General features: G+C 41.0%; 49 protein-coding genes and 3 pseudogenes (1 of these 52 running past the window's edge). 21 read left to right on the forward strand and 31 right to left on the reverse strand.

Translation table 11 applies throughout. The features are described 5' to 3' along the window. Window positions 1-81: 81 nt before the first annotated feature. The 3 genes from NIE88_RS17110 to NIE88_RS17120 form a co-directional block, all read right to left on the reverse strand. Complete coding sequence (locus tag NIE88_RS17110) at window positions 82-1,827, reverse strand: CBM35 domain-containing protein (RefSeq protein ID WP_253063967.1); 1,746 nt, start codon at window positions 1,825-1,827, stop codon at window positions 82-84. A gap of 283 nt (window positions 1,828-2,110) precedes the next feature. Then, window positions 2,111-4,108, reverse strand: a complete 1,998-nt coding sequence (locus NIE88_RS17115) for a glycoside hydrolase family 127 protein (protein WP_253063968.1) — start codon at window positions 4,106-4,108, stop codon at window positions 2,111-2,113. Then, complete coding sequence (locus tag NIE88_RS17120; RefSeq protein WP_253063969.1) at window positions 4,105-5,484, reverse strand: glycoside-pentoside-hexuronide (GPH):cation symporter; 1,380 nt, start codon at window positions 5,482-5,484, stop codon at window positions 4,105-4,107. The genes NIE88_RS17115 and NIE88_RS17120 overlap by 4 nt, the downstream gene beginning before the upstream one ends. A gap of 150 nt (window positions 5,485-5,634) precedes the next feature. Between NIE88_RS17120 and NIE88_RS17125 the strand changes: the two genes are divergently transcribed. Next, on the forward strand, window positions 5,635-6,588 hold the full coding sequence (locus tag NIE88_RS17125; RefSeq protein WP_253063970.1) for an AraC family transcriptional regulator: 954 nt from the start codon (window positions 5,635-5,637) through the stop codon (window positions 6,586-6,588). A 1,189-nt stretch (window positions 6,589-7,777) separates the two neighbouring features. Here NIE88_RS17125 and arfA read toward each other — a convergent pair. From arfA to NIE88_RS17140, 3 genes and pseudogenes are all read right to left on the reverse strand, one after another. Then, window positions 7,778-9,272, reverse strand: a pseudogene (gene arfA, locus NIE88_RS17130) (arabinosylfuranosidase ArfA). Between the two features lie 104 nt (window positions 9,273-9,376). Further along, complete coding sequence (locus NIE88_RS17135; RefSeq protein WP_253063971.1) at window positions 9,377-10,660, reverse strand: oligosaccharide MFS transporter; 1,284 nt, start codon at window positions 10,658-10,660, stop codon at window positions 9,377-9,379. Between the two features lie 5 nt (window positions 10,661-10,665). Next, window positions 10,666-11,667, reverse strand: a complete 1,002-nt coding sequence (locus NIE88_RS17140) for a glycoside hydrolase family 43 protein (protein ID WP_373689453.1) — start codon at window positions 11,665-11,667, stop codon at window positions 10,666-10,668. A 287-nt stretch (window positions 11,668-11,954) separates the two neighbouring features. On the opposite strand from NIE88_RS17140, the gene NIE88_RS17145 reads away from it, so the two are divergent. Further along, window positions 11,955-12,848, forward strand: a complete 894-nt coding sequence (locus NIE88_RS17145; protein WP_253063972.1) for an ArsR/SmtB family transcription factor — start codon at window positions 11,955-11,957, stop codon at window positions 12,846-12,848. A 531-nt stretch (window positions 12,849-13,379) separates the two neighbouring features. Continuing rightward, window positions 13,380-13,496, forward strand: coding sequence for an IS3 family transposase (locus NIE88_RS22855; RefSeq protein ID WP_373689455.1), 117 nt, complete (start codon window positions 13,380-13,382; stop codon window positions 13,494-13,496). 160 nt (window positions 13,497-13,656) lie between these two features. Here NIE88_RS22855 and NIE88_RS17150 read toward each other — a convergent pair whose 3' ends face one another. Further along, on the reverse strand, window positions 13,657-15,762 hold the full coding sequence (locus tag NIE88_RS17150) for an alpha-galactosidase (protein WP_253063973.1): 2,106 nt from the start codon (window positions 15,760-15,762) through the stop codon (window positions 13,657-13,659). A gap of 278 nt (window positions 15,763-16,040) precedes the next feature. Between NIE88_RS17150 and NIE88_RS17155 the strand changes: the two genes are divergently transcribed. Both NIE88_RS17155 and NIE88_RS17160 read left to right on the forward strand, forming a co-directional pair. Beyond that, a complete protein-coding gene (locus tag NIE88_RS17155; RefSeq protein WP_253063974.1) occupies window positions 16,041-16,979 on the forward strand; it encodes a helix-turn-helix domain-containing protein in 939 nt (312 codons plus the stop codon). A gap of 55 nt (window positions 16,980-17,034) precedes the next feature. Next, window positions 17,035-17,223: a hypothetical protein gene (locus NIE88_RS17160; protein WP_253063975.1), complete on the forward strand. Its 189-nt coding sequence runs from the start codon at window positions 17,035-17,037 to the stop codon at window positions 17,221-17,223. Between the two features lie 112 nt (window positions 17,224-17,335). Here NIE88_RS17160 and NIE88_RS17165 read toward each other — a convergent pair whose 3' ends face one another. Together NIE88_RS17165 and NIE88_RS17170 are read right to left on the reverse strand one after the other, a co-directional pair. Further along, window positions 17,336-18,706 (reverse strand): MFS transporter, encoded by a 1,371-nt coding sequence (locus tag NIE88_RS17165; RefSeq protein WP_253063976.1) that lies wholly within the window; start codon window positions 18,704-18,706, stop codon window positions 17,336-17,338. A 25-nt stretch (window positions 18,707-18,731) separates the two neighbouring features. Then, window positions 18,732-20,015 (reverse strand): glycoside hydrolase family 27 protein, encoded by a 1,284-nt coding sequence (locus NIE88_RS17170; RefSeq protein ID WP_253063978.1) that lies wholly within the window; start codon window positions 20,013-20,015, stop codon window positions 18,732-18,734. 572 nt (window positions 20,016-20,587) lie between these two features. Here NIE88_RS17170 and NIE88_RS22480 point away from each other — a divergent pair. Then, a complete protein-coding gene (locus NIE88_RS22480; protein WP_290446566.1) occupies window positions 20,588-20,710 on the forward strand; it encodes a hypothetical protein in 123 nt (40 codons plus the stop codon). 513 nt (window positions 20,711-21,223) lie between these two features. Here the strand turns inward: NIE88_RS22480 and NIE88_RS17175 are convergent. Next, complete coding sequence (locus tag NIE88_RS17175; protein WP_253063979.1) at window positions 21,224-21,643, reverse strand: MerR family transcriptional regulator; 420 nt, start codon at window positions 21,641-21,643, stop codon at window positions 21,224-21,226. A gap of 93 nt (window positions 21,644-21,736) precedes the next feature. Between NIE88_RS17175 and NIE88_RS17180 the strand changes: the two genes are divergently transcribed. Beyond that, entirely contained in the window at window positions 21,737-22,732 is a 996-nt protein-coding gene (locus NIE88_RS17180) for an aldo/keto reductase (RefSeq protein ID WP_253064050.1), read from the forward strand. 127 nt (window positions 22,733-22,859) lie between these two features. Beyond that, on the forward strand, window positions 22,860-23,720 hold the full coding sequence (locus NIE88_RS17185; RefSeq protein WP_253063980.1) for a fructosamine kinase family protein: 861 nt from the start codon (window positions 22,860-22,862) through the stop codon (window positions 23,718-23,720). Window positions 23,721-24,171: 451 nt separating this feature from the next. Here the strand turns inward: NIE88_RS17185 and NIE88_RS17190 are convergent, their stop codons facing one another. Further along, entirely contained in the window at window positions 24,172-24,636 is a 465-nt protein-coding gene (locus NIE88_RS17190; protein ID WP_253063981.1) for a DUF8821 family protein, read from the reverse strand. A 462-nt stretch (window positions 24,637-25,098) separates the two neighbouring features. On the opposite strand from NIE88_RS17190, the gene NIE88_RS17195 reads away from it, so the two are divergent. After that, complete coding sequence (locus NIE88_RS17195; RefSeq protein ID WP_253063982.1) at window positions 25,099-25,350, forward strand: hypothetical protein; 252 nt, start codon at window positions 25,099-25,101, stop codon at window positions 25,348-25,350. Window positions 25,351-25,382: 32 nt separating this feature from the next. Continuing rightward, a complete protein-coding gene (locus tag NIE88_RS23030; protein ID WP_507237325.1) occupies window positions 25,383-25,466 on the forward strand; it encodes a hypothetical protein in 84 nt (27 codons plus the stop codon). A gap of 291 nt (window positions 25,467-25,757) precedes the next feature. Here NIE88_RS23030 and NIE88_RS17200 read toward each other — a convergent pair whose 3' ends face one another. From NIE88_RS17200 to NIE88_RS17225, 6 genes are all read right to left on the reverse strand, one after another. Then, the gene (locus NIE88_RS17200) at window positions 25,758-26,369 is read right to left on the reverse strand and encodes a YdeJ family lipoprotein (RefSeq protein ID WP_253063983.1); all 612 of its coding nucleotides are present in this window, start codon (window positions 26,367-26,369) and stop codon (window positions 25,758-25,760) included. A gap of 152 nt (window positions 26,370-26,521) precedes the next feature. After that, window positions 26,522-27,085 carry a hypothetical protein gene (locus NIE88_RS17205; protein WP_253063984.1) on the reverse strand — a complete coding sequence of 188 codons (564 nt, stop codon included), beginning with the start codon at window positions 27,083-27,085 and terminating at the stop codon, window positions 26,522-26,524. A gap of 271 nt (window positions 27,086-27,356) precedes the next feature. After that, window positions 27,357-27,542 (reverse strand): hypothetical protein, encoded by a 186-nt coding sequence (locus tag NIE88_RS17210; protein WP_253063985.1) that lies wholly within the window; start codon window positions 27,540-27,542, stop codon window positions 27,357-27,359. A gap of 117 nt (window positions 27,543-27,659) precedes the next feature. Continuing rightward, on the reverse strand, window positions 27,660-28,478 hold the full coding sequence (locus NIE88_RS17215) for an aldo/keto reductase (protein ID WP_253063986.1): 819 nt from the start codon (window positions 28,476-28,478) through the stop codon (window positions 27,660-27,662). 203 nt (window positions 28,479-28,681) lie between these two features. Continuing rightward, window positions 28,682-29,008, reverse strand: a complete 327-nt coding sequence (locus NIE88_RS17220; RefSeq protein ID WP_253063987.1) for a carboxymuconolactone decarboxylase family protein — start codon at window positions 29,006-29,008, stop codon at window positions 28,682-28,684. A gap of 91 nt (window positions 29,009-29,099) precedes the next feature. Continuing rightward, window positions 29,100-30,083, reverse strand: a complete 984-nt coding sequence (locus NIE88_RS17225; protein ID WP_253063989.1) for an aldo/keto reductase — start codon at window positions 30,081-30,083, stop codon at window positions 29,100-29,102. Window positions 30,084-30,337: 254 nt separating this feature from the next. Here NIE88_RS17225 and NIE88_RS17230 point away from each other — a divergent pair, with 254 nt between their 5' ends. From NIE88_RS17230 to NIE88_RS17260, 8 genes and pseudogenes are all read left to right on the forward strand, one after another. Further along, complete coding sequence (locus tag NIE88_RS17230; protein ID WP_253063991.1) at window positions 30,338-30,760, forward strand: MerR family transcriptional regulator; 423 nt, start codon at window positions 30,338-30,340, stop codon at window positions 30,758-30,760. Between the two features lie 1,089 nt (window positions 30,761-31,849). Beyond that, a pseudogene (locus tag NIE88_RS23000) lies at window positions 31,850-32,544 on the forward strand (response regulator transcription factor). 6 nt (window positions 32,545-32,550) lie between these two features. Further along, a complete protein-coding gene (locus NIE88_RS17240; RefSeq protein ID WP_253063993.1) occupies window positions 32,551-33,516 on the forward strand; it encodes a histidine kinase dimerization/phospho-acceptor domain-containing protein in 966 nt (321 codons plus the stop codon). Window positions 33,517-33,569: 53 nt separating this feature from the next. Further along, complete coding sequence (locus tag NIE88_RS22860; protein ID WP_373689457.1) at window positions 33,570-33,947, forward strand: sensor histidine kinase; 378 nt, start codon at window positions 33,570-33,572, stop codon at window positions 33,945-33,947. A 241-nt stretch (window positions 33,948-34,188) separates the two neighbouring features. Next, the gene (locus tag NIE88_RS17245) at window positions 34,189-34,845 is read left to right on the forward strand and encodes a VTT domain-containing protein (protein WP_253063995.1); all 657 of its coding nucleotides are present in this window, start codon (window positions 34,189-34,191) and stop codon (window positions 34,843-34,845) included. Beyond that, window positions 34,835-35,500 (forward strand): phosphatase PAP2 family protein, encoded by a 666-nt coding sequence (locus tag NIE88_RS22640; protein WP_253063997.1) that lies wholly within the window; start codon window positions 34,835-34,837, stop codon window positions 35,498-35,500. The genes NIE88_RS17245 and NIE88_RS22640 overlap by 11 nt, the downstream gene beginning before the upstream one ends. Then, window positions 35,488-36,429 (forward strand): glycosyltransferase family 2 protein, encoded by a 942-nt coding sequence (locus tag NIE88_RS17255; protein ID WP_253063999.1) that lies wholly within the window; start codon window positions 35,488-35,490, stop codon window positions 36,427-36,429. Before NIE88_RS22640 ends, NIE88_RS17255 begins: the two co-directional genes overlap by 13 nt. 9 nt (window positions 36,430-36,438) lie before the next feature. After that, on the forward strand, window positions 36,439-38,385 hold the full coding sequence (locus NIE88_RS17260; RefSeq protein ID WP_253064001.1) for a glycosyltransferase-like membrane protein: 1,947 nt from the start codon (window positions 36,439-36,441) through the stop codon (window positions 38,383-38,385). 717 nt (window positions 38,386-39,102) lie between these two features. Here the strand turns inward: NIE88_RS17260 and NIE88_RS17265 are convergent. From NIE88_RS17265 to NIE88_RS17290, 6 genes are all read right to left on the reverse strand, one after another. Further along, window positions 39,103-39,747, reverse strand: a complete 645-nt coding sequence (locus tag NIE88_RS17265) for a hypothetical protein (RefSeq protein ID WP_253064003.1) — start codon at window positions 39,745-39,747, stop codon at window positions 39,103-39,105. Window positions 39,748-39,900: 153 nt separating this feature from the next. Next, window positions 39,901-40,434, reverse strand: a complete 534-nt coding sequence (locus tag NIE88_RS17270; protein ID WP_253064005.1) for a hypothetical protein — start codon at window positions 40,432-40,434, stop codon at window positions 39,901-39,903. 72 nt (window positions 40,435-40,506) lie between these two features. Continuing rightward, window positions 40,507-41,130 carry a hypothetical protein gene (locus NIE88_RS17275; protein ID WP_253064006.1) on the reverse strand — a complete coding sequence of 208 codons (624 nt, stop codon included), beginning with the start codon at window positions 41,128-41,130 and terminating at the stop codon, window positions 40,507-40,509. Window positions 41,131-41,320: 190 nt separating this feature from the next. After that, window positions 41,321-42,112, reverse strand: coding sequence for a sensor histidine kinase (locus NIE88_RS17280; protein ID WP_253064007.1), 792 nt, complete (start codon window positions 42,110-42,112; stop codon window positions 41,321-41,323). Then, window positions 42,082-42,387, reverse strand: coding sequence for a hypothetical protein (locus NIE88_RS17285; RefSeq protein WP_253064008.1), 306 nt, complete (start codon window positions 42,385-42,387; stop codon window positions 42,082-42,084). The genes NIE88_RS17280 and NIE88_RS17285 overlap by 31 nt, the downstream gene beginning before the upstream one ends. Then, complete coding sequence (locus tag NIE88_RS17290; protein ID WP_253064009.1) at window positions 42,384-43,055, reverse strand: response regulator transcription factor; 672 nt, start codon at window positions 43,053-43,055, stop codon at window positions 42,384-42,386. The genes NIE88_RS17285 and NIE88_RS17290 overlap by 4 nt, the downstream gene beginning before the upstream one ends. A 157-nt stretch (window positions 43,056-43,212) precedes the next feature. Between NIE88_RS17290 and NIE88_RS17295 the strand changes: the two genes are divergently transcribed. Next, complete coding sequence (locus NIE88_RS17295) at window positions 43,213-43,422, forward strand: malate:quinone oxidoreductase (protein ID WP_253064010.1); 210 nt, start codon at window positions 43,213-43,215, stop codon at window positions 43,420-43,422. A gap of 1,224 nt (window positions 43,423-44,646) precedes the next feature. On the opposite strand, the gene NIE88_RS17300 is transcribed toward NIE88_RS17295, so the two are convergent. The 3 genes from NIE88_RS17300 to NIE88_RS17310 form a co-directional block, all read right to left on the reverse strand. Then, a complete protein-coding gene (locus tag NIE88_RS17300; protein WP_253064011.1) occupies window positions 44,647-46,089 on the reverse strand; it encodes a glycoside-pentoside-hexuronide (GPH):cation symporter in 1,443 nt (480 codons plus the stop codon). Between the two features lie 389 nt (window positions 46,090-46,478). Continuing rightward, window positions 46,479-49,109 (reverse strand): bifunctional acetaldehyde-CoA/alcohol dehydrogenase, encoded by a 2,631-nt coding sequence (gene adhE, locus NIE88_RS17305; protein ID WP_373689458.1) that lies wholly within the window; start codon window positions 49,107-49,109, stop codon window positions 46,479-46,481. 830 nt (window positions 49,110-49,939) lie between these two features. Then, window positions 49,940-50,887 carry an AraC family transcriptional regulator gene (locus tag NIE88_RS17310; protein ID WP_253064013.1) on the reverse strand — a complete coding sequence of 316 codons (948 nt, stop codon included), beginning with the start codon at window positions 50,885-50,887 and terminating at the stop codon, window positions 49,940-49,942. Between the two features lie 183 nt (window positions 50,888-51,070). Between NIE88_RS17310 and NIE88_RS17315 the strand changes: the two genes are divergently transcribed. Together NIE88_RS17315 and NIE88_RS17320 are read left to right on the forward strand one after the other, a co-directional pair. After that, entirely contained in the window at window positions 51,071-53,134 is a 2,064-nt protein-coding gene (locus NIE88_RS17315) for a beta-galactosidase (protein ID WP_253064014.1), read from the forward strand. Window positions 53,135-53,156: 22 nt separating this feature from the next. Next, window positions 53,157-54,470: an MFS transporter gene (locus NIE88_RS17320; RefSeq protein ID WP_253064016.1), complete on the forward strand. Its 1,314-nt coding sequence runs from the start codon at window positions 53,157-53,159 to the stop codon at window positions 54,468-54,470. A 247-nt stretch (window positions 54,471-54,717) separates the two neighbouring features. Here the strand turns inward: NIE88_RS17320 and NIE88_RS17325 are convergent, their stop codons facing one another. The 5 genes and pseudogenes from NIE88_RS17325 to NIE88_RS17340 all read right to left on the reverse strand — a co-directional run. Then, window positions 54,718-54,954, reverse strand: a complete 237-nt coding sequence (locus NIE88_RS17325; RefSeq protein WP_253064018.1) for a hypothetical protein — start codon at window positions 54,952-54,954, stop codon at window positions 54,718-54,720. A gap of 175 nt (window positions 54,955-55,129) precedes the next feature. Beyond that, window positions 55,130-55,249: pseudogene (locus NIE88_RS23035) on the reverse strand (hypothetical protein); the annotation flags it as partial. Window positions 55,250-55,379: 130 nt separating this feature from the next. Continuing rightward, window positions 55,380-56,072, reverse strand: a complete 693-nt coding sequence (locus tag NIE88_RS17330) for a 4'-phosphopantetheinyl transferase family protein (RefSeq protein WP_253064020.1) — start codon at window positions 56,070-56,072, stop codon at window positions 55,380-55,382. Between the two features lie 171 nt (window positions 56,073-56,243). Continuing rightward, entirely contained in the window at window positions 56,244-57,458 is a 1,215-nt protein-coding gene (locus tag NIE88_RS17335; RefSeq protein ID WP_253064022.1) for an MFS transporter, read from the reverse strand. Window positions 57,459-57,502: 44 nt separating this feature from the next. Then, on the reverse strand, window positions 57,503-57,671 hold the final stretch of the coding sequence (locus NIE88_RS17340; protein ID WP_253064024.1) for a hypothetical protein. 863 nt of this gene lie beyond the right edge of the window; 169 of the gene's 1,032 nt are visible here — the last part of the coding sequence; its start codon lies off the right edge, out of view; it ends in the stop codon at window positions 57,503-57,505.

Genomic DNA, 57,671 nt, shown 5'->3' on the forward strand with positions numbered 1-57,671 from the left:
TAGGAGCACAGACCATAGGGATGGCCTGTGCTCCTATTTTTTAGAAGGAATTTGTTAATGAATAGATTGTGCTGGTTTTCTTTATTTTGATAGTCGTATATAGTCAATCTCAGCATAATTCACTGATTTTTGCAGAGTAATCGTATTTTCTCCCGCTTGCAAATGAACATTGAGCTCACGCGTTTTTCTTGTTCCGGAATTGGGAACGGCGTGTATCCAGCCACCTGTTGGCGGGAAAGTGACTTTTTGAATGCTGTTTTGATTGATGAGCAGCTGATCTTCAGAGTTATCTGCCGTTCCGTTTGCATAACCAATTTGCATTGTGTAATCGCCTGAACGCGGCACACTGACGTTAAATTGTACAAAGCTGCCTTGGGCATCGAGACTGCCAACGTACGCCCCGCCCGAAGCATAGCTTCCTGAGTATATTTTACCGTTAGAAACAGTTGCATCCTCTGCCTCTTCACGGAGTGTAAATTGACGGGATTTTGGCGGATAATGAATCTCCGATGTTCCCTGAATTTTTTTATTTGTTGGCGTGATCACAGCTTCATATCCCCATGACGCGTGCATATCTTTGATTGGAATTGTGATTTTTCCATTAACGATTTTAAATGTTCCCGTAAAAAGCGTCATTGGTTTTTGTACAGCCGTATCCACGCCATACCACGGAGTAGCCTTAACTTGAATATGAACATTTTTCTTAAATGCGCGTGTCGAGCTGAACCCTTTTACCGTTATTCGATTTTTGCCTCCTGCTCCACCAAAAACAACGCTTGCAACTCTGTTCTTTGCATCCAGATTGGCAATTCCATCCAGATTTGAAGTGGTTTGCGATGCCCGGGTCATAACCATTTGACCCTTCATGTCACCGTACCATTTATACAGCCACCATCCGCCGTTTATCTTTCGTCCGTCTGTAAGCAGATTGCTTAATCTTCCATATTGATACCAGAAGGCCATGTTTGCACTTTCAACACCGTTACGTTCAAACTGGGCAATGTACTGAATCATAGCTCCTGGAATCGCTTCTTCTTGTGTTGCTCCGTATTCGTTTATACTGATCGGTATTTGCCGGATGCCCAGATCTTTTTCAATTTGCTTCAAGTTCTGAATATCTGCTTTTAGCGAACGCGCGTCCCATTGATGCCAGCTGATAATGTCTGGGAGGCAATGATTGGCTTTGGCATAAGTTAAAAAGCTTCTCATAAAGGTTTCTTTATAACTGGAGATGCTGGGTCCGATAATTGGAGTCTTTGAATCCAGTTTTCTGACCTCATCATATGTTTTCTTCCACCCCTCGTTGAAGGATCCTGCGGATGACGTATCCCAAGTCCCATCCGGTTCATTCCATAACTCATAGCCGTAAATGTTCTTAACCCTCGAAGTCAGTGTTTTGTTAATCATAGTATCGACTTTATTCAGCCAGTCGTTCCAGCTTACCCATCTGTACGGAAAATTCGGATAAATATCTGGCATCCGTATTGTAACTTTGGCACCTGCACGCTCTGCCAGTTTCGCGACTTTTAATGCATCGCCTGCCGGAGTGATTTCTCCATTAGGTAACTGCTGTCCGTCCGGAGCCATCTGAACAAATGTGGAAGGCTTTAGCGGTTCAATCTGATTCAGCAAGGGCGTATGCTTATCAGCCAATCCATAAAGTGATCCGGATGCTGCGTGAGTCACGGGTCGATAGCGGTTTCCCAGATTTACTGTCAGTGTACTTTGAGACTGCTGAACGGTCTGAGCATTTGCGTATCCGCCGGTATCCGGAAGAAAAACCGACAATAGAATGCAAAGGCCGGCAACCATGAAACGTGTTTTCAAAATATCACTCCTCCAATAAATAACCGAATTTTAATATAAAACCTCGTCTGAGAAGAAACAGCTGCTGATTTACCCTTCTCTTGCAATTGTCGACGCTCTAATTGTAAGCGATTTCAGATGAGGATTAAATACCAAAAACAAACTTTAAGTGTCTATTTCCGACCTTTTGATAAATCTATAAAAAATAAGTCACTCAGGTTAATGCGCCCCTTCTTTTCCAAACAAAAAAGAGGCTGATAACAACTCAACCTCTTTAAAAAACCTATTGAATTGAAGGCTGCTCTCAATCGGCTTTTCTAGTCCAAACCTGCATTTCTCCCGACTTTCGATTGATCCAGGCATAATATGGAATAAATCGAACGCGTTTCATCTGCTTCTTTGCCTGTTGATATTCGTGGTAAAGCGACGCATCGGCATCATCAGGTTCGTCCCTTAATGCATCAGCTTCAATTGCAACAACCCCTCGCAGCAGATCAGGTTCGTAGTTCTCTGTGAAAAATACCTCTTTGGGCAGTTGATACAAATTTAACGGAGTCGTATTGTCTGCTTCTTCCATGCAATAAATAATTGGGCCTCTTTGAATAGCCACTTTGTTCAGATTCGTTTTCACATGATTATCGGCCTGCATTTCACGCACACGCATATCTAATTTTAATTCGAGTTCAAGTCTCTCATCAGTCACATCAAAAATCGCATAACCATTATGGGCCTCTTTGCTGATTTTCTTGCCTGACAGGTAAAAATCATAACATTGCGCCGACCAGCCCGGAATTCTGACGGAAAATTTAAATCGAGCTTTTTCCGGATTGCTGACTGTATAACTGATCGTACCGTCCCATGGATAATTATTGCTTTGCTCAATGGTAATGCCCTGTTCAAACGATGCCCTATTCGCAATAAATTGATGCGAATAAATCGTTTTTTCTTCAGGATCAACAGTATAAATATACTGATCGACCGAAGCAATCAAACGTGCAAGATTTGGCGGACAGCAGGCGCAGCCGAACCAATTCTGTCGCTCAAACATAACGTGGCTTTTTCCCGGATCTTTTTGGCTGGCCTCTTTAGACACTTCAAGCGGATTGACATAGAAAAAATGCTCTCCATCCAATGAGACACCGCTGATCGTTGAATTAAACAGTTCTTTTTCCAGAACATCAGCGTATTCCCCCTTGGGTTCAATCTCCAGCATTCTTCTGGCAAAGAAAGACATGGCAACCGACGCGCACGTTTCACAATACATGGTGTCATTCGGCAAATCATAATCAAAGGTAAACGATTCGCCAACTGATGTCGCGCCGATTCCCCCGGTTATATACATTCTTTTTCCGACAATATTCTTCCACAAACGTTTGCACGCCTCATAAAGCCTGTCATCGTGTGTCAGTTTTGCAACATGCGCCATACCCGTACATAAATAAGCGACACGAACGGCATGACCCTCAGCGGTTTTCTGATCTAAAATGGGTTGATCCGCCTGATAATAACTGAGAGGAAAACCTTCCATTCCGGCAATGAGATGCCGATCTGCGCCGTCTGCTTCGATCTGCCGATCAAGAAACTGCGGATCCTGTCCTCGTTGATATAAAAAATAACGGGCAAGTTCAAGATACTGTTCATTTCCTGTTGCCTCATACAGTTTTGCCAGTGCCAGCTCAATTTCCGGATGACCGTCAAAACCATGTATTTGTTCTTTACCGGGTCCGAAATGTTCATGGATACAGTCAGCCATACGCTTCGCAATGTTTAACGCCTTTTGACTTCCGGTCGCCTCATAATAAGCGATGCCGGCTTCGATATAATGCCCCATACTGTAAAGTTCATGGCTTTGCTTGAGACGTTTAAATTTGCGTTCCGGAGCTTCGATAATAAAAAATGTAACCAAATAACCGTCGTCCTGCTGTGCGTCCGCAATTAAATCCACCAGCCGATCCGCGACTTTCTGAAGTTGTCGATCAGGTTCGGCAGTCAAAAGATAGGCCACTGCTTCCAACCATTTATAGGCATCGGTATCCTGAAAAACGTAGCCGTAGTGCCCGCCCTTCTGCTTACCAGCGGCAATCTCAAAATTAGCAACTGCATGGCTTTTTTCTGAAGGAATCCGATGATCTCCGCGTTCTTTCGTAATTTTTATATCCGCCTGATCATTCATAACGCTCCATTGGTACGGGATCATTTTCTTTTTGACAAGATCGCGATAGCGCTTCCAAAATTTATCGGTCAATAAAATGTTTTTAGGAGAGCGACACGTCATTCTTATGTTCTGTTTATCAATTTTCAAGATTCAGTCTGCTCCTTTCGTGCTAAAAGATCGCGAATAACAACAGGTTCATGGTCTTCGTATTTTTTATACAGAACCATCGGGATGATATTGATAACAAAAATTATGATCGGCAGCCACATGAAAGAAAACTTGATCGCACTGAGAGCGCTCACCGTCTGTGTGTGATTCGGTACGTAGTTAAACGCGTTCATAATTAAGGAAGGAATAAACGATCCGAATCCCGCACCGAGTTTAATGCAAAATGAGCTGCCGATCGCAGTTAAAAACCCGCTGGCACGAATGCCGTTTTTCCATTCACCGTAATCAACCGTGTCACCAACCATGTTAAAGAACATCGAGCAGGCAACGCCGCTTCCAACGCAGGCCAGGCACCAGCCGACCAGCATGGCCGTGATGTTGTCGCCGACAACAGCCATTAAAAATTGACCGAGAATAGCCAGGATCAAGCCGAAAACGGTCGTTCCCCATTTTCGAAATACTTTAACGATAAACGGGATTGAGGCCATGCCGACAATTTGAATAATGGTAAAACCGTTAAATATAGAGATCAGGTTTGTATCATTCATATTGTACTGAAAATAATAAGCAAGCGTCGAATTTCGAGCCATAAAGCCAACCCAATAGATAACATTGGCCGATACGATCAGTACCCACGGCCAATTACGCTTTGCAGCTTTGAAACTTTGCCTAATCGGAATGGATTTGACACGTTCAATATTCTTTTCACGCATATCCGCAAATGCGATGACTAATAAGACAACCGCAATGATCGCATAAAGCAGTACTGCTAGGGACCAGCCCTTTTGGTCATTCCCTCCGCCTAAAAATGTTGCCAATGGAATGATGAATGTTATGGCAAAGAAATTACCAATATTTCCGCCAACCATACGAAACGAGTTCGCTACCGTCCGTTCTTCTGTATTGGAAGTCAGATTAGGGAGTACAGAAGTAATCGGTGTCGACATACCCGTATACGATATACCGGCCAGAATATACATAACACCTGCCCAGACAATCTTTGTCGTTCCCGAAATATCCGGTGTGGTAAACAGCAACCAGACAAACACAGCGAACGGTAAAGCCATCCATAAAAACCATGGGCGGCTCTGACCATATTTACTGTGTGTATGGTCAATGATGATTCCCCAGATCGGGGCGTCGAGCGCATCGAAAAATCGGGCAATTAGCAGCAATGTGCCGGCAACGCCGACAGTCAATCCAAATACATCCGTAAAAAAGAAGAGAAGATAACTGCTGATAATGCAGTAAAGCAGGTTTCCTGCCATATCCGTAAATGAATAAGTAATTTTTCGGTGAAGCGGCAATTTGTCTTCAACAATACGGCCTGCTGTTTCGTTCAGTTGGACTGGCACGATGACAACCTCCTTGTTTAAATGAGTTAATTGATCGTGTAAAGTACTTTACATTCACAATTGTAACCCCTTGCATTTTTTGGTGTAATCCCTTACATTGTAGAAAAGGTGTTCATTTCCGACATACTTAGAAAAGTGGGGTGACCTATTTTGAACTGTTATTCATTTCCGCTGACCGATCCATTTCTCTATTACAAGAGTGGCGAATTTTCCTCAAGCACGCCTTGGAAACACAAAAAGATGTATCATCAAGGTGATTATGAAATCATTATTTGTACGAAGGGCGAATTGTATATTCAGGTCGGGGATGACAGACAAATTGTTCTCCCGAATGATGTCCTATTGATACCACCGTATACAGAATTATTGGGTTATCGGACATCCAATAAGCCTGTTGATTTTTACTGGCTCCACTTTTTTGTCAATACAGACCCAATCTTTTTGGATCGGCAACAATTAATGAATAAAATTGGTCCGGTTTCTCTGCAAAATTATGCACCGTCCATCAATAACCGTGTTATTTTACCATGTACCTTTCATTTGGATAATCCGCAGCGCATATATATACTTGTCAACCAAATTCTCGACGTCGCGAACAGCTATCGATACAGTGAACAGGAAAATGATTACTTAATGACAGCTTTTCTGATTGAATTAAGTCACCATTTTCTTGTACATCTCGCCTCTAATTTTAGCTACAAAAATAGTAAAATTGACAAAATCAAGGAGTGGATACGTGCAAACATCACAGAGACCATGACAGTTGAACAAGTTGCTTATGCTTTTGATCTGAATCCTGATTATTTAACACGGCTCTTTAAAAAGCACGACCATCGCACCACGCTGCAATTTATTAATGACCTGAAACTGGAAACAGCTCAATTGTTGCTCGTTCGCACTAATTTACCGGTTAAGCAGATTGCGACGCACGCATATTTTGGCGATGAAAAAAATTTCATGCGCCGTTTTAAGGCACAAATCGGACTCACCCCTACGGAATACAGAAATGCATATACCCACACCCATTTAAATAATCCTCTTATCGATCCTCTCATTCCGTTGCCAAAACAACTTGAACAAATCATTGATATTAAGTCCAAGTAAGCTAGGAGAGTGGCCGCCCGCCTCATGCACTTGTGTCGGAAACTTGACCGAATTAACCCCTTTATCTCACCAACCGACGATCACATTCTTACCTGACTGCAACTATTTAAATGGACTGGGGCTGACTTGTCCGTCACAATCATTAAGCATATACAGTAGTTGCTTGATTCTGAACTTTGGCTTCCGATCACTATAAGCGTTTATTTTACCCTTTTGATGAACAGGGCAAGGACTCCCGGCAAAAAAATGCCGCGCACACTGGGAATGTCCAATAATTGCTTCCACCCCAGCCGTTATGATCGAAGCCGCAATGATCGATCTGAAAAATTGCGGCCCAGATAATGGATACCTGGGGTTGTCTTAAAATCAGTTGAGTATTTGGTTATAGTGACCAATCTCATCGAATTTTATCATCCAACTTTAAGGGGGGACGTTCAGCAACCAGCCTCTTTAATGCACCTCTTTTAGATTAATAATAGTTTGCAGAATCTGAGGTGAATAATAAGATTGCAAGTAACTAAATAATTATATTTTTCTTGAATCATACCTTGTCTCTCAATGTATTTTTAATAGTCAATCCACCAATATCATCCCATGAATGACCGACATCACGTCCCATTTCCATTGGAATGCCTTCCAACGTATATAATGGACAATCGATTTCATCTTACTAATAGGACGTTGATCACCTTGCGTTGGACCTAAAACTTGCCAGACGGTATACCATTTTACTTAAAATTTATATATTGTTTTAGGAATAAAAAACCCACAAGTTCTACTTGTGGAGAATAAATTTGGGAACTTTCAAAATATAATTCTGACTATTATTATAATTTGATCATTATGGTTTAATTGTGTAGTCCTTCAACACGTTTCGTGTTGGCCATATAGCCAATCTTCTTTTTATATCGAAGACTTCACTTCTTTTGATTGTGTTAAAGACACGTTTTTAACATCATCAGCAATCAAATCATCGCACTCGGTCTCGCTATTCGTCCGACATTTTCGCTGTAAAAGTTTACCGTTTTTCCTGCATGTAATTTAATTATTAATGCCTGAAAAAGGTTAGAAAAAGATTTACCCTTATGCATGAATTGAACTTTTTTAGTTCAATTTCTATTTCATAACCAAAAGATTTTTTTCAACTATCACAGGTACCCACGTGGTTATGACCACTCTCACTACCTAGTCAATCATTGGTCATCATGCGAAACATATTCCATGATAAAGGATTTAATGATGCAATCAACATATGATTGGTTACCGTATGATTTTTGAGCTTAACAATTCTCATCTTCTGATCCTTATTGGTCTGCTTCATATCGTAGCCGGCAAACTGAGTGGCTTCGATTATATGCTGAATATTAAATCCTTCGAAGCGGACACTGAAATCCACATTTTCTTTAGACTTATTTTCAACAAACACAACAATTTCATGGTCGTCCGAATTGTAAACGGCGATGGAATCCGTATAAGGTACCGCGTCAAACTGATGTGTCTTGTAGGTGGGGACATCGGTTTGCGGGATCAGTGCGATGCCGCGTCCATAGGTAGATACTTGCATGAACGGATAGAAAATCGACTGATACCAGAGCGAAGGTTCACCTGACTCATTGGTTATGATCGGTGCAATAACATTTATCAATTGTGCGAGACAAGCGATTTTGACCCGATCTGAGTTCTTTAACAGCGTAATGAGAAGACTGCCGACTAAGAGTGCATCCTCGAAATTATAATGATCCTCAAGAAGGTGTGAAGCCACTTGCCATGGCTGTACTTTCTTATCCTGATTATGGGAATGGTACCAGACATTCCATTCATCAAAAGACAGATTAATTGTCTTCTTGCTGTGTTTGCGTGCCTTCACAGCATCGCAAACCGCAACAATGCCTTTAATAAATTCATCAAAATCTATCGATTTTGCCAGGAAATTCGCCCGATCGTTTTCTTCATTATTATAGTATTGGTGCAGAGAAAGGTAATCGACATCATCATACGTATAATCAAGGACGGTTTCTTCCCACGATCCGAACGTCGGCATCGTTTTTAGCGAACTGCCGCTCGCAATCAGTTCCACGGACGGGTCAACCAACCGTATGATTTTTGACGTTTCATGGGCAAGGCGGCCGTATTCATGTGCTGTTTTGTGGCCAATTTGCCAATCTCCATCCATTTCATTGCCCAGTGACCATGTCTTAATGGCAAACGGTTTTTCTGCACCATTTTTTCGCCGCAGATCACTCCAATACGTCCCCTCAGGATAATTACAATATTCGACAAGATTGCGTGCTGCATTGATGCCCCGCGATCCAAGATTCACCGCCATATCAGGAGCCGCACCAACGCGACCACTTCATAAATTCATGTAAACCAAACTGATTGGTTTCAATGGTTCGCCATGCCAAATCCAAACGAGTCGGCCGCTGATCTTTTGGACCAATACCATCCTCCCAATTATACCCGGACAGAAAATTGCCTTCCGGATAACGGATCAACGGAATATTCAGCTTCTTCACGGCTTTGATCACATCTTGTCGAAATCCATTTTCATCAGCAGTTGGGTGATCCGGTTGGTAAATTCCGGTGTATACAGATCGCCCCAAATGTTCAACAAATGACCCATAAAGACGCGGATCAATTTCTGAAATTATCTGTTCCCGATTGACATACAGTTCTGATTTCATTTCAACACCTGCTCTCATAAAATATGATTAGCACAAAACGATAGTTTTGTGCTAATCAATCATTTCAATTTGATTCAAGCTGGCGAACCGATCGTTAAGAACTACTACGAATTAGTCGGTGGGACAGCGGCCTTTCCTCCACCGGCAGACGAATCTTCGACCTCGCCTGCCTGGACAGGATCTTCCTTTTTCATCGTAAACAGAGCAAATAAAGTAATCAGCACAACCAACCCACCGAGAATAAAGTACGTATGCTGGAAACCGATCTGATCATAAAGGTTTCCGGCAACGGCTGAAAATACAAAGACCGATATTTGCTTGGCAAAATTAGAAGACAGAGCGTAAACGGTTGCATACAAACGAATATCAAAAGAACCCGATATATACTTCATAATGGAGACGAGCAGCAATGGCATTTCCAGTCCGGCAAGTAGACGGAAGAAAACCACCCATTCCCACGATGGCGCCATAGCACTCCCAAGAATACGAATCGCCGTCAAGAATCCGTATATGATCAATCCGTTTCGAGAGCCGATTTTATTGATAATCCATGGCATCGGGATCATCAATATAAATTCAATAACCGTCTGTCCGGAGGCCATGTAGCTGTATACCAGTGTTCCCTCGGATGCTGTAGGGAAGAAGGTCTTGAAAAAAACAATGAATTGCTGATCAAACACATCAAAAATTGCCGACGCACCCATGTAGAATATTGAAAGCACCCAAAAATTCGGCATTTTAAAGATTGAACTGACCGTTTTCCAGTCCAGAGAATTAGATGTATCACCTGCTGCTTTTGCATTTTCCAAATTTACCTTGTCACTAAACAATAGTAAAAGGGTCAAAACAATTGCTGAAATCGAACAGGACCAAAAAATTGAGTTTGGCGACCATAGAAACAGGCGGCCGGCAATCAGAGCCGCGACAATACCGGCCATCGAACCGCCCATTCGTGAATGACCATACTCAAATTTATTCGCCAAGCCTGCACGTTGCACATACTGTTCAATAACACTAACACCGCCGTTCAGGATGAAGCTCAAGAACGTGCCGGTCACAATGGCAACAAGAAAAGGATTGACACTTAGGATCGGAAGAAACGCCCATTGAAAGAATGGCCCGATAAGAATACCTGCAACAGCAATCGTTAAGACTAAATTTTTCCGAAACAGCAGCTTATCGGATAAAATCCCAAAAATCGGTTGAAACAATAGAGATATCCCGGCCATCATTGAAAAAATCACACCGGTTTCGGCACCATTCAAATGTGCAACCTGTTCCATCCATAATGTCAGGAATCCGTAAATGGTTGCCCAGATGAAAAAGTAGCTGAAATGAGTGAAAGGGAATCCCCAAAAATGTTTGCTTTGATTTTCTTTTGCACCCATGCCTATCACCCCTGCTCATTGTTGTAAGGAACAGGCTTGCCGAAGTTTGGCGTGCCGTCCTCATTCCAGGTAAAGCCCTGAACCTTCGTATGCCGATTTGGATCATAAAGCGGATCACCTTTAATATCCGTATAGTCACGACAGTGGTAAACTAAAATGTTGGTCTTGTTGTCCTCAGCGATCGTAAATGAATTGTGTCCAGGACCGTATTGATGTTCAGCCAAATCGCTTTCAAAGACTGGCTTCTTTGATTTAATCCAGTTACTGGCTTCCAGTAGATCAGCATCATCCGCAACACTTAACAAACCCATGCAGTAATTTTCATCTGTTGCACTGGCTGAGTAGGTGATGAAATACTTGTCGCCATGATGAATCACAGCCGGCCCCTCGTTGACCCAAAAACCGCGCGTTTCCCATTCATACTCCGGCTTAGATAAAAGAACCGGATCAGTTTTCAGTGTCCATGGATTTTCCATCTCCGCAATGTAAAGGTTGGAATTACCTTTAATTGACGGATCTTTTTGCGCCCAAACGTAATAAAATTTATTCCGTGCTTTGAAGCAGGTGGCATCCAGCGAGAACGAATCAATCGGAGTTTTGACTTGACCACGTTCAATCCAGTGCTCTTCGCTGGCCATTGGATTGTCTTCATCACACTCGATACAGAACATTCGATGCTGGAACATGCCGTTCTCATCAAATTCGGTTGTCGCTGCCGCGGCAAAATAGATGAACCATTTACCATCGATATAATGCAGCTCTGGTGCCCAGATCAATTGGCTCATCATTCCGGAATCGTGCTTACGCCAAACGGTGCGAGGGGTCGCATGCGCCAATCCGTTCAGCGTTTTTGATCGACGAATCTCAATTAAATTGTAGGCCGGTACTGAAGCTGTGAAATAGTAATAGCCATCAGTATGCCTGTACATAAAAGGATCCGCTCTTTGAATAATTAAGGGATTAATATAATCAGCAGTTGTCAATTTTAGAAGCTCCTTTTTAATCATTTTCCACGCGTGTCTTGATTGTGCACGCTTTCATTATAGCATTTAAGAAAACGATTACAATATAAAAATATAAATTATAATAAAATATTTCTGTTTTAATATATAAAAATATAAATTAAATAAGCCAAATTTTGATATATATAAAATTTAAGCTTTAATAATGTAAATCAAAATGTTATAATTTATATTATTATTAAAATTATTTATTAACGTTTACCACCAACTCGGCCACGCAAATTGGCGTAGACTTATTTGTAATTCAAAAAACAACAAGGGAGAAATCAAACATGCAATTAGATCTTACAGATGCCTCTTTACCCGCTTACAAGGCACTCGCCAGCTCGGTTCGTCTCAGAATCATCCGCCTATTATCTTCAAATCCTCGTATGAATGTGACGGATCTTGCCGTTCAATTAAATTTGAGCCCGGCCATTATTTTAATGCATTTAAATAAACTGGAAGCGGCCGGATTGATTGGTTTTGAAAAAAAAGGACATAACAAAATCTCCAAGTTAAAGGTTGATGAAATCTACGTTCGTTTTCCGAAAAAAATCTACTCGGCATTCGAGGCTTATGAAACGCAAATCCCGGTAGGGCAGTATACAGCTTTCTCGGTTCAGCCATCCTGCGGACTTGCCGGAGAGAAAGACTATATTGGTAAGGTTGACAATCCGTCTTACTTTATGAGCCCGGAACGGATGAAGGCCGGAATGGTTTGGTTTTCCAATGGCTTTCTCGAGTATCAGGCACCCAACTTATTGAATGCAGATAAACATTTGGAAATGCTGGATCTTTCAGTGGAGTTGGGATCCGAGTTCCCATTTTCGAATAATGTTTGGCCATCGGATATTACTTTTTTTATTAATAATATTGAAATCGGCACATGGACCAGCCCCGGTGATTTTGCGGATGTGCGAGGTAAGTATACGCCCGCGTGGTTACCCGACAATGTAAATCAATATGGTATTCAAAAAATTCTTCGAATTACCGGCCATGGCTCTTATTTAGATGGACAGCCTTTTACCGATATTTCACTCGATTCCTTAGACACGAATCAGCAAACGTTTACCATTCGTTTTGAGGTGAAAAACGACGCTAAAAATCAAGGAGGTTGTACTATTTTCGGCAAAGAATTCGGTAATTACAACCAGGATATCGTTTTTAAAGTTTTTTATAGCTGAAGTGAGCATAATCATACTCTGCGAATTTGATGAATCGTCGCCGTCAGGTTGTAATCGGAAATCCTGCTTTATCAATTAATTGTGAGGCAATATCCATCAAGCATAGATACGAAAAAGTAACCGCCAGCAAAGAAATCAAGGAGCGACTGCCAAGCGGAACATGACGATAAGTACAGCTAAAATAAAAACAATCGTCAATGCCGCACTTTTTTCTACTCCTACCTGTGATGTCTTTAAGTAATCATTGTTAATGAAGTCTTCTCCGTTAAGGGGTATGTCCCTTGAGCTATCCCTAGAGTGTCACAGTTTATGTTGACGTTCTATATGGCAGTACAAGACCGTACTTGCATTCATACAGATCAGAGATTCCAATATCAAACACATGCTTGGCCGGCAAATCGTGCTCAAACGTTATCATATTTATCAAAATATGTCTCGTAAGGCAACCTGTTTTAGACAACGACTAGATGGAGAATTTCTTCCTTATCTGCAAGCTGAGGCCGTAGTGAATCATTATCAGATACGAAGAAAATTAGAAACAGTCTGTGTAATTGGATAAACTATTATAATGAATCTAGGATTAAAGAAAAGCTCGGTGGTAAAAGTCCGATTGACTATCGGATTTCAACTACCGGGCAAGTTGTTTAAAATTATGGTCAACTTTTTGGGGTTCACAACACAGTTGAGTGGTTATGATTAAAACTTATGACGCATTTCTCTTTTATGCTTTTTAAACTTTATTGCCGATCTCTGTTCAGACTATTCCACAATTACAAAACCATCCGTTACCACAACCTCAATAATAAATTTATTTCAATATAATATGATACAAGCGAGCCATTTTTTCCTTAGAAAAGCTTAACTGTACTGAATTACTTTCAGTTTTGTAAGAACTAGTATCATCATTGTTAGGATAAATTTGCTCGATATCGCTTATTTTCCCATATTTACTTAAATCAATAGTGTGATTGTCAGAATTACCAATTCCACGCCAAACCGCAAGATAGATCTCATGGTCCCCCTTTAGTCCATAACTGAACCATGGATCATCAAGTTGACTAAGTCCGTCCGGCCAAATTGGAAGCATTGAAGGAATTTTATCCCGATAAGTCTTGTACGTTTGAATACCTTCAGCGACAAGATCAAGTCGTTGCCCTTCCAATTTATTCAAAAGGCCACTTTGATGGATACGAACCAACATGGCATTGATCATGTTGAAGATAACTTCTTCTTCATCACCCTTTTGCAAGGGATATGACCAAATAGCACATTGTTCGGGAGCCACTACTGAAGCTCCAACGGCTGCAATGTTTCCATTTCGGATATAATCAGTTTGGTCGGTCATTGATTGAATACTATGCCGTTGCAGCATCGCATAATCATGACGCATACCTCCACTGCCGCAATTCTCAATGATTAAATCCGAATAACGTTCAAATACCGCATCAAGCCATTTGAGATAGGCACGATTATGTTTCAAAAGACCATCACCGACACTATCGGCATTCAACTTGGTACCGATACCTGTCGTAATATTGTAATCCATTTTGATATAGCCAACGCCGTATTGTTTAACAAGCCGATCAACAACTTTATCCGCAAACTTACGAACTTCCGGATTAGTAAAATCAAGGTGATAACGATCCGCATCAATAACACGTTTGCCATGACGCATGAAGAACCAATCATCAGGTAACTTATTGGCAAGTGGACATTTTACTCCCATAACTTCCAACTCAAGCCAAAGGCCTGGAGTCAATCCTTGATCGCGGATATATTGTATAAGTTTCTCAATCCCATCCGGAAAACGAACGTCCGAAGGCATCCACTCACCAACGCTATCCCACCAATAGCCATCGGCATACCAGCCACAATCAATAACAAAATATTCACAGCCAACCTCTTTAGCAGCATTAATTAACGGAATTTCTTTTTCAGTTGTTGGATCACCTGAGAGACCATTCATATAATCGTTGAAAATAACCGCAAGCTTTTTATTGTCTTCATTTGAGCGACGAATAGCTCGACGATACTTGGTCATAGCATCGATAGCGTCTTCGTAATCTCCTTCAAGTTGACCAAAGGCAACTTGAACCGTTGTGAAACTGTCGCCGGATTTAAGATTCTTCCACCAATGATTATCAAATTCTTCCGGTCCCGATAACCTAATTGCCAGTAGATTACCACGGCCAATATCAGTCAGTTCATAATGCCAAGCACCATTAGTTTCAATTTGCCAAACAGACGCTTGCCTTGTTTTCGCGTTCACTAAAATTCCATTCGGGGAATACTCAGAACAAGACCATGAAGAATTATTGGTGACGCTTATTCTCTTGGTGGAAGCTTGTTTTTTTTCTCCATCAACCCAGTAATCAAGTCCGGCATTCTTCAGTGTATTGGCTTTCCACTGGGTTTCAGCAGTCCAATCATTGTTAGGAATATAGACAACATTATCTTCGGAATAATTTTCTTCAAGATCATGAGCCTGATTAACTCCGGTTAACGCAAATGAAGAGACATATTCGATTCCTAAGTCTTCTTTGCCAATATTTTTGATAGTTACCCAACTCCTAATAACAGGGGTCTCATTATAAAGTTGATAAGAATTGGTAGTTTTAAGTTGTTTCTTTTCATCTTCTTGGACAACCTTTAATAACTTACCACTTTCATTTTCCTTAATTTCATGACTAACGTACTTAAGATCCCGTCCGGGATTGGTATCAACAAAACGAACACCTTTATGATGAAAATTACGTCCAGTGATCTGAACTTCAGTAAGTGTCATGTGTTGTTTTAATTCAGAGCCGGCCGCTGATAAATCGTTAGTACCAACGGTTGACAGAATTACTTTATTATCTTCTAAGAGTTCAAATCCTAATTTTGCTGATTTTGTTTCAACATCAAATGATAACATAATATATTCTCTCCTTAAATTTATCTTTAAAAAATAGGGGATTTTAAAAATAACTATTTGAGTAAAAAACGTGTTGACTTCACTTCCGTATATTGTTTTTACATCTTAACGTTTTTTATTAACTTACATTTATCATTGTAATCGGTTTCAATTTTATATGAAATAGATTATATTATAGAAAAGGTGTTTTTTTGTAACTATATATTCTCATATATGGTGTCGTATTGTAACTACCGATCTATTTTATTTCACCACATTAAGTATAAGGAGGTGTCTAAATGCTTTCAGTTACATGTTTTGACATAAGTGCACCGGTTTTACACATATCATCGGGTAAGTTTACGGCAGGGGAAAATTGGATGCACAAACATATGTATCACAATGGAAATAGTGAAATAATAATAATGATCGAAGGTACTCTATATATGCAAGTTGATGATGATCGTTTTGAATTGAATAAAGGAGATGTCTTTTCTCTGCCACCGTATCACCATCTTCATGGATATAAGCATTCGCCGCAGGGTACTCAGTATTTTTGGTTCCATTTTTTTACCAAACCAAATGGTTTAAAAACCATAGATATTGAACAGCAAAATATAAAAATAACAAATTTATTCCAAAGTGATTGCGCTGTGTTGCCATTAATATTCAGTTTACAAACTAAAGAAAAAGAATTTGTCCTTGCTAATCAAATTCTTGACGTTGCCGCCAATAAGTACTTCACATCTTTATCAGTAGACTACTTGTTAACAGAAATGATCATTCAACTCTCAGAGGACTACTACCAGAAAATAACCGGTCACCCTGTTGCTGAACATGAATCAAGAATTGAAACAATTAAGAATTGGATTCGAGCTAACCTGTCAAAATCTCTTCATGTAAATGATGTTGCTGATGCATTCGCTCTCAATCCTCATTACTTGGTGAAAATATTTAAGGAACAAACCAATGAAACTGTTATTCAATACATCAGCAAACTAAAAATGGAAGAAGCTAAAGAACTGCTTATACGGACTAATTTACCAATTAAGCAAGTTGCAAGTATGGCCTTTTATTCTGATGAGAAACGGTTTATGAAAGCATTTAAGAAATACACAAACCTCACACCATCGGAATTTCGCCGGGCTTATACTCGTCAATTTCTTGACAGTAGTAATTTTGATCCGGAAGTACCCATTACTAAAAATACCGAGCATTACCGAAGAAGATTTAGATGAATATATGATTTGACATTTACGCTACAATAATTAATTTCACAAGGATGTGCAAGTTATGAACAACAAAAAAAGCCATGGAAATTTTTTAATTATCCTCATCATCATTGTGGTGGTCGATGCGCTATTTTTAGGATACTATGCAATACAAAATCACAGTAAAAAGAGCGGCAACATTTCTAATGCAGAAACTATTGCCGCTGTAAAGGCCCCGGTTAGTCAATCTGAAAACATCTTTCTGAAATAAACCAAAGATTTTTCAAGCAAATAAAAAAGGATGAATCCGAAGATCATCACAGAGATTCATCCTTTTTAGTTTACCCTGACAATATAGACAGTGGAGTATACCCTCTAAATCATTATTTACGCGTCTTAGAAAGTTCAATGGTAATCGTATCCTCCATGTTCTCATACTTCTGGTATATAATGGCGGGAATGATTGCCAATCCATACATAAAGATAGTTGTCCAGTTGAATGAGATATCAATTCCAGTCAAGGCGTGGGCAGTCTGAACATGGTTAGCTACATATCCGAATGAGGCCATAATACCACCATTCATAGCACCGGCAACCCCCATTCCCATTGACATACAGAATGCTGAACCAATCGTAGTCAAAATACCGGCGGCATTAACTCCATTCTTCCATTCACCATAGTCAACGGCTGAACCAAGCATTGCAAATGGCATTGAGACGGCGATTCCCGAACCAATATTGGCAATAAGCCAACCAGCAGTAGCTCCAACAACACTTAACCCGGAGAACATGATAACAAACTGACCAAGAACGGCTATCGCCAAACCCATTGCCCAAATATGGCTCTTAGATATAAATTTGTTCAAGAAAGGGATAGAAATAACACCAAGAACCTGGATTATAGCAATTGAGTTAAAGAAGGTTACTAAGTCTTTATTATGGAAGTAATAAGTGAAGTAATAAATCATTGATTGCTGTCTTCCCTGCTGGGCAACCCAAAATAAGAAATTTCCGGTAACAATGATCAACCATGGCCAGTTTTTATTCATGGCATGGATACTTCTTCTTAACGTAACTCGCTCACTGTTTGGAACGATAACCCTTTCTCTTATGTGTCCGAATGAGAAAAGTGTTCCAGATAAGTTCAAAATAGCAAAGATCACTATGAAGATTCGGAACCCTACAACGTCGTTACCACCGCCAAAGAAGGCCACTAATGGTAATGTAAGTGAGTTAACAACGAACACACCAAGGTTGGAACCCACCATTCGCCACGAATTTAAAATAACCCGTTGTTTCGGATGAGAAGTGATCAGTGGTAAAATAGTTGTAATTGGCGCATTAATTCCAAGGTAAAGAACGCCATAAATCATGTAGACAATTGCACAGTACAATGCTGTAACCGAAGCACTGAGATTTGGAACCCAAAATAGAAGAACGCCACTTGCTGCGTAAGGGAAAGCCAACCATAGAAAATATGGTCGAGCTTTACCAGACTTGGAATGGGTCATATCAATAAGTGTGCCCCAAACTGGGGCCCCGACAGCATCAACGACACGGGCAATCAATAAAATAATTCCTGTTGAGGCCGCTGAAATTGCCGCTACATCAGTAAAAAAGTACATTAAATAGCTGTTAACGACGGTCGCAACTAGCTGACCTGAAAAATCCAGGTTAGCGTAACTGAGTCTCTCAAGGAAACCAACTTTCTCCTTTGTTGACCCTGCCGGAAATTTAATGGTTTTTGCATCCATAAATACTCAACTCTTTTCAATGGTTTTAATTATCTGCATTTTTGATTAAATAAACATCATGTGAACCAATTCGAACCGGTTGGTTAGCGGAAATTGAAACATCTCCATTTTTCCAAATGTCATGGCCATTTAACGGAATTCCTAATTCAGAAACTTTTGACGCTGGTAAGCTTAAGTCACCGTCAGAAATATTAAAAAGCGCATGGTATTGATTCGCGGGGCTGCTTGCATACCACACAATTACATTCTTGTCCCTATGGGTCTGATATTTCTCAATGATTTGATCATCCATGTTGAGAAGCTCTTTATTAGTTAGCAAGCTGGTTGTCCAATCATCAAGATCAGTTAATTCACCACCCATAATTAGTGGTGATTGCGTGATACTCCAAAGGGTCATCATGGTCTTTTGTTCAGCCTTAGTAAATCGCGTCTGACGATTGCCGCCAGGGCCATCAACCGAACGGATCCCAATGTGCCCCAGTGGCAACATATCACAATCCGGCCAGTTACCTGGACGTGAAATTGGAGACCACTTCTCAGCACGATCAAACATATTAAGCAGCAACGGCCATTCGTCCCAGAAATCATCGGTGATCCGCCACATATTCGCTGTCTGTCTCAAGAGGGCACCATTTTCCACCGGAGCGGGGCCGGGTGACAATGAAAGCACCATTTCGCGACCGGTCCTATCAATTGCTTTCCGTAATGCTTCAATTTCTTTCTTGTGAGTACCCTTGTAAATGACTGAATGAGCAATATCATCACATTTGATGAAGTCGACGCCCCAAGATGCATACAACTCCATCAGAGAATCATAATATCTTTGACCTTCTGGAAGATCCACGTTGACGCCATACATGTCTGAATTCCAAGGACAAATGTTATTCAATGCAATGTCCCGGGCGGTTTTATCAGTCCCCTTGATCGATGATGCATGATGAACGGCTTGTCTGGGAATTCCGCGCATAATATGAATTCCGAATTTCAATCCAAGATGATGGATATAATCGGCCAACGATTTGAAACCGTTACCATTTGCAGCCGAAGGAAAACGGTTGGGATCTGGTAAAAGTCTTGAATAGCCATCCATTAGTAACGGCGTAAAATCGTGATATTTAGATGAATCAGCCGTCGGTTCATACCACTGAATATCGACAGTAATATATTGCCAACCATATTGTTTCAAATGCGCACTCATATAATCAGCATTGCGTTTTACTTCTTCTTCGCGAACAGAAGCACCATAACTATCCCAGCTATTCCAGCCTTTAGGTGGCACTTTTGCGAATTGTCTAAAATCATCGTTCATCCTTTACCCTTCTTTGCTTATTTTTTTATAGTTTCCTCGTTTTAATCATTTTTAGAAACTTTTTAACTTATGTTAACTTAGTGCGATCATACTCCTGCCAATTATTTAACAAAAAAGTTGGTTAACCAAACCATCCTGTGCACAGTTATCATATTAGCCCTGAAGGAAAACGGTTTCAATATCAACAAAAACACATTTAGTGTTAAAAAGTAACTAGGAATTGCATATTTAGTGCTAATTAGTAACAATTGAGTATTTCACACAAAAGTATTATTTATGAGTATACTTTTAACGCATAAATGTACCGCCGTGATTGCCGAAACACGGTTTAAAAAGAACCGAAAAAACTGCGTGCTCATTATTCATATCGAAGCACAGAATACCCATCAGGAGCACTTTTGTCAGCGAATGTTCACCCATTTCTCAATGATTTATTTAAAATTCAGAAAACCTGTTTTACAATTGCTATTTTCAGCTATGCTAGATGTAAAGCCGAACCAGATAAATTTGTCATCAAGATCCCATTCCTTGAGACCATGATGTTTCGTTTTTTTTAGATGGAATTAAGTAAAATGAACTGGCGTGCATTTATGCATCGTAATAATCCGGTCAGTGCCGCCCTGATGAGTAAAATGAATTACACGAAAAAAGAACGTGTAGCCGTTCGGCTTGTCTTTCTCAGACAAATGGGCTAGTTTACAGCTTGATGAAGCACGCAGCAGCATGATTAACGGTTTCTTTGAGACCTGATCTGAACGAAAATGAGTTGGATCAACTCATGAAGGAAGTCCATGCATTGCCGAAAGATGGGCGGGAACAAGTGATCAAACGGCCGAACTCATTCTATGATCGCAGGATGAAGAAGGAAAAAGCTGAGGAAAAGGTTTAGTGCAAAAAGAATGGCGCTGCGCATGCTTCAAAAGCAAATGGATCCCAACATTATCCCCGATTCATGTTTGAAGTGATTCCTTTTTTGATATAGGCCCGTTAAATGGGAGGACAAAATATAGATCGCAGGATCCTTCAAAATAGACCTCAACTATATTTTCATAATTAAAAAGTAAACTTGTTCCTCAACTTTATCGAACAGGTAGGCTGTTTGAGAAGTTAGATCCTTCTGCTGAATGACCAGAAGCAGATCCATTTTCCTCAAAATCACCTTATGATTCATATAACGCTCAATGAGTATAAAAATTCACTTACACTTTTCAAAACTGCTTTTCTCTATAATCACTCCAGATGGGATGCATTTTCTTCGCGGTGAGGGCAGTTTTAATATCACTGTAATAATGCAGTTTTCTTTTTACATGTTCTAAATCTTTTTGGAACTGTATGAGCTGCTTTTCAATATGCTGTTGCTGCTCGATCAATAGGTCTAATATATCATCAATATGTTCTGTCTCCTGCTCTTCGTATGTAAAGAACATCTGCAGCTTAGAAATGGATAGCCCGGTTCGTTTGAGGCAGCAAATCGTTCTGAGACGATGGATATGCTTCTCCTCATAAATCCGTTGACCAGCGGCAGTACGACGAACATTGGTTAAAATAGCCATATCCTCGTAATAACGCAATGTCGATGCGGGCAGCTGAAACATTTTAGAAACATCCTTAATTGTGTACACGGTCATCACGGTACCTCCCTTTTAAACAACAGAATAACTTATTGACTTCAAGTATACTTGAAGTGATATCTTCAGTGAAGAAAAGGAAGGAAGATGATTATCATGTATCAGGCATCCGAACAACGTTATGAGAAAATGGACTATCACCGTTGTGGTCATAGCGGCCTGAAATTACCGGTCGTGTCGTTGGGGCTTTGGCATAATTTTGGCGATACTGCAAAATACGAACGCATGAAAGGCCTCTGCTTTACAGCTTTTGACAACGGGATTACTCATTTTGACCTGGCCAATAATTACGGTCCGGAACCAGGAAGTGCGGAAAAAAATCTAGGTATCATTTTGAAGGAAAATTTTAAATCTTACCGGGATGAACTGATCATCAGTACAAAGGCGGGCTATGACATGTGGGAAGGTCCCTATGGAAACTGGGGAAGCAGAAAATATCTTCTAGCCAGCTTGGATCAAAGTTTGAAACGGTTGGGCCTTGATTATGTCGATATCTTTTATCATCATCGAATGGATACGGAAACACCGTTGGAAGAAACGATGGGCGCACTTGATCAGGCAGTAAAAAGCGGGAAAGCCTTGTATGCCGGACTTTCCAACTATGACGGACCAACGATGAAGAAGGCTTGCCGGATACTCAACGCATTGCATTGTCCATTCGTCATCAACCAGAATCGCTATAACATTTTTGATCGGACCATTGAGCAAAACGGGTTAAAAACAGAGGCTGTCAGGGAAGGCAAAGGCATTATTACGTTTAGTCCGCTTGCGCAGGGAGTGCTGACTGATCGTTATCTAAATGGCATTCCTGCCGACAGTCGTTTTGTAACCGACGGCAGATTCTTACACAAAGCGCAAATTTCAGAGGATAGGCTCAGTCGCGTCCGCCGGCTTAATGAACTTGCTCAGTCGCGCGGTGAGGATCTTGCACGTATGGCGTTAAAATGGGTGCTCAGGGATGGCGCTGTTACCAGCGTCCTTATTGGCGCATCAAAGCCAGAGCAAATATTGGATAATTTAAAAGTGATGGACAGCACACCCTTTACAGAGGAAGAATTAAAAAAGATCGATGCTCTTGTTTTAGGGTAAAATAAAGTTTTTATATTTGTTGCATCAGCAGCCAATTCCCTCCAAGTACCGGATGCTCTTTCTATGAAATAATTTACCGCAAACGTTCTATAATTGGAGTAAAGCGACATAACAAGGAGGCAACACAATGGACAATGATTGGATCAACCGCTTGCCTTTGAGAGATATTCGGCAGATCACACACGTCGGCGGGGGCGATGTGAATCAGGCTTACCGAATCGATACCGACAAGAAAAGCTATTTCCTACTTGTTCAGCCAGATCATCCGCAAAGCTTCTATGCGGGTGAAATCGCCGGTTTAAAGGCCTTTAAAGAAGCGGATATTATGGCTCCACGGGTGATCGCCAGTGGACAGATCAACGAAGATGCCTATCTGCTGCTCAATTACCTTGAGCGCGGCACCGGGAAGCAATCCGATTTAGGCAGGCTGGTTGCCCATCTTCACCATCACGAAAGCCACAATGGCCGGTTTGGCTTTGATTACCCCTATTCGGGGTCCAGCATTTCATTCACTAATGATTGGACGAATTCATGGACGGAATTATTCGTCCACCGGCGTCTGGATATGCTTGCTTCGCTGCTGCAAAAGAAACATCTGTGGACAAGCCATGACGTCACGTTGTATGAAAAAAGTCGCGACATCATTGTTTCTGAGCTGGTACGTCATCCAAGTAAACCTGTGCTGCTGCATGGTGATCTATGGGGCGGAAACTATATATTTTTAACGGACGGCTCACCGGCATTAATCGATCCGGCAGCAGTTTACGGTGATCGGGAGCTGGATATCGGAGTGACCATGGTCTTTGGCGGATTTACTCCTGAATTTTACCGAGCTTACGCAGCCGCCTATCCATTTGATAACGGCTATGAAAAACGGCTGGCATTCTATCAGCTGTATTATCTGATGGTTCACCTGAACAAATTCGGTCTCAGCTATGCGGGCAGCGTTTCGGCAACGATGAGTAGGATAATCAGCGAAAACGAATAAAGCACTGTTTAAGAAATCAAATGCGTTTCTGAATCATTGATTTTTTGATTTAATACGTGGCTGTTTATTGCAAGGCACCCCACCTTGATGCATGATCAATTGATCACCATTAACTCTTAATGTGAACATACAAAATTCAAAGCCTAAAAAGAAAAGTCGGCGGTTGATCAATATAAGGGGAGGCATGTTGTTACATGCCTCCCCTTATATTGATGTGAATAAGAAATGATGCCCGATTTTTATTATGTGGTTGCTTTTCAACTTGTTAATTCGTTCTACTGATGGTTAATTCAAGGAGTTAGTATGCTGATCCATTTAAAGGTACATCGCGGCATTGCTTATCGAGCTTCAGCTCTATCTTTTCTCAACTGATACGGTTACAGGACATATATGCGCACCATGCGGTACTGCAGAAAAAGGCCGGAATCCTCCATTCCTGGCTTTACTTATATTAATATTCTCCTTTAATGACAAAAAACGAACCCCGAATGATTCCGGCCAATTTTGATTTTTGCCGGGCAAACTTAAACGTTCCTTCTAATTCCCTAGGTACTTCCATTCCCTCAGAAAGCTTGAAACCAACGGCTCGTTTCTTAGGGTTATCGACTGTATACATAACGTTGACCTCAAGGCCGTCCTCATAAAAGACATAGGCAAATTTAATCTTTTCCACTTGGAAACACGATGTTTCAAGCGGTTTAGCCGCAAACTCAAGATCGCGTTCTTCTTTCAGGATTCGGTTCACATAGTCAAGCGTCTCCCGGCTTTCATTCGCCGGTACAACCGTAAATTCATGCTTGTATTTGTTCATAAAGTAACGCGCCTCATTTGCCCGTAAACCAGCAAGTGCTTCTGCTACGGGTGACGACTCTAATCCAATCTTAGACACATTTTTAAAATCAACGATATAGGACATTTCCATTTCTCCTCATATTTATTATCCGGCAACGAAATCCATCGTTCGTAATGACCGCACCGTTTTGGCAGTCAACGTTGAATGGGCCTCATCAAGTTATTATCTTTGTCACCTGATGAATAGATCATACACCCAAATCATATCAAAATATGATACTGTTTGTGTGTTTATTTAAAAACTCCGTGTTCATCATTCATGTTGAAGCACAACACACACATCAGGGCCACTTTCCTCAGCGAATGTTTACCTATTTTTCAATAATTTACCTAAAATTCAGAAAATACGTTTTACTGATTGCCATTTCCGCTATGATGAGATTAGAGAGGAATCAAATGAATTTGCCATCAATACCCCATTTCTTGAGACCATGACGTTTCGATTCTTCAAGTTGGAATTTGGCAAAATGAACTGGCGCACATTCATGCATAGCAATAACCCGGTTAGTGCCGTCTGATGATTAAAATGAATTACACAAAAAAAGAATGTGCAGCCGTCCGACTCGCCTTTTTCAGGCAAATGGTCAGTTTACCGCTTGATGAAGCACGCAGCAGCAGGATCAACGGTTTCTTTAAGACCTATTTAAATCTGAACGAAAATAAGGTGGATCAACTCATGAAGGAAGTTCCTGCATTGCCAAAAGATGTGCGGGAACAAGTGATTAAATGGCCGAACTCATTCTATGATTGTGGGTTAAAGAAAGGGAAAACTGAGTGAAAGGTTGAAGCGCAAAAAGAAATGCACTGCGCATGTTTGACATGCATATGGATCTTCAAACCATCTCCAAATTAACCGGATTATCGGAAGAAATGATCATCAAACTAGAGAAGTAATCGCAAAATGCAGCTCAGGCATCATTTCCAGCTCATGTTTGAAAAGGCGTGATGGGTGGGCGGCCCAGATTCACGCAATGCAAAAGCATCGGTGACATCCCCATCTTCCAGAAGACAACCTTCTAATTGGCAATAAGTTCGCTTGATTTCTCATTTGAGGATCCCACATCCCCTGAATCAAAGTGACCCCCCTTAAAGTTGAATTTTATTAAGGGATGCGTTCTGATTACTGAGTATGAATTTTATTAATGAGTTTTATGATCTTATTGTTATCTCCCGGGTCAATGTGTACTATTTTTGCATGCTTAATAATATAATATTTTCATAAAATTTTTCACCGGCCGGATAACTGCCATCCCAGCGTAAAGGAACGTTGTATACTTTAATCGTTCCGTTTCCATGATTACTATAAGTAACCGATCCATCCACTAATCGAGAACCTGCCAACTGAGTGACCTGTTCCGGGTAACCGACACTGGTGCGATCATCAGGATTGATTGGTTTACCGGCCGGAATATGTTGAACATTCAATTCATCCGGATCTTTAATGATCCCAAGTTCCAACCAGATCCGAGCATACTCAATCTCTTTAGAAGAATACCCAGATAATATATGATCTTCGTTGATTTCCGATAGATTATCTGATCCAACATTTTTTTCCTCAGCTGTAGGCTTAGATTTTTCCTCCTTGTTAGCTAAACCAGTCTCTGCTGTATCGTTAGTCTTTTTTTCCGGCTGCGAAGCAGATGTATTTTCTGAAGAAACATCTGTCTTTGCTTCCCTGTTCTTTGTGGCTGTACTGCATCCAAAGAGCAGAAAAACAGGCAGGAATAGAGAAAGAGTAAGGCAAACATTCTTTGTTACTTTCTTCATTTGATCCGATCCTTCAATTCTACGATCCATTTACAGATCCTAGTTCATGACTGCAATGATCGATAAAATGGCAAAGTCTATTACACGTGATTTAAAAGTTATTAAATGAAAAATGCTCACTTCGACAGTAAACGGCTAATTACACTACAGTTTGGCAACATAAACCGGATAAAAGCAGGGATTCATCCATGAAAATCACCTGTATATTGATTAACAGTTACATATGGGTTTTGTCCGGTATCCTGTTCTTTGACCCATACTTCCCACCGTCCGTTACCAATAAATTTGTAACGACTAGGCGTTACGTGGTATCCGTTATATAAATCCTTCTCAAATTTCTGGACCCATGCACCTTTTGGACGGCTCACTGTTTGATTATCTATACCTGTCTTTGTACTTGAATCATTTGCTTTATTCAATGACCCTGTATCATTTGTCGATGTGTTTGCTGTCGACGAAGAATGACCCATTTCTGATTCGTTTGGCTGTGCAGATAAGTCTGACCGGACATTCGCTTCAGATTCATTTGGCTTTCTCGAAGATTGTCGCTGATTCTTTACCGAGGATGTCACACTTGAGCTGGAACTTATTGGTTTATTCTCACTTTTCTTTTCTTGTGACTGAGTTGAGAGATTCGTTTTCGAAGATGCCTGATCCTTTGACGCGTTTTGGTTTAGATGACCAATAAAGAAAACTCCACCAATTACAATTAGGACAATCAATAGAAATAAAATAATTTTTTTCATTTCTAATGCCACCTCTCTTGCCACCTCTCTTGGCATCGTAGCACAAATTTGCGGTATGAGACAGTCAGCCACCTGATCAACATATATAGTTTACCGAACAGTCAAAAGTTCTAAGCGGCTAAGAAGTCAACAGTACTCCCCTTTTTTCAGGTGTTTCCTGCGTCTGAATGACTTGTGACTTGTTATGGCAAATGTAGTCGGAACGTTGTTGCTAGCTATTTTATCCTTGTTGCCATCTTCTGACGGAAATAACTTGTGCAGAATCAAAGTATTATTTCTTCGGTTGCGTATAGCGGTCAAAGAAATCCTTATCCAAGCCGAACGGCCCGATAAGAAACATTGGAGTGATCTGAAATTCAGATTTCAAATCGGAAATAAAAACAATACACTGATCAAACATCAGCTGCAGCAGCGACTTTATCCGCCACGGACGAATCGGCGCTATTTGGTCATCCAAAGGTTCGAGACTTCGGTAACTCCTTTTGTGAAGTTACCCAAAGAAATAGCGGTTCTCCTGATACATTATTAAACCCAATTTATAAGCACGATACTCTCTTATATTTTCTCGTAAACTTCATCTGGAAGCGGTCAGTTTGTCCAAATAAGCGATGTCCTGTTCTGAAATCGTAAAATCAATGTCTGCATTATTGTGAATATGCGCTTCACTGGTTGCTTTAGGCAAAGGCAAGACATCTTTTTGCAGGCAGTAACGAATGGACAATTGTGCTACAGAAACAGAGTACTTCTCAGCGATCTTTTGTAATTCAGAATTATTTAAGATCTTGCCGGTTGCAAGCGGCGAATATGCCTCAACAAGCAAATCGTTGTCCTCGGCATATTTTGTAATATCCGGTTCTGTAAAACCGATGAAATAGCGGATCTGATTGACCATCGGTTTGATCGTGCAATGCTCAAAGATATTTTTCATATCAGACACATTGAAATTAGAAATGCCGATTGCTTTGACTTTTCCGGATTGATAGACTTCCTCCATTAATTTCCATACTTTCAGATTTTCCTTTGAATAATCGGCACCCCATTCTGCCCATGGCCACGGAGCGTGAATCAAATAAAGATCAAGATAATCGAGATCAAGGCTATCCATAGTTTCTTCAAAACGCTGTCTTGCAGCAGCATAGCTTTTTGCCTCGGCCGGGCACTTAGATGTCACAAAGATCTCACTTCGATCAACTCCGGAATCACGGACGGCCTCCCCAACACTCTTTTCATTGTGATAGGCCGAGGCGGTATCAATATGACGATAGCCTAATCTGAGCGCGTTTGTTACCGCCTCATAAGTAACCTTTCCTGCCGGGATCTGCCAGGTACCAAAACCAACCTTTGGTATCTTAATGCCATTGCTTAACGTATAAACATCCGTTAATACAGTCACCTTTAAGCCTCCTGATTGTGAACCAGCACTTTAATAGCTGGTTTATAGAATTTGTGATACTGCCCTTCATTAAAAATATAAATGTTGAAGCGAACTCCATGTCAAATAAAAGATCTGCTGGTCTCTTCAAATGCCGAGCTGCAAATAAATTTTTGTATGAGCGATCAGATCATCTGAATTTTAGCATTAAAATGGCGATGCACTTAGTTCTCAGCGTAAATCTCTTTAGCAAGATTAAAAGCAGACCAAGCTTTTGACCACCCGGCATAGAAGGACAAGTGTGTAATCATTTCTACGATTTCTTCTTTGGTTACGCCATTTTCTTTAGCCTTACTCATATGATATTTCAATTGCTCGAACATGCCGGAGGTAATCAATGACGTTACCGTAATCAAGCTCCGATCACGAGCAGACAGTTCTTTCTCACGGGACCACACTTCACCAAAGAGTACATCATCATTCAATTCCGCAAATTTTGGAGCAAAATCTCCTAACAATTCATGGCCAGCTGTTTGTTTTTTTAATGCCATCATGAAACACCCCATCTTAGCAAATTATAAAATCACTAACCACTCATATTAAGTCAATAAGCCAGCATGCAAGCGAGTTCATCCATCCGACTTACGACCATTTGCCGGTCAATACTTCTGTTCGGTCGTTTGCCGGTGCGGGCGTACGTGACAAGCCAGCAAGCTCAGCATACATTTCTTGGGTCACTTTGAAATCAGCGGCTGCAAGCGAATCTTCCAACTGTTTGAGATTCCGTGCCCCAATAATTGGTGCAGTAACAGATGGATTCGCCTTAACCCAAGCAACGGCTAGGGTTGCAGGTGCAACATTGTGTGCCTTGGCATATGCGGTAAATCGATCAGCAGTCTCATAATTTTCTTCTGCAGCATACCGATCTGAATAGCGCGCTTCATCGATCAATCGGCCGCTTGTCGGATGCTTGTCAACCCCGTACTTACCGGTTAACAGTCCACCACCCAATGGACTGTAGGCAATCACACCTATTTGTTCGGTTTGTGCCATCGGCAGAATCTCCACCTCCGCCTGCCGTTTAACCAAGCTGTACATCGGTTCAATGATTTCAAACCGTCCAAGCAGTTCTTTAGCCGCAATGCCCTGAGCTTTCATCATTTGCCAGGCCGCCCAGTTGCTGGAACTGGCATGAAGGATTTTGCCTTGATGCTTCAGATCATCCAATGCCCGCATGGTCTCTTCTATCGATGTATTTTCATCAAAATCGTGTACAATGTAGAAATCAATATAATCCGTTTGAAGTCTTTGCAAGCTTGCTTCAACAGCGCGCATAATATGCCGTCGGGAAAGGCCGCGCGCATTGATCGCTTGACCGGTCGGCCAGAAAACCTTCGACGTAATCACCACATCATCACGAGCATCTTTAATTAACCTTCCCAATATTTCTTCAGAGAGACCGCCGGCATACACATCTGCTGAGTCAAAGAAATTAATACCTGCTTCACGACAGCGCTCAAACATTGCCTTGGAAGTCGCCTCATCCGCGGTACTGCCGAACGACATCGTTCCAAAAGCTAAGCTTGAAACTTTGATTCCCGTTTTGCCTACCGTACGATATTCCATTTGTATGCACTCCTCATTATTCTATCTACAAGTCAGTATAGGCCCTTCGTAGTGTTAGAAGGCAAGCACTTTACTCATTTTTATTTTCTATAGCAAACGGTTCATTTATGAGCTTAGAAAGTCGCTAAGGGTTCGTGTTATGATAAGGATAAGAGGGATCGATTGGGAAGGAATGTGCTTCAATCACTACGTTGCATCAGCCTTTGTGATCGTGATTAGCACATACTAACTTAAGCTTTTAGGGGGGAAATATTTTGTCCTACACAATTCGAGAAGTTTCCCAGAAAGTGAATGTATCAACATACAGTATTCGCTATTATGATGATCACGGTCTGTTGCCGACGATCAAACGTGATGAAAATAATAACCGAGTTTTTGATGATGTTGATCTCGAGTGGATCGAAGTCGTTGCTTGTCTGCGTGCAACCGGAATGTCGCTCGCAAAAATCAAACACTATGTTGAACTATGTCTTAAAGGTAAAGAAACTGTCCGCGAGCGTTACCGCATTATGATTGAGCAGCAACGAGAAACGATGGCACAGGCTGAAAAAATTCAGGCCCATTTGCGGTTGATCACGAAAAAAGTCGACCATTATGCCAATGTCTTACTTGATCAAAAACCCGATACGCTGATGCCCAGCAAAGAGTTGAAAAAAATATATGCGCAGGACTATTAAGAGAATAAGATACCGTTTTAAGGATAATGCTGATTCGGTCAGGGCTTATTGTTATGACTATTAAGAGAATAAGATACCGTTTTAATCAGAATTTAGATTTGTACTGCTTTTTTTGGCTTTCAAACATTTGAGCATCAAAAAGTAAAAGCGGATACCGGAAGGCGGTACCCGCTTTTATAAACTCCTTTTCAATTAGAATTTAGAAATCAGTTCAGAAAAATGTATTATATAATTTATGCGCTCTTGTTAAGGAAGTTCCAAGAAAACATTACTAAACGACCATCTGCTAAAGCAGGTGGTCGTTTAGTTCAGAAGCCGCCCGAGTTAAAACCCATGTAGACGAGCATAAAATGCGTCGAATTCTAAATATTTTTCAGTTTGAACTTATATTTCGCTAGTGGTAAGCTATCGATTCACGACATATTCTGATAGCATAGAATTTGGTATGCAGCGATAGTCGCCCGACACAGCACACTATCTCTGAGAATTCAATGAAAACGTTTTTTTGCATTGGCATTCGTTAGGAGACGCTCTGTTTCGAGCCTGTCACATGTGATTGCCATTTCCGCGATGTTTCTATTGAATTCAAAAATCGTTAATCAACAACATCGTTGGCCTGCTCCTAACAATCATCTTAGTTCATGTTGTCGCATCGTATCCATTTCAAGAATCGTCCGATCGTCAAGTTTTTCAATGTTTCTGACGTTTGCTGGAGCATGCTTCTAACTTGATCGATTGGTTTTGAGGTTAGGGTACGGCTCTGGTTGAAATTGCCGATCATCTTGTTCTTTTTTATTTTAAAGCAACTAAAATCGGTTTCGCAATCCATTCTCGTCGACCTTCTGTTAACAGGTCTGGGGAGTAAAACTCGGTAACCGATTAGCGATAGGCTGTCCGCCTTCAGCGTATGGCTTGCTTTATGGGATATGATCTAGTCGCTTTGATTCATTACGCAAGCTAAAGAAAAAACTGGATTACCAAACTTTTTTCTGCTAATGGGCGGACAATCAACGACTAGGCTTCATCCTTTTGTGAATGCTGTAGCTAGACTAGAATAGTTATTAAAGAGTACCTTGGGAGGGTATCAACGTGAAAACAACTTTACTGCTCGTCGAAGATGAAGAAGGCTTGGCTGATTCTTTGCAAACCGAATTTGAATTGGAAAACATGGTGGTGATCTGGGCTAAAGATGGTATTGAAGCTCTGAACAAATTTCACGAAAATGAAGCACAGATCAGTCTGATCATTTTAGACTGGATGTTGCCTCGACTAGATGGCTTTAGTGTTTTACGCCGAATTCCAGCCAGATCCCAGTCATCATGTTAACAGCGCGCGACTATATCGGCGATAAAGTGGCTGGACTGACCGGTGGTGCAGATGATTATTTAACCAAACCCTTCGAAATGGAAGAGCTGATTGCACGTGTCGAGGTTGCTCTGCGCCATAGTCACCCCGTATCACAGTCTGCCACAGTTTATACCACTGGAAACCTTACCGTGGATACCGAATCCAAGCGGGTCTCACGAGAAGGCGACATCATTCCTCTTACACAGCGAGAGTATGAGTTGCTGGTTGCGTTGATTGTCAATCAAAACGAACCTTGTTCCCGTGAATCGTTGTTGGACACTGTTTGGGGCATCGACTTCGACGGGCAACCAAATATCCTCGATGTCTATATCCGTAACTTGCGTGCCAAAATTGACGCTGACACCAATGAGCGCAAACTGATCCATACCGTCCGGGGTGTGGGTTATATGCTGTCCGATAATGTTGTCAGCAGGTGATTGCAAATGAAAAAGAACAATCAGTCCAGTGCTGCAATCATGATGCGAAGTCTCATGACCATGATCGTCGTGATCACGTTATCGTTAGGCCTGCTCATTATCATCGCTGTCGGTCATCAACTACTGGAAGAAATACGCACCACGACCACGCATATCGTCAAAAGTCTGAAACAGACCGATATTGACGGTGATGACGACTGGGAAAACTGGCGGCGCAATAGTACCTTAGACACTAGCTCCAGCTACGTTTATGTGCATAACATGCGTAAGGATGCTAAGATCAAGCACTATTACTCCCCCAATGCGCAAAAGATCTTAAAAGTAGCGCCTTTCAAGGTACCATTAATCAATCACCTCTACTATCGTCCGGGGATGGGCTTCCTTTACCATCGGATGGTTCACGCTCAAGGCATCTATTACACGCTTTGGCAAAACATGGACTACCAGCTGGTCGTCTTATTCCGGGTTATGCAGGTAACCTTGTTACTTCTGGTTTTGACCCTGCTTGCAAGCCCGATCTATATTCGTCGCCTTACCCATCGCTTGACCGATCCACTCATGGATCTTTCCAATACAACACAAGTAATCGCCTCCTCGAAAGAACCCGGATCAATACAACTACCGGTACCAAAGCGCCCGACCGAGGTGACGGAGCTTGCCAACAACTTCAACGAACTCTTAACGCTGCTGGACGAGCGACAGGAACAACAGAAGCTGTTTGTCATGAATGCTGCCCATGAACTACGAACACCTATCGCGACAATCAGAAGTCATGCCCAACTGATCGAACGCCACGCCAAAGATCACCCAGAAATCATTCCAAAGTCTGTCCACTACATCACGGAGGAATCTCGTCAGATGCAACGGCTGATCGATGAACTCTTGCAGCTTTCTAGGGCGGATAGGCTGTCATTAGAAGTGGCTGACCTCGATTTAAGCACGACCCTTCAAAGCATTGTCCAAAAAAGCTGAAGGGTACCTTTTCTCAGAAGCTGCAAGTCAGCATCGCGCCGGGTATTCATGTAATTAGTAATGCAGGTTTCCTTGAGCAGATCGTCAATAACCTCGTAACCAATGCCGCTAAATATTCACCTGAAACAAGCACGATTCAGGTTGAACTATCTGTTGCAAATAACGGAACCCGGGTAATCGCCGTCAAGGATCAAGGAACCGGTATTGCTGATGAGGACAAGGCACACATCTTTGAACGGTTCTACCGCAGCGCGGATGTTCGCGGATCAATTCCAGGCACTGGCTTAGGCCTGGCGATTGCAGCTCAACTTGCTAAACTCAGCAACGGTCATCTTGAAGTGCGAGACAATCAACCTATTGGAACTGTCATCAGTTTGTTACTGACTGCCCCTCAAGAAGCCCTCTCTGAAAGCACGATTAAAGGAGACTAGCTCACATGTGCTGCGATGCAAAACCTCTCAAAAAAAGAGAGGCTTTTTTTTCGTCTAAAAACAGCGAAATCTAAGTTTTTTTCAGAAACAAATACCGCTTTCTCACGGATTTCAGTTTAGTAACTGAACAAAATTGAGTTTCAATTTAGTTTTCATAAGTAGGTAGCAATCTCAAATTCAGATATTCTAGGCACGGAGTTAAGAGACAGCGTTCATTCTGATTTCAAAAGGAGCTCTCAACATGTCTGTGTTACTTTTTACAACTTTTATACCAAACCTTAACCAGCTCTTGCCGCAACTAATCAGCCAATACGGCAGTCTGATCTACATCGGTTTGTTTGCACTGATTTTTATTGAGACTGGGATCGTCATCTTACCATTTCTGCCAGGTGATTCGCTCCTGTTTCTCTGTGGCTCACTGGCCGCCTTAAGTGGCCACCCGCTCAATATTTGGTTGCTGATCGTGCTACTGGCCGTGGCGGCGATCCTCGGGGATTCCTTAAACTTCGAGATTGGCGAACACCTCGGCACATACCTCACCCGCAACAAGAAGCTTAGTCGTTTCATTAAGTCCGAGTATTTGGATCGATCAGAACGCTTCTTTCAGAAACACGGCAAGGGGGCAATTTTCTTAGGTCGCTTCATGCCAATTCTTCGGACATTCATACCTTTCACGGCAGGCATTAGTCAAATGCGTTATCGCGACTTCGTTACCTACAATGTTCTCGGCGGTATCACTTGGATATTGATTGCATTAGGTGCCGGGTTCTTCTTCGGCAATATCGCAATTGTCAAAGCTCACTTTGAACTGATCATGACGGCAATTATCGTGATCTCGCTTCTGCCAGCTGCGATCATGGCGCTACGAAAACGGGGAGGCAATGTAAGTGGAGATTAGTCAAAAAAAAATTATCGGTATTGGCTTCCTTGTCACCTTCGTCATTTTAGCCACTGGTGTTGTTAGTCACGCGCATTGGATCCACGTACTAGACACGTCGATCAGTTCCTTGGCAACCAAGTCCATTAGTCCAATGAACACACAAGTCTTCAAGATCGTGGCTTTCCTCGGTAGTCCAGTGATAGTCATCGGTTTAACCGTTCTTTTATGCGCCTACCTCTGGACTCGTCAAGGTGCAATTATCAGTCTCTGGATTGCTGGCATACAGTTATTCGGTTCTGCGTTTGTCGCAATAATGAAACAACTTGTCGCGCGTTCTCGTCCGCTGCATCAACTCGTGGCAGATACCGGATTCAGTTTTCCAAGTGGTCACACTTTCTGCACAACGATCCTTGTTTTCTCGATCTTGATGCTGTGCTTACCGCTGATTCAAGATCAAGAAAATCAGTTAATTGCCATGCTCGCTGGCGCGCTATGGATTGGCATGGTCGCCGTCTCTCGAATTTATCTTCGTGACCATTTTGCTTCTGACGTACTTGCCAGTGTCTTTTTTGATTCTGGCTACTGGTTGATCGTGACAGCGTATGAAGAAGCCATCAAGCGATTGCTCAAACGAATTTTACCAAGAAAGGATACAATAACATGCAAAAACTAACGATCGTCATTCCCGCTTACAACGAAGAAGAAGTACTGACTTCGTCTGTACAAAAACTGCTCGATATCGAAGATCAAATTGCCGAGCGAAATAGTCTTAACCAAAAAGCTGATATTCTAATCGTGGACGATGGATCCTCAGATCATACTTGGTCGATCATTGAACGGCTGAACCTCGAAACATCCCGCATTCGCGGGCTACGTTTCTCCCGTAACTTCGGCCATCAGGCAGCTTTGATTGCCGGATTGCGCGAAGCAGTCAAAACAGCTGACATGGTCGTCACAATCGATGCCGACCTGCAAGACGATCCTAACAAGATCGCTGAAATGGTTGACAAGTACGCCGATGGCGCAGACATCGTCTATGGCGTCCGCAATAACCGCGACACCGACAGTTGGTTTAAACGCACGACCGCACAAGGCTACTACAAGGTCCTCAAGTTATTAGGCGTCGAGCTAGTACCAAACCACGCTGATTTTCGGCTAATGTCCAAACGGGCTCTCGAAACGTTCCTGACCTATCCGGAACGCAATATCTTCATTCGCGGCCTGATCCCCAAGCTCGGCTACAACACCACCGAAGTCTACTACAAGCGTACCCCTCGCATGGCCGGTGAATCAAAGTATCCGCTCAAGAAGATGCTCACTTTTGCTTGGGACGGCATTACTAGCTTAACCATCGCCCCAGTACGCTTGATCCTCATCATTGGGGCATTAGCTTGCTTATTCGCAGTCGGAATGTCGGCGTACTCGATCATGATGAAGCTACTTGGTTTAACAGTCCATGGATGGTCTTCTCTAATGTTATCTGTATGGTTTATCGGCGGCCTGCTGATGATCAGTCTCGGGGTAATTGGTGAGTATATTGGCAAGCTGACTATCGAAGTCAAAGGGCGTCCACTTTACACGATCCAGAATGTCTTGGAATAGGTGATGCTTATGAATCGCAAAATCTTCCCAACGTTTTTCTCGCTGGTATTAATCATCTGTCTGTTGATTGGCATCCTAGGGAACTTGACTAAATATACCGGTGTCGCTGTTCTGATCGTCACCATCTTCGCATTCAGCTGTATTCGTTTACTCGCACCGACAATCAACTCACTTCCATTCAGACGTATCAAGTGGGGTATTGGCATTGGACTCGGTTTCATGCTGGTCGCTCAAATCTTCATCATGAGTGTCATGCCAAACACGGTCTATCACGACCCATATCGCGTCCTGTCGCAAGCTGATCAGATGGCTGCCGGTCACATGACTTGGGATATCACATACTTCTGGCGCTATGCGAACAACGTGCCGCTAGCGTTTCTGCTGTCATTATGGCTACGCCTGACCCAGTTAATCGGTTTCTCAACTAATCTCTCAATTCATCTGTTGAGCTTAATAGTGCTCGATGGTTTCATCGGTCTATTTTTATGGACAATCTACCAGCTCAATCAACGTAACAGCACATTGATCGGCGCGTTTGCCTTTTTTGCTTTGACACCGTTCGCCTACACCTATTATCTACAGGTCTTCTACTCCGATCTGCCTTCGATGCTGATCCTGCTGATCGTCATCCGAGCACTATGGCAATGGTCGGGAAAAATCCGAAGGCAACGTATTATTTCAGGTATCGTACTTGTGGTGACTGTGTTAATTGGCGAGCTGCTGAAGCCAAACCTGATTGTTCTCATTCCTGCACTTGCGATCGTAGCAGTAATCCTATTACACAAGCATCTCTTGAAACAGATGAAGCTGACCCTCCCCATGCTTCTAATCATGATCGGTTTCGGTCTCAGTGTTCCTGCCACTCAAGGCATCTATCATCTCAGCAACTTCACCCCTGAGACCAAGTTCGAATTTCCTGTGACTAATTGGATGTTGATGGGCGTGAACCCAGTTCATAACGGCAGCTATGCGGGTAGCGATGTCAGTCATGCGATTGCGCTGCCTAATAAGGCGGCCCGTCAAAAGTACGATCTCAAGCACATTCCCCGGCGCATTAAAAAACTCGGCGTTGCCGGCATGGTGCGCCTTTGGACGATCAAACTTAAGACTCTGCTCGATGTCCGTGGCATCCAAAATTGGTATAATGGGGGCTTCCAATCCGCGCCTGCCTGGTATCACAGGCACGCCCAATTTTTACAAGTCCTCACGATGATCAGTTACAGTGCCGCCACGATCTGTCTATGGTTAATGTTGATCTTACGGTTAGCGGTATGGCACCCTGATCTGACTGATGTCAGGAACGTTGCAACGCTTACCGCGATTATCACGGCACTCGGTTATCTAGCCTTCCACACACTGCTTTGGGAAGTTGAACCGAGGTACGGTCAAGCAATTCTGCCGCTAACATGGTTTGCACTAGCCGCACTGCCGGCACCCGCAAAAACCGAAAAATCACGTTTTTCGCTGCATCGTTGGGTGACAGCGCTCGTAGTCACTGTCACCGCATTAGCCTCAATCGGCCTCTCTAATCAGCTGGGGCTTGAGCATCCAAAAAATACGGTGATTGCCGCACAACGGAGTCAGTTATCGGTTCAATATCACGCCAAGGCTGTTGAAGTAATTCCGGGAACAATCATGACGGAAGACATCGACCTACACGGACAAGCCAACTACCTTTCCGTTCAAATTCATGCTAACTCCCATGTTAGAATCACCTTGATCAGCACGAGCACTGGCCATGTATATCATCTCTATCATGCCGCGTATGTATACCGGCTGCATCATAAGCTCACACCGGGTCGTTATCGAATCATGGTAAACAACCCCAGCGGACGTAATCAGAAGGTAGATATCGTACGCACTTATCATTATCAACTCTCGACACACCCACTATCGATCAACGGTGTTTCATATAGGAATGCTTCATTTGTCTACACTTGCCTGTTCCGCTACTAAAAGGGGATCATTAGATGGACAGAAAGGTAAATCAAATTTACGCAAAATACGGTGAGGCGCTTCGATACTTGATTGTCGGTGGGTTCACGACTGTCATCAATATTTTCTTTTCTTCGGGTTGATCCACATCGCAATCCCTTGTTTCTGGGCGAACATTGTGGCTTGGTTACGTCTTGTTTGCATACGTTGCCAACAAAGCAACATCCTTCTCATTATCCTGCGCGACGCTGTTGACTGTACGCAATTTTGTTAGTTGGTCTGACCCTTCTTAACGATTCTCCGATCATCGTCGGGGCAAATGATCGCAGGCGGGATCATCTCCATTACAGCACCTATCTTCGCGGGCGGAAGCACGAGAACAGTGTTAAGGAGCAATAGCAAATAGCACAATAATGCCGGTACCGGCCGCCTGAATCATACGACCGGCAAGCAGGATCAGAGAGTTGACGGCCATGGTCTTACACGTGTTATTAAAAAAGCGGTGATTGGAATTAAAATGCCATTGAGGCTGAAAATTCAAGATCGTTCATCAATTGCGAGATCACGACACTCATAATGGTCTGGTTAAACGCTACAAGGAAGTACCCAGAATCATAAGAAACAAGATGACTCCCTTTTTAATACCACGGTTTTCTGTTGTTATACTTTTATTCAGGTTCATTTCATCCTTTCTGTTCTGGAATAATAAAAAAAGCTGATGCATTAAGATTTTCATCTTCATAAAACAGGATATTTTTTCTTTTTATTGAGCATACGAATTCCTATAAGAATGAATAGAGCACTGCATCCCATTCCAAACAAGGCGCTGCTATTCATTGCATGGGCAGATGACTGTTTGATCAGCAGGGTGTATTGTGTAACAACAATAGCAACCGTTGCATCAATGAAGCTGATGATTTTTAGAGTCGAAATAATAGGATTGTTCCTATGTCGGTTAATCACAGCTCCATGGATGGCAAATCCCATCTTAGTAAAAGCAATGGTAGCTACTAGATAAACCATGTAGCCACCGTAAACGGTGGCGTCTCCAATTAAATACATTCTCAAGCAAGTAAAAAAATAGGATATGCCAAGCAGACAAATGAAAATACCGCTTCGCTTGTAGACGACAAATTCCAAATCATATCTTTTTATGCGGTTTTCAATAGATCGGATGATTTTATATTTTTTAATCGCCTGTCCTCTTGCAATACATAAGATCAAGTAATAAACGGCATTGATTACGTACCAAGTGGAGAGAAGGTACATGCCGAGAACCAGCTTCCCAATGCCGATAACTACATAAAGTATGAGTGATGCGAGTGCAGCAGCTACCGTGCGATCCTGGTCATTTTTTGCATAATGGTCAAATAATTCCTTCATGTGTCACCTCTCAACCTTGGAATGACCGTATTATTTCCACTTGTTTTTAATGACAAAACCGATGACAAGAGCAGCGACGGCAATAGCACTGATAAAGGTTTTGTCTTTCAAATGATAGCCCTCTTCGCATTATTAAGTTCTGCTTCGATCTTTTTACTCTGGCAGAAGATCGTTAGCTTTCTCGCACAACTCGTAAATCTCATCGTATTTCTGATCAATGATTGGCGTTACTCTAGCTGATTTCTTTTTGTGAATGGCGCTGAAACAGAAGTATGGTATAATCCAACCGACAAATCCGGGAACAGCCAAGATGATGGAAAGAACGAGCAGACTACCCTGATAGGCGAAAACCGAACCCGCCATGAATGCAGTTCCAATAATGCCGATGGTGTAAACAACGATTGAAGATACAACAAATTTTGAACGTTCCATCGCTTTGACTTCAGCAACGCAGCCGTCGAATTGGCGCTGCAGGCGGGTCAGTTCAGCTTTGTTACGGATTTTGCGATTACGTTTAAATTTTAATGTCACTGAAGAAATTCCTTGGAGCGGAGTTGACGTACCGTCCAGCACCCAGCCAAAATTCACATAGCCATCTGTATAGATCGATTCCATGTCGCGGCTGACTGTGACCTCCTTGTATTCGTAGCCAACAAAAATATTATTGCTTTTCTTATCTTCACTCATGACGATATCTCCTCAATTAAACTTATTTGATGGATCTTTTTTCGTTTCATTCGAGAATACTTGATTAAATATTTAAGAAATTAAGAATGTATCTGCCTTTGCACACAGGTCATAAATTATGTCGTACAGTTTATCGATCTGCGGGGCAACCTTACTCGTTTTTAAGTTCTTTGCCGCCTGATAAATGAAATAAGGCAAAATCCATCCGGCAAATCCCGGTACGGCCATAACGATGGAAAGAGGAAGCATACCTGCGAGATAGCCGAAAATCGATATCCCTATAAAAACTGTACCGATGAGACCAACGACACAGGACAAGGCTGCAGCCGTTGTACGTTTAGATTTATCAAGGCTGCTAATCATCTTGACGCTAGCTTCAAAACGAGACTGTAGTCGATTCAGTTTTGTTTTATTGCAAATGAGTTTGTCGCGTTTGAAGGTCAACGTGATTTTGGTTTCGGACCCATGGTCCACAATCATTTTTCCAACGGGGCTGCCTGGAATCAGAGCAAGCGGGGCGAGCACGACGCAGAGGGGCACCCACACATGCTTGACAACGGCTGGCTCGCTTTTCTCTAGTTTCCAGCCGAAATGATGATAGCTATCTTTTAACATTCCTTCAAGATAACAATGTACGGTTACACGCTTGTATTCGTAGGCAACAAAGGTTTTTTCTTTATTCTGAATGTCACTCATAGTAAAGGCTCCTCAATTTATCATTTCAAATGTGTATGGCTGCATTTGATGTTCTCATCTTATCGATGAATTATTTGTGAGTTGCTTATGAACTGTTTAAGAGTTATTAATTTTAAATAAAAACAGTCCGAATTCGATTGTTCCGAATTCAGACTGTTTAATGTTTGCTGATCTTATTCTATTTCACGGCTTATGGTTCAACTTTTAACTGTACCGTGAATGTTGTCCCTTTGCCGAGCATGCTTTTAACAGATATAGTGCCGCCTAGCAATTCAACAACCCGTTGTGAAAGTGCAAGGCCAAGACCATTGCCCTCGGACGAATGGGACGTATCGCCTTGATAAAATTTATCGAAGATATGGTTTAGTGTTTCTTCGTCCATACCACAGCCCGTATCGGATATTGATACCGTTACAGAATTGATATCCGATGTTTGCTGTAATGTAATTTTCCCGCCAGGATTGGTGAATTTGAGTGCATTAGAAAGAAGATTTTTCCATACAATCTCCAACAAATGTTCGTCAGCGTGAATAATGGCCCGATCATCCATATCCGCAATGAATTCAATAGTTTTCCTCTCCCACAAGTCTTCAAAACAGAGGGCGCAGTCACAGAGCTGACGACATAAGTCGTATGGCTCGGCATTTGGAAGAATGACCTGATTTTCAATTTTATTCAATTTTAAAATGTTGGTCACAAGTGCGGCAACTTTTTGTGATGAAGCAATGATTGTATCGGTATACTCTTTCCGCGTCTCCGGCGTTAATTTTTCATTTTGCAGAGCTTGTGCGTAATTTTGAATAACGGCAAACGGTGTTTTAATTTCATGAGAGACATTTGCGATAAAATCACTTTTCATCGTTTCAATTGATCCGAGTTCCTGCACCATCTTGTTAAAATCCTGAAACATTACGTCTACATAATCTAGCCTGTCTGCTGTATGGACCGGCTTTACATAAACAGAAAAATCACCGTTCGCCACTTTTTTCGCGGCTTCGCTGAGCCTTCGCATCGGCCGATCAAAGGTGCGGTATCTCTGATAAGCAGTAAATACACTGAAAATACCGGTAACGATAGCCCAGTATAGGAATACCAAAAGAGATAAGGACCGGAATCTTTCGCGAGGTTGGCTCCGTACATAATGGCAGGCAGGGCTGCAAGCCCTACAAGCACGACCAGCAGTCCGATATATTCTACCCATGAAAAATGGTGGACATTGATTCTTTTATCGCCTTGTTTTCTTAGACTCCGTCTCATAGCGGCACGGCCTTGTATCCAAGCCCGTGAACAGTAACAATTTTGAAATCCGCACACGCGGAAAACTTATCGCGCAGTTTTGTGATATACACATCAACAGCACGCAGGCTCGTGTTGCTGTCAATCCCCCAGAATTCATCCATAAGTTGCGTGCGAGAAAACGTATGCTTCGGATACGAAAGCAGCTTATAAAGTATATTAAATTCCCGCACGGTCAACGGAATTTCCGCATTGTTCACCGTGGCGGTCCTTTCGTTTGCATCCATAACTAGGTTGCCAACATTCAAGCGTTTTTTATTCGTGATATTTGCTCGACGGAGCAGTGCCCCCACACGAAGTAAAAGTTCATCCATGTTAACGGGTTTTACCATGTAATCGTCAATTTCAAGTTGGAACCCTTTTTGTTTTGAAAAAAGATCATCACGCGCCGTGATGATCAGAATAGGTATGGTTTCATTGATCTCACGCACCGTTTTTGTGAATTCAAAGCCGTCAATCTCCGGCATCATGATGTCGGAAATAATCAAATCGTACAGTTTGTCGTACATCAGGTCATAGGCTTCTCGCGGGTTGAGACATCCTTTGGCAGAATATCCATTGTCATTTAAATAAGTACAAACAATTTGATTCAACTTTACATCATCTTCTACAACGAGTACGTTAATCATAAAATACCTCCTTCCTCCTCAATGTACCTAATTAGTGTAACAAGTAAATGTTAAAGAAATGTTTGATCATTGGACTCCTTTATTTGGACTTCTTTATTAAGAATAAGCAAGTTTGCGTGACTTTATCAACTAACAGAAAACCTGTTAATCATAGATTATGATCCGGAATCATAAGTACAACGTTAGGTCGCTATTAAAGGAGCTCGAACTTGAATGGAAATCAGCGTATTCAAGAAACTCAGCGAGCCATAGAAAAGAGAGCGCAAATAAATGGATTCATGCGGGCACAAGGCATTCAGCATTGTGCGAGTTGAACTACACTCCTGAGAAACCGGATGAAGCAATTGATATTAGTAAATTCGGATAAAAAAGGCCAAAAATCTAAACATAATACGTTTGCCCTTTTTTAAAATCGTAAAATTACATGAATTAAGTGGCTTAACTAACAAAATAAAAAAATACCCGAGATGTGCATCTCTTATCAAAAAACAAGCTCCGATCAATGTTGGAGTCTTGCTGACATACTCATCTGTTAATTTTTCGAAATGACTTGATCATTGTTGTCATCATTTTTTTAGTGACCTTTGCTGACTCTCTGAACCTTTTTCCGATACTTTATTTGATTCCTTTTTGGGTTGCTCTTTAGTGTCCCGCTCCCTACTTTGCTTTTTGGAGACTTAAACGTTCTTTACGCAAAGAGAGCATTCTCAGAAGTGACGATAACGGCCTATTTATGCCAAATGATTTTTCAAAGATTTGTTCAAAGTTTCTAGCCTTAGTACAATCATTCATGAGAAAATTTTAGGGGCTAACATTTGACAAAGGTTAGCCAGCAAACTAAATAAAGGAAGTGATGTTTTTGGTAGCTTTCGATTTTTATAGATCGTCCTAATTCTAAAAGAGTCAATCTTGTATCACATAAATATTCAGGTGTAGATGCAAATCAAATCTTACTTTTTATAAATTTTCAGTGGATTTAGACGCGCTTCCTTCGTTCAATTAATGGAAAAAGGCAAAAATGTTTTAAAAGCTTTCCTGCCGTTTAACTTTAAAGCAGCTCAGATGATTATGAGTGAGTTAGATAAAAACGATATGAATGCCTTACGAAAAAAATTAATCTGGGAACACAAAAAATAAGAAATGAAATGGAGAATGATTCACGATGCAAACAAAAAAATCGAATTATTGAAAACCCATTTAAGTCTTTAACCATTTTGTTGTGTTAGAAAATATGGATACAGAAGATGTTAAGTACGTTGTACTTGATGTTCGCAATGCTCCTAATCAAGTGAAGGGTGACCAAATTAAAGGTGCCCTTGCAATGCCTGGCCTGCTAAAGAAATTGCGAATCGATTAGGCGGGCTTGATGAACCAACGCCAATCAACCAAATTCTGCATGAACTTTTAGTCCTCGAAGATGGAATCGGCGAAAATACATGTTTTGTTTTAAAATGCCATGTAGGTAAACTTTTCAGAACATCTCCTCCACCGAACACTTATTGTGGGATTGACTTTTTTATAAATCAAAACAGGGATATGCCGGATAAAGGCCCATAACTATCTGGTTCAGATTCGTTGTCTATCTGTTAATTCATGACGTCGTTTCTTCTGATGAGTCAAGATTCTTGCCCCATTTTTTCTCCAGCTCATCGACAATCTCGGCATGCATTTTTTCATTTAGCTTAACTTTTTTGAAGAAGACAATTGCGCTCATCAACACCAGTAGAAAAGGGGCGCCCAGCATCATGAGTTTAAAGGTCAATTTTCCCGCGCTGCTGATACTGCCTGCTGAAGCACCTGTAGTCATGCCTGCCAAAACTGCCGTTAGACCAACAACGCCGTTGGATATGGCTCCCGCCAGTTTATCTAAAAGAGGCCGAACCGATAATGTCAGACTCTCATCGCGATGTCCTTCCTTTAATTGGCCATATTCAACCGAATCTGTAATCGTCATGAGCACGACCAAAAAAATCAGAGGCTGAGGACTGCCGAACAGAATCCCAGCCGTAATAACGAGCGGCAAAGAGGTATTGGCAAAGCTGAACAGTAACAGTCCGAGAAACATAACAGTTACCGAAGCGAAAAATACAGTCTTCCTTCTCCACCGATTAGCCAGTGATGGAAAAACCGAAACTGTAAACAAACCGGTGAAAAAATTAAGGATTGCCAGAATTGAAAAACTGCTAGCATCACCTAGAATAAAGGTGAAGTAGTAGAGTACCATAGAATTGGTTAATGACACGCCAATTGTGTAGACTCCATAGGACAGCGATAACCACATGAGCTGATCATTTTGGGTCAATACTTTAAATACATCTTTAAATTTGGTGCGCTCTTTATTTTTTCGCAGATCCGAATCAAGTTCCTTTGTACCCAGACCGACACTAATGGCTGAGACAAATGAAAGAGTTCCCACAATGATTGCAAACCAAAACCAGCCGCGAGTGTCACCGGTTCCATGATTCGAGCTGAGCGAAAAAAACAAAATCAGGGGCATGATTGTAACCCCAACAAGATTTCCGCCGATCGCTGAACCGATTCGTGCAAATGTGGCTGTTTTTTCTCGTTCATGTGAATCAAAGGATAGGGCCGGAATCATTGACCAATAAGCAACATCTTTAAACGAGAAAAAAATGTCCATAACAATATAAATAATCGCAAATAGAATCAGATACAAAACAGGATTGTTTTTGGTTAAGCCGCCAAAATCTGTAAATAAAACGATCAGTGATAGAGATCCTACGCCTCCGCCAACAACAACCCATGGTTTAAATTTGCCCCAACGTGTCCTCGTGTTATCGATCGTGGTTCCAATTAAGGGATCAATAACTAATTCGACAAATCGAAGTGAGAAAATAATTAATGTAATGATTGAAACCATTCTGGCATTCTGAGCGGTGCTGCCCGTATTAAATAGATGAGTCGTCACAAACATGATAAAATAGGTATTTAAAGTAACCCAAAACATATCATGTCCAAAGGCACCAAAGGAATAAGATAGTCGCGACCATATCATATGTTTTTGGTTTATCATTAAAGCCCTCCAATGCATAGTGATGCCATTGCGATTTCTCAAAGCACGCAAGCTTAGATACAAAATTCCTTTACTAAACTAAGAAATTGTACAATCCAACGTTTATCCCTTTAAAATACTCAACCGGACACCTTATCTTAAAATGAGTTGACTATTGATCATAGTAAAACCTCCTAAAGTTGAATTTCGTTCGTCCAACCTTAGGAGGTCAGTCCACCTTGTCTGTAAATGACACTTTGTCTCGTACTCATAACTTAGTAATCATAGTGTTGGCTGCAAGGCTATAATAAGAGCAGCCTCATAAACAATTTATTCTCTCACTTTACATAGTAAATTCAAAACAAGATTTATTCAACCCCCGAGAGTAGAATCTATTGCTTCAAGACCTCTTAAAATTGGGCAATCAGCAATTGTCTTATTTCATCCAATCCCGGCTGACGTGGATTGGCCGGTGTACACTGGTCGTTATAAATCAAGTCAACCAATTTATCAAGTGCACTGTCAAATTGTTGCTGAGTCACACCATTGGCCGACAGTTTAGGCACAACATCCAGAGCTTTCATTAAAGCCGCAATCTTATCGCAAAATGCCTCGACCAGCTCCGCATCACTGTTTCCTTTTATACCTAAAGAACGGGCAATGTCGGCATAGTCTTTTTGAGCACGATATACTTCATAGCGAGGGAACGGCGTCCGCTTTACTTTCCCGGAAACACCATTGAAACCAATGACATGCGACATGGCAATTGAAATTGCCAGACCATGCGGTAATCCGAATTCCCCACCGGTTTTATGCGCAATCGAGTGATTGATTCCAAGGAAGGCATTGGCAAATGCCATACCACCCAAAGTAGCAGCATAATGCATTTTCTCGCGAGCCATTTCGCCTTCCAACGTTGGGTTCTTAGGATCAAACTTATAAGACGTTTCCAGATTCTCAAAGACAAGCTTAATTGCCTGCAGTGACCACGGACGTGTAAACTCAGATGCCATAACTGAAACATAGGCTTCCAAAGCGTGTGACAGCGTATCCAGTCCGGACAAAGCAACGGTTCGTTTCGGAACGGTCATGACAAATTCCGGATCGACGATGGCAATCTGCGGTGTCAGTTCATAATCGGTCAATGGGTATTTAACATGTGTGTTATCGTCTGTGATTACCGCATAAGGCGTTACCTCGGACCCTGTTCCGGATGTCGTCGGAATTGCAACCAACTGGGTCTGCGTTTGATGATGGAACTTAACGATCCGTTTGCGGATATCAATGAATTTCTGTTGTAAACGAGTGAACAGCTCACTGACTTTTTCATAGCTGTCTAAGAACCCGGGCTCTTGGTCCAGTGAATACTCATAAATAAAACGCGCAATTTTAGAAGCATCCAGCGCAGATCCACCGCCGATTGCAATGACTGTATCCGGTTGGAAGTCACGCATTTGTCTGGCGATTTCGATGGTCTGCCCCAGTGTTGGGTCAGGCCGAACGGTCCCATAGATAGACGTCTTCACCACATTATCACGAATTTCCAATTGTTCATAAACCTTGTCAACAAAACCGAATTTAACCATTCCCGGATCCGCAACAATAAATGCCCGTGTAACATTTTCAATATCCTGAAGATAAGAAATAGCATTTTTTTCATAGTAAATTTTTTCCGGCAGCCGGACCCATTGCGGACGATTGCGTCGTTTTGCGACCGTTTTGATGTTCAATAAGTCTTCAGTTGATAAGTTATGTGACAATGAATTTTTCCCCCACGATCCTGTGCCTAGAGTTAAGCTTGCGCGCAGCGCATCTGTGTATATATCGCCAATGCCTCCGATTGAATCCGGTTGATTCACTAGAATTCGAGCGGCCTTAGTCTTTTCGCCGTACTCATTGATAAACGGATCTGCCTGTGAGCCAATTTGAATCGCTGCATTGTGTCCTGCTCCTTGGTAATCCAAAAGAGCTGCAATAATTTTAACACCTTGATCACGATCCTTAGCTTTATAAACAGACAGCAACGGAGACAGCTTCTCAGAGGAGAGTTTTTCGCCAATGTTCTTCGGGTCAAGTTCAAACAACATAACATCCTTGCCCTCCGGAAGAATGACACCTGCCTGTTCCGCAATCCATCGAGCAGGTCTGCCGGCAACCGGTCCGTTTACACCATGGTTGTCATTGAAAACGAAATCGGCTATTTTTTGATAATCTTTCTTAGGAACAAGGTACGCGCCTTTTTCCAGCATTCTGTCCATCCATTGATCATAGATTGACGATTCAACAACCACTGAGTTTTCAGTAGCGCAGATCATTCCGTTGTCAAATCGTTTCGACAGCAGCAAATCTTCAACTGACCGGTCAAGATGTGCCGTGTGGTCAACAAATAGTGCCCCGTTACCGGCACCGACACCCATGGACGGATTACCTGATTGCAATGCCGCATTAACCATTCCCGGACCTCCGGTTGCTAATATAGAAGCGATTTTAGGATTGCGAATTAAAGCTGTCGTATTGTTGAGCGACGGTTTCTCGATCCATTGAATGATATCTTTAGGGGCTCCGGCTGCCACAGCTGCGTCATATACGATTTTGGCTGCATGAGCAGAACATTTTTGTGCCTGCGGATGAAAAGCAAAAACGATCGCATTGCGTGTTTTTAATGCCAGTAATGATTTAAACATTGTTGTTGATGTGGGATTAGTCGTTGGCACAATCCCCGCTAATACCCCCAGCGGAGCCGCGATTTGAACTTCGCCGGCAACTTTGTTCTCATGGATCACGCCGACTGTTTTATCATTCTTGATTGCATTGTACACGTTCTCAGTCGCAAAACGGTTCTTCGTATCTTTATCTTCGACGACTCCGCGTCCGGTTTCATCAACTGCCTCATGAGCAAGCATCAAGGCCGCTTCCGATCCCGCGAGCGCTGCTTCAGCAACAATCTTATCGACCTGTTCCTGTGTGAACTCGGAATATGCTTTTTCCGCCTCTAAGGCTCTATCAACCAATCCGGATGTGTATTTTTTCGCTTCTTCCATCAAGGCCTTTTTTTCATCCTCAGACAAAACTTTTTTCAGCTTAGGTTTAACTCCTTGTTCCATTGTAAGCACTCCTTTTCGTTTTTCTTAACTCTTGCCAACACCCATTTAAATTTTATTAACGAAAGCAGCAATATATTTGCGAAATTTTTCACATGAAACTTAATAAGTGTTCGATACAATAATCTATTTGGCTTAATTCTGTAAAAGTTTAAAAGACTGTGCATCCAAAATGAATGGAATTCCGATTTATCCGCTTGATTTTTCACTCAGATGCATTGAAACGAATCGGATGCATTCATATCGGTTTTATTCATTAAGACGATCGAATCATCGCATCTACTCCTTTCAAATAGTTTTTAAATGGGATTATTTGTGAACTATTTCACATGATTTTCGACAAAAACCACTTGCACAACGACAACAAAAGCTGCGAAAACTTTCTATTTTATGATCGCTGAACACTTCCCTTCCTCGCGACCGCTTCATCTCTGCTGTAAGCGCAAACATTTTTCAAGTTGAATATAGCACATAATGCACTGCGTGTAAATGTTTATGCCAAAGAATCGTTTGAATTTTTATTGTTTAATTTATAGAGTGAAACGTTCTGTGTAAATAATACAAAAGGATAATCCTTAAATGGTGTCTTATGGTATGTGCTTATTTACCGAGAATGAAAGGAGGACTTTTCCAAGAGTTATCATGCTTCTTATTTTCTCTTGTTTCTTAACGATGGACCCGTGTCCTGCCATGCCTTAATGCATCAGAATTATTCGAAATATCAAAGATTATTTAACAAAACACTCACAAAATTCAAATATCAATTATTATTAATCGACAAGATGACACTTTATAAGAATATCATCAATGAATTTTTCTACAGTTCTTAAATGTTCAATCTGTGCATTAATTTTTTCTTTTCTACATTGTTGAGGTGACATATTTGTCCATCGTTTAAATTGACGACTAAAGTTTGCAAGACTGCTGTATCCCAACGATGAGCCGATATCGTTGATTGTATATTGGGGCTTCATCAGGAGCTTTTTTGCTTCATTTACCTTGAGCTTGGACAGATATTCTCTCGGTGAAATTCCATAGGTTTGCTTAAAAATTCTAAATCCATAACCACTGCTTATTCCTGCCTGCTTTATAGCATCTTCGACAATTACCGATTTTTCGTCCGGAACGTAACCGTTCTTGATATACGCCAATACTTGATTGGTTAGTTTGCTTTTCATAAAGTCAGCAATTATTCTGGAATATTCAACTTGTGTGGAGGATATATCACCAATCTTTTGACTAGCTGCATCATAGAAAAGCTGCAATATTTTCGATAACTCAATTTGAATAATCATTTTCGTATTGAAATCAAATGTGGAGGCAGCAATCAATGAATTCAATGTAAGGAGGTGGGGCGTTACCTTTTTACATAGAGAAGAGTTTTTGGGATAGTAGTATTTTAAGCCTTGAATTAATTGAATTTTCAAGCTCGGATCATCAATGTCAAAGTGAAAACAGAAATATCTTAACGTTTTGCCAGCCCAAACTTTATGTGAAAATTCAGGTGGGATGACGAAAAAATCACCCTTTTCTAAGGCAAAAATCTCATTACGAATGTTTGCAAACTCTTGCCCATCAAGGATGTATATGCATTCAAAGGCATAGTGCTTTTCTATAGGAACAATCCAGTCACCTCCAACCGATTGTTCGTGAGCCCCAAAAAAAGTCAGATTCCAGTCAATGACCGGTAGCCGTTTTGCATTTTTTAAGAAATCCATTTTTTGTCCTCCAATGGGTATTAATAAATGTTTGCGCTTTCTTTTTTAATTATATGTCATATTTGGATAAATATAAAGTCGATTATCCAATATGCAAAGGTTGTATGAAGGGACATAATATAAACGGATAGGAAAGCGCTTTCTAAATCTATAGAAATTATTCTAAGTTAGGAGAATCTATTAATGAAATTTAAAAACTTTTTGTATGGTGCCGCCTATTACTACGAATATCTGCCATATGATCGGCTCGATAAAGATATTCAAATGATGAAAGAGGCCAATCTTAACGTTGTTCGAATTGGTGAAAGTACTTGGAGCACGTACGAACCTCAAGAAGGAATTTTTGATTTTACCAAATTGGATAAAGTTGTTGATACCATGCAAGAAGCTGGTATTGATGTAATCGTTGGGACACCAACCTATGCTATTCCAACCTGGATGGCAAAAAAATATCCGGAGGTGATGCTTACTGATAGAAAAGGTAAACATCAATATGGTCCAAGACAGGTAATTGACATCACGAATCCGACGTTTCGAACATTGTCAGAGCGAATTATTCGCAAGATGATTGAAAGAACCGTTAATAAGCCAAACGTTATCGGATTTCAGGTTGACAATGAAACGAAACACTTCGATACAAGCAGTCAAAATGTTTATGCTGCTTTCCAGAAATGGTTGAAGAAGAAATTCAACGGCGATTTGGAAAAAATGAACCATGCCTATGGACTTGACTACTGGAGCAACCGGATTAACAGCTGGGATGATTTCCCACCCGTTAATTCAACTATCAACGGTAGCTTTGGGACTGCTTTTGAAGCATTTAAGCGAACGCTCGTCACTGATTTCTTAACTTGGCAGGTCAACATTGTAAACGAATACAAACGCAATGATCAATTCGTCACGAACAACTTTGACTTTGAATGGCGAAAACAATCCTATGGTCTGAATGCGGACGCTAATCATTTTGAAGTGTCCAAACCATTTGATGTCACTGCTGTTGATGTTTATCATCCAGCTCAAGATAACCTGACTGGAATTGAGATTTCATTCTGTGGAGATGTTGCTCGTTCCACCAAAGGCAAGAATTACATTGTCATGGAAACAGAAGCTCAAGCGTTTAGACACTGGGTTCCATATCCTGATCAATTGAAATTACAGGCTTACTCACATATTGCGTCTGGTGCTAACATGATTAGTTACTGGCACTGGCACTCAACCCACAACAGCTATGAGACATACTGGAAAGGATTATTGGGCCATGATTTCCAGCCAAATCCCATTTATAACGAAGCCCAAACGATTGGTAAAGAATTAAGGGACATTGGTTCAAATTTCCTAAATACAAAGAAGAAAAATGAGGTTGCCTTTGTTGTAAGCAATCAAGCATTGAGTTCGGTTGATTGGTTCCCTTACAAGGACACAATTTTCGATAAGACACCCGAACACCAATATAACGATGTTCTTCGTTCCTACTACGACCCACTGTACAAATTGAACGTTGAAGCAGACATTTTACAAATTGGTGATCCACGGATCAACAATGATAATTATGATTTATTAATTGTTCCGATGCTGTATTCAGCAACTGATGAGCAGATTCAACAGCTCAACGATTTTGTCAAAAATGGCGGTAATGTTTTATATTCGTTCCGCTCGGGATTCACGAATCAAGATGTTAAGGTTCGTACAGAAATACAACCGGCATTAATTTCGAAGACCATTGGGGCAGAGTATAAACTATTTGTTGAACCCAACCGAAACTATGGAACAGGTAAGCCTGAACAGAATGCGACCATTACTGGAATCGAAGAGTTAAATGGGATTCAAAACCAACCAGTTAAGTACTGGATGGAATTATTAACGCCAACAACTGGCAGGACCTTGGCCGCTTATGATCACCCATATTGGGGAAAGTATGCAGCGATTACCGAGCACAAATATGGCAAGGGTCATGCATTCTATGCCGGTACGTATCTAAATGAAAAATCAATCACCGAATTATACACATACATCCTTAAGAAGACAAACCTTTGGACTTCTCGTCAAGGTCAAGTCTTCCCAATTATCAACAAACGGTTAATCACAAGTGATCATCATGTTTTAGACTTTTATTTCAACTATTCAAATCAACCACAAACAGTTCAATTCTGTTCAGCGGCTGGTAAGTCGATAATGAGCGATTTCAGTACCCGTGAAGGAGATACCTTTCAACTGAAACCGTGGGGTATGGATGTTTTATCCAATTAAATTATGAAAAGAGGTTATTAAATTGAAATTAGATACCAGAACAGATGCTGGTGGCGTTTGGTCCGCAACGATGACTAATGACCAACAGACAAAGACTCCTATCTTCATAGGCCTTGCAGTTGGTATTGGTGCGCTGTTATGGTTAGGACCATTTATGGGTCTTAACTCAGTACTTAATCCTGCTAAATTAAGTAACATTATGGGTGGTTCAGGTGCTGGCGTTAACAACTTTCTTGCTTTACTTGGAACCTTGGGAGCTGTTACCTCTACCATCACCACAATCATTATCGGTGCCTTATCAGATTTAACTCGTTCGCGCTGGGGTCGTCGTACGCCTTGGATTTTATCGGGCTCTGTATTAACTGCCGCTGTTATGATTGGCCTTGGAATGGTAAATTTTGAAGAACAATTACCACTATTCATCGTTCTTTGGTGTTTGCTTCAGACGTTCATTAATTTCATCGTTGCTCCGTTGATTGCTGTTATTGCCGATCGAGTGGCTCCGATGCATCGTGGAATGATTTCATCAGTTTACGCAGCGGGTTATATAATCGGCCAATATGGTGGGCCCGTAGTTGGAGGAGTCTTCTTAAATGATGCCAACCCGGGTATGGTTAACACTGGATATTATGTGCTTGCCTTCGTTATGTTGCTTTCCGGACCAGTTGCAGCGATTATTATGAGAGAAAAATCCAGTCTGAACATGCCAAAAACAAAGATGGATTGGAGTTCCTTTGTACGGTACTTTGTCTTCCCAGTTCACAATGCGCTTGATCTGTACTTGGCTTTATTTGGTAAAATGCTCATCAACATTGCCGTCACTGCATTCAGCGTTTATCAGCTATTCTTTCTTACCAGTGGTATGGGGCTTGACCAAACCCCGGCTGGTAAATACATCTCATTGATGGGCATTGCCACAATGGTTACCGCTTTAATCTTTGCACCGATTTCCGGGCCAATCTCAGACAAGTTAAAGACGCGTAAAAAACCAGTTGCCTTATCGGCTTTATTGATCGCTGCCGGGACATTGCTTCCATTCATTTTTAATACGCCAGCTTCAATGCTGTGGTATGGGATTGTTGCAGGTATTGGTTCAGGAATTTTCTTCTCAGTCGATCAGGCTCTAAATCTGGAAGTATTGCCAAACGCTGAAAATGCAGCTAAGGATCTTGGCATCCTTAACTTTGCCAACACCGGTGCTCAGATTCTCGGTCCTGTACTGGGAGCCATTCTCTTTGATATAGTTGGCGGACAATATCTTCCTATCTTACCCTTTTTAACAGGTATAGCCATTGTCGGCGGTGTACTGGTTATGATGATCAGAAAAGTTCAATAATAAATTGTCGCTAAAAAGATGGATCAGAAAAATAACTGTACTAGTTGCGTATGTTTATACTTATTGAATCCATTATGAAGAAATAATGGACGGAAAAATCATGATAAGTTTAATGAAAGTTAACAATATAAATTATTTGGTAGATATTTATGAAAGTCTCATTAATCAAGAGGCTGTTTTAAAAGCCTCTTTTAAAATACTAATAAAATCGCTAACGCTATCTTCTTACGTCCCAAGTAAAGTCAAATTACTTGGGACTTTTTCTCGCTTGTTTCATCGTGCCTCCACAATAAGGACATGCCACCTCTAGCTCTTGGTCAGCTTCGCGATCATAGTTGAACTCATCCACCACAAAATCAGGAATGTCATCCTCTTTGTCACAGTTTTGGCATTGAAACGTGATGATGTTAGTTCGTTGTTCGCTCAATGAATCTTCCCCGAGCCATTCAAGGTCTCGTTCATCTCGCTTTTTCTTTTCGTTCATTTTCTTTCCACCATCTCTGAGTCCAGGGGACATCTTTCGAAGAGTTATCCACAAGTCGCTATTTATAGTTTCCTAAACAATAAAAAAGGCATTTGCAATACACACATTTCCAGATGTATACAAATGACTCTCATATTCAGTTATTGTTTCCGTTCTTTAACAAGATCCAGTTTCTTCAAGCACCTTCAACTATATCTCGTTTGCGATAGCCAATATATCCTAATGTTATTAATACCAAACTAATCACTGTTAGTGCAATAAAGGTGACGCCATCAAATTTATCTACTGGCATTCGAGGAACCCAGGTTTCCCGGACTTAATTTTACAGATTAGGTCAAACCCGAACAATTTTTCATTTGATTTTTGCTGTAACATCCATAATGTTAAGTCATCCCTCCTCTAGCAACTATCAGAAATACAATTTTCTATTCTTTTATAGTAAAGTACTTATATATTTCCTTATCCTGTAAGATTGACACTTGCTCGGGAAACAAGTTGGTCCTTGAGCAAATAGATAATTTGTATGCTAAATCTATGTTGAAGATTTTTCCAAACCACTTGTCGTTGTTTTCAAATGAATGAAACACTATTTTTTCTTTGTGAATTGCTGCATAAAAAGAGTTTAATGGCATCGATAGTCCTTTTCCGATTGCTTTTATGTAACTCTCTTTTGCGGTCCAATATTTAAAAAAACTACTTAATTTTTCCTTGGGATTTTTTTGTAATAATTGATAATATTCTTTTTTTGAAAAGAACTTTTTAGCAATACATAAATCGACACTAGTTACTCTCTCAATATCTACTCCAATAGGTTTCTTGTCAAAAGCACATACTACCCAATCCCCAGAGTGAGAAATATTAAATTGAAAATTATTTATATGTTTAAGGAAAGGCTTCCCATATTTATTATAATTAAATGTCAAATTTTTACTATCCATTCTCAGTTTTATTTCTAAATACCTACGAACCATCAACTCACCAATTAAGCTGCTACATTGATCTTTTTCTCTAATGAATCGCTTAATCTGTTTTTTTCTCGTTTCACTGACAAACGATATCAGTTTGCTAATATCTGTTTGCATTAGGTTATCACCCAGATGGACAGCAATTATCTTCAAGTAACTTCACCTCTTAAGTAATAAAAAACAGGAAATTTTTCAAAAAGCATGTCGTCTAACGTATATTGTTTGAGAGGTTGGATTACAACTCTATGACAAATGTAGCAATGAATACCATTAAATTAATAGCAGTTATACTTCGTCGGAGCCAAATATCAAATATATTGTGTATTATAATTTAACTGTATTTATTTTCGCCAAATTAAACTTACTAATATTTCTTGTCAAATAGTATATAATAATCCCCAGAATCATAATAAATGAATATATGAGGAAACCAAATTCAGACCCAAAGATATCCATAAATTTACCAATTATACCAGCAATAGTAGATTGAATGACTAAGCTTACAATGTTCCATATTGACATAACTCTTCCTATCAAGGAATGAGGTACTACATCCATAATGATTGAATAAACAATTGATCGAATTCCCGGTCCGCAAAAACCATTTATCAATGTTAACACTATAGTTATCACAATTGAATGATTCATAAAAAATAAAATTCCACTTAAAATTGCAATAGAAAAGCATATTGTTATGATTACATTTTTGGAACATTTTTTTGATAATTTTATTATGATTAAACCAGCAATGCATGCTCCAACACCGTACATCATGTCAATAAATCCATATGTAGTTGAACTTGAATGTAAGACTTGCTTTACGAAACCAGGCAAAGCAATATTAAATGCATTAGAAGCGATAAATGGAATATAAAGCACTATTCCAAATAAAAAGAAACGTTTATGAGAAAATAGGAATATAAATCCTTCCCTGAATAATCTAACAAAACTCGACGATTTTTGAAAAGAAGATTTTTCCTCGTCTACATTAATTAAGTATGTAACAATAATTGAAGCGACGAAAATGCAAATTCCAAAAACAAGAATCATATTAAATCCAATCAATTTATATAGTACTCCTGCGATTGCTCCCGCAGAAAAAAGCCCCACCTGCATTGTTATTTCTGCCCCTGAATTAATTTTCAGTAAATTTTCTTTATTTGTAATTGCCTGCATCAACCCCTTTGAAGCCGGATAGTAAAGGTTCCAACCCAATCCATTATTTAAAGCTAATAAAAAAATAAAAAAAACATTATAACCTTTCAAAGCTATCAATAAGAGGGGAATCAAAATCAACATAGCGCGTAAAAAATGTGAAAATATTATTATTTTTTTTGATGAAATATAATCAACAATTGTTCCTGCAAATATTGCCATAATTAAACCACTGATAATATTAACGTTAACTGTGACAGCAACAAGCTGATTGCTATTGCTCATATCCAAAACATACCATGTCATTGCGGACATTGTCATCCCAGCTCCAAATTGAGAAATTAAATCTGCAAATAAAAACTTCTGTAAATTACCTTTTAACATAATGCATTCCTCCTCGTATATTAAGAAATCTTCCAGAGAGAATTTTAATCAATTAATTTAAGAACATTTTTCAAAAAGTCTACCTGTTTCTTCTTCAATTTTAATATATCAGCCTTCATTATTTTTCGATTTTTTATTTGAGAAGAATGAACATACCCCATTTTCAAGAAAAAAATGATTACTCGTTTAGATAAATCTATGACCTCATTAATC

Source organism: Sporolactobacillus shoreicorticis (genome assembly GCF_024125445.1).
GTDB classification, from domain to species: domain Bacteria; phylum Bacillota; class Bacilli; order Bacillales; family Sporolactobacillaceae; genus Sporolactobacillus; species Sporolactobacillus shoreicorticis.

What these genes read in the sequence shown, in the direction of transcription:
- NIE88_RS17135 (WP_253063971.1), bottom strand. Translation starts at nt 10,660, where the DNA reads ATGGGTGCAAAAGAAAATCAAAGCAAACATTTTTGGGGATTCCCTTTC.
- NIE88_RS17140 (WP_373689453.1), bottom strand. Translation starts at nt 11,667, where the DNA reads ATGATTAAAAAGGAGCTTCTAAAATTGACAACTGCTGATTATATTAAT.
- NIE88_RS17145 (WP_253063972.1), top strand. Translation starts at nt 11,955, where the DNA reads ATGCAATTAGATCTTACAGATGCCTCTTTACCCGCTTACAAGGCACTC.
- NIE88_RS17150 (WP_253063973.1), bottom strand. Translation starts at nt 15,762, where the DNA reads ATGTTATCATTTGATGTTGAAACAAAATCAGCAAAATTAGGATTTGAA.
- NIE88_RS17155 (WP_253063974.1), top strand. Translation starts at nt 16,041, where the DNA reads ATGCTTTCAGTTACATGTTTTGACATAAGTGCACCGGTTTTACACATA.
- NIE88_RS17160 (WP_253063975.1), top strand. Translation starts at nt 17,035, where the DNA reads ATGAACAACAAAAAAAGCCATGGAAATTTTTTAATTATCCTCATCATC.
- NIE88_RS17165 (WP_253063976.1), bottom strand. Translation starts at nt 18,706, where the DNA reads ATGGATGCAAAAACCATTAAATTTCCGGCAGGGTCAACAAAGGAGAAA.
- NIE88_RS17170 (WP_253063978.1), bottom strand. Translation starts at nt 20,015, where the DNA reads ATGAACGATGATTTTAGACAATTCGCAAAAGTGCCACCTAAAGGCTGG.
- NIE88_RS22480 (WP_290446566.1), top strand. Translation starts at nt 20,588, where the DNA reads ATGAACTGGCGTGCATTTATGCATCGTAATAATCCGGTCAGTGCCGCC.
- NIE88_RS17175 (WP_253063979.1), bottom strand. Translation starts at nt 21,643, where the DNA reads ATGACCGTGTACACAATTAAGGATGTTTCTAAAATGTTTCAGCTGCCC.
- NIE88_RS17185 (WP_253063980.1), top strand. Translation starts at nt 22,860, where the DNA reads ATGGACAATGATTGGATCAACCGCTTGCCTTTGAGAGATATTCGGCAG.
- NIE88_RS17190 (WP_253063981.1), bottom strand. Translation starts at nt 24,636, where the DNA reads ATGTCCTATATCGTTGATTTTAAAAATGTGTCTAAGATTGGATTAGAG.
- NIE88_RS17195 (WP_253063982.1), top strand. Translation starts at nt 25,099, where the DNA reads ATGAATTACACAAAAAAAGAATGTGCAGCCGTCCGACTCGCCTTTTTC.
- NIE88_RS23030 (WP_507237325.1), top strand. Translation starts at nt 25,383, where the DNA reads ATGTTTGACATGCATATGGATCTTCAAACCATCTCCAAATTAACCGGA.
- NIE88_RS17200 (WP_253063983.1), bottom strand. Translation starts at nt 26,369, where the DNA reads ATGGATCGTAGAATTGAAGGATCGGATCAAATGAAGAAAGTAACAAAG.
- NIE88_RS17205 (WP_253063984.1), bottom strand. Translation starts at nt 27,085, where the DNA reads ATGAAAAAAATTATTTTATTTCTATTGATTGTCCTAATTGTAATTGGT.
- NIE88_RS17220 (WP_253063987.1), bottom strand. Translation starts at nt 29,008, where the DNA reads ATGGCATTAAAAAAACAAACAGCTGGCCATGAATTGTTAGGAGATTTT.
- NIE88_RS17225 (WP_253063989.1), bottom strand. Translation starts at nt 30,083, where the DNA reads ATGGAATATCGTACGGTAGGCAAAACGGGAATCAAAGTTTCAAGCTTA.
- NIE88_RS17240 (WP_253063993.1), top strand. Translation starts at nt 32,551, where the DNA reads ATGAAAAAGAACAATCAGTCCAGTGCTGCAATCATGATGCGAAGTCTC.
- NIE88_RS17245 (WP_253063995.1), top strand. Translation starts at nt 34,189, where the DNA reads ATGTCTGTGTTACTTTTTACAACTTTTATACCAAACCTTAACCAGCTC.
- NIE88_RS17255 (WP_253063999.1), top strand. Translation starts at nt 35,488, where the DNA reads ATGCAAAAACTAACGATCGTCATTCCCGCTTACAACGAAGAAGAAGTA.
- NIE88_RS17260 (WP_253064001.1), top strand. Translation starts at nt 36,439, where the DNA reads ATGAATCGCAAAATCTTCCCAACGTTTTTCTCGCTGGTATTAATCATC.
- NIE88_RS17265 (WP_253064003.1), bottom strand. Translation starts at nt 39,747, where the DNA reads ATGAAGGAATTATTTGACCATTATGCAAAAAATGACCAGGATCGCACG.
- NIE88_RS17270 (WP_253064005.1), bottom strand. Translation starts at nt 40,434, where the DNA reads ATGAGTGAAGATAAGAAAAGCAATAATATTTTTGTTGGCTACGAATAC.
- NIE88_RS17275 (WP_253064006.1), bottom strand. Translation starts at nt 41,130, where the DNA reads ATGAGTGACATTCAGAATAAAGAAAAAACCTTTGTTGCCTACGAATAC.
- NIE88_RS17285 (WP_253064008.1), bottom strand. Translation starts at nt 42,387, where the DNA reads ATGAGACGGAGTCTAAGAAAACAAGGCGATAAAAGAATCAATGTCCAC.
- NIE88_RS17290 (WP_253064009.1), bottom strand. Translation starts at nt 43,055, where the DNA reads ATGATTAACGTACTCGTTGTAGAAGATGATGTAAAGTTGAATCAAATT.
- NIE88_RS17295 (WP_253064010.1), top strand. Translation starts at nt 43,213, where the DNA reads ATGATCCGGAATCATAAGTACAACGTTAGGTCGCTATTAAAGGAGCTC.
- NIE88_RS17300 (WP_253064011.1), bottom strand. Translation starts at nt 46,089, where the DNA reads ATGATAAACCAAAAACATATGATATGGTCGCGACTATCTTATTCCTTT.
- adhE (WP_373689458.1), bottom strand. Translation starts at nt 49,109, where the DNA reads ATGGAAGAAGCGAAAAAATACACATCCGGATTGGTTGATAGAGCCTTA.
- NIE88_RS17310 (WP_253064013.1), bottom strand. Translation starts at nt 50,887, where the DNA reads ATGGATTTCTTAAAAAATGCAAAACGGCTACCGGTCATTGACTGGAAT.
- NIE88_RS17315 (WP_253064014.1), top strand. Translation starts at nt 51,071, where the DNA reads ATGAAATTTAAAAACTTTTTGTATGGTGCCGCCTATTACTACGAATAT.
- NIE88_RS17325 (WP_253064018.1), bottom strand. Translation starts at nt 54,954, where the DNA reads ATGAACGAAAAGAAAAAGCGAGATGAACGAGACCTTGAATGGCTCGGG.
- NIE88_RS17335 (WP_253064022.1), bottom strand. Translation starts at nt 57,458, where the DNA reads ATGTTAAAAGGTAATTTACAGAAGTTTTTATTTGCAGATTTAATTTCT.